At 63.2% G+C, this 57,671-nt stretch carries 41 protein-coding genes and 2 tRNA genes (1 of these 43 only partly in view); 22 read left to right on the top strand and 21 right to left on the bottom strand.

The features are described 5' to 3' along the window. Positions 1 to 433: 433 nt before the first annotated feature. From ACUIAG_RS07525 to ACUIAG_RS07515, 3 genes are all read right to left on the bottom strand, one after another. The gene (locus tag ACUIAG_RS07525; RefSeq protein WP_313839767.1) at positions 434 to 907 is read right to left on the bottom strand and encodes a hypothetical protein; all 474 of its coding nucleotides are present in this window, start codon (positions 905 to 907) and stop codon (positions 434 to 436) included. A 95-nt stretch (positions 908 to 1,002) separates the two neighbouring features. Beyond that, positions 1,003 to 1,073 (bottom strand) — tRNA-Gly (locus ACUIAG_RS07520). Between the two features lie 123 nt (positions 1,074 to 1,196). Next, positions 1,197 to 2,315 carry an ROK family transcriptional regulator gene (locus ACUIAG_RS07515; RefSeq protein ID WP_445339538.1) on the bottom strand — a complete coding sequence of 373 codons (1,119 nt, stop codon included), beginning with the start codon at positions 2,313 to 2,315 and terminating at the stop codon, positions 1,197 to 1,199. A gap of 296 nt (positions 2,316 to 2,611) precedes the next feature. Between ACUIAG_RS07515 and ACUIAG_RS07510 the strand changes: the two genes are divergently transcribed. The 4 genes from ACUIAG_RS07510 to nagA are packed head-to-tail and all read left to right on the top strand — an operon-like array spanning position 2,612 to position 7,135. After that, positions 2,612 to 3,916, top strand: a complete 1,305-nt coding sequence (locus ACUIAG_RS07510; protein WP_445339537.1) for an AGE family epimerase/isomerase — start codon at positions 2,612 to 2,614, stop codon at positions 3,914 to 3,916. 5 nt (positions 3,917 to 3,921) lie between these two features. Further along, positions 3,922 to 5,028: an ROK family protein gene (locus tag ACUIAG_RS07505; RefSeq protein WP_445339536.1), complete on the top strand. Its 1,107-nt coding sequence runs from the start codon at positions 3,922 to 3,924 to the stop codon at positions 5,026 to 5,028. Beyond that, entirely contained in the window at positions 5,025 to 5,813 is a 789-nt protein-coding gene (nagB, locus tag ACUIAG_RS07500; RefSeq protein WP_045923808.1) for a glucosamine-6-phosphate deaminase, read from the top strand. The genes ACUIAG_RS07505 and nagB overlap by 4 nt, the downstream gene beginning before the upstream one ends. A 14-nt stretch (positions 5,814 to 5,827) precedes the next feature. Next, positions 5,828 to 7,135: an N-acetylglucosamine-6-phosphate deacetylase gene (nagA, locus tag ACUIAG_RS07495; RefSeq protein ID WP_445339535.1), complete on the top strand. Its 1,308-nt coding sequence runs from the start codon at positions 5,828 to 5,830 to the stop codon at positions 7,133 to 7,135. 132 nt (positions 7,136 to 7,267) lie between these two features. Here the strand turns inward: nagA and htpX are convergent, their stop codons facing one another. From htpX to ACUIAG_RS07465, 6 genes are all read right to left on the bottom strand, one after another. Further along, a complete protein-coding gene (gene htpX, locus ACUIAG_RS07490; RefSeq protein ID WP_445339534.1) occupies positions 7,268 to 8,203 on the bottom strand; it encodes a zinc metalloprotease HtpX in 936 nt (311 codons plus the stop codon). An 87-nt stretch (positions 8,204 to 8,290) separates the two neighbouring features. Next, a complete protein-coding gene (locus ACUIAG_RS07485; protein ID WP_445339533.1) occupies positions 8,291 to 8,890 on the bottom strand; it encodes a DUF4411 family protein in 600 nt (199 codons plus the stop codon). Further along, on the bottom strand, positions 8,887 to 10,068 hold the full coding sequence (locus ACUIAG_RS07480) for an ImmA/IrrE family metallo-endopeptidase (RefSeq protein WP_445339532.1): 1,182 nt from the start codon (positions 10,066 to 10,068) through the stop codon (positions 8,887 to 8,889). Before ACUIAG_RS07480 ends, ACUIAG_RS07485 begins: the two co-directional genes overlap by 4 nt. Before the next feature lie 171 nt (positions 10,069 to 10,239). Next, entirely contained in the window at positions 10,240 to 11,706 is a 1,467-nt protein-coding gene (locus ACUIAG_RS07475; protein ID WP_445340389.1) for an FAD-dependent oxidoreductase, read from the bottom strand. A 118-nt stretch (positions 11,707 to 11,824) separates the two neighbouring features. Beyond that, the gene (locus ACUIAG_RS07470; RefSeq protein WP_445339531.1) at positions 11,825 to 13,792 is read right to left on the bottom strand and encodes a heavy metal translocating P-type ATPase; all 1,968 of its coding nucleotides are present in this window, start codon (positions 13,790 to 13,792) and stop codon (positions 11,825 to 11,827) included. Positions 13,793 to 13,966: 174 nt separating this feature from the next. Next, positions 13,967 to 15,829, bottom strand: a complete 1,863-nt coding sequence (locus tag ACUIAG_RS07465; RefSeq protein WP_445339530.1) for a trypsin-like peptidase domain-containing protein — start codon at positions 15,827 to 15,829, stop codon at positions 13,967 to 13,969. Positions 15,830 to 16,061: 232 nt separating this feature from the next. Between ACUIAG_RS07465 and tgt the strand changes: the two genes are divergently transcribed. Next, positions 16,062 to 17,360 carry a tRNA guanosine(34) transglycosylase Tgt gene (tgt, locus tag ACUIAG_RS07460; protein WP_198201176.1) on the top strand — a complete coding sequence of 433 codons (1,299 nt, stop codon included), beginning with the start codon at positions 16,062 to 16,064 and terminating at the stop codon, positions 17,358 to 17,360. Between the two features lie 56 nt (positions 17,361 to 17,416). Beyond that, a tRNA-Leu gene (locus ACUIAG_RS07455) sits at positions 17,417 to 17,499 on the top strand. A gap of 148 nt (positions 17,500 to 17,647) precedes the next feature. Here the strand turns inward: ACUIAG_RS07455 and ACUIAG_RS07450 are convergent. Continuing rightward, the gene (locus ACUIAG_RS07450) at positions 17,648 to 17,929 is read right to left on the bottom strand and encodes a metal-sensitive transcriptional regulator (RefSeq protein ID WP_024627554.1); all 282 of its coding nucleotides are present in this window, start codon (positions 17,927 to 17,929) and stop codon (positions 17,648 to 17,650) included. A 119-nt stretch (positions 17,930 to 18,048) separates the two neighbouring features. Here ACUIAG_RS07450 and ACUIAG_RS07445 point away from each other — a divergent pair, with 119 nt between their 5' ends. Continuing rightward, positions 18,049 to 20,928: a heavy metal translocating P-type ATPase gene (locus ACUIAG_RS07445; RefSeq protein WP_445339529.1), complete on the top strand. Its 2,880-nt coding sequence runs from the start codon at positions 18,049 to 18,051 to the stop codon at positions 20,926 to 20,928. A gap of 21 nt (positions 20,929 to 20,949) precedes the next feature. Here the strand turns inward: ACUIAG_RS07445 and ACUIAG_RS07440 are convergent, their stop codons facing one another. The 5 genes from ACUIAG_RS07440 to ACUIAG_RS07420 all read right to left on the bottom strand — a co-directional run bounded on the left by ACUIAG_RS07440 (position 20,950) and on the right by ACUIAG_RS07420 (position 31,077). Continuing rightward, positions 20,950 to 22,041 (bottom strand): alpha/beta fold hydrolase, encoded by a 1,092-nt coding sequence (locus tag ACUIAG_RS07440; protein WP_445339528.1) that lies wholly within the window; start codon positions 22,039 to 22,041, stop codon positions 20,950 to 20,952. Positions 22,042 to 22,077: 36 nt separating this feature from the next. After that, the gene (locus ACUIAG_RS07435) at positions 22,078 to 24,408 is read right to left on the bottom strand and encodes a YhgE/Pip family protein (RefSeq protein ID WP_445339527.1); all 2,331 of its coding nucleotides are present in this window, start codon (positions 24,406 to 24,408) and stop codon (positions 22,078 to 22,080) included. Next, complete coding sequence (locus tag ACUIAG_RS07430) at positions 24,405 to 27,041, bottom strand: YhgE/Pip family protein (RefSeq protein ID WP_445339526.1); 2,637 nt, start codon at positions 27,039 to 27,041, stop codon at positions 24,405 to 24,407. The genes ACUIAG_RS07435 and ACUIAG_RS07430 overlap by 4 nt, the downstream gene beginning before the upstream one ends. 262 nt (positions 27,042 to 27,303) lie before the next feature. Beyond that, complete coding sequence (locus ACUIAG_RS07425; RefSeq protein WP_445339525.1) at positions 27,304 to 28,611, bottom strand: chloride channel protein; 1,308 nt, start codon at positions 28,609 to 28,611, stop codon at positions 27,304 to 27,306. Positions 28,612 to 28,668: 57 nt separating this feature from the next. Beyond that, positions 28,669 to 31,077 carry a prolyl oligopeptidase family serine peptidase gene (locus ACUIAG_RS07420; protein WP_445339524.1) on the bottom strand — a complete coding sequence of 803 codons (2,409 nt, stop codon included), beginning with the start codon at positions 31,075 to 31,077 and terminating at the stop codon, positions 28,669 to 28,671. Positions 31,078 to 31,416: 339 nt separating this feature from the next. On the opposite strand from ACUIAG_RS07420, the gene ACUIAG_RS07415 reads away from it, so the two are divergent. The 9 genes from ACUIAG_RS07415 (at position 31,417) to pknB (ending at position 41,394) form a co-directional block, all read left to right on the top strand. Then, the gene (locus tag ACUIAG_RS07415; protein WP_445339523.1) at positions 31,417 to 31,578 is read left to right on the top strand and encodes a hypothetical protein; all 162 of its coding nucleotides are present in this window, start codon (positions 31,417 to 31,419) and stop codon (positions 31,576 to 31,578) included. A gap of 87 nt (positions 31,579 to 31,665) precedes the next feature. Next, positions 31,666 to 32,289 (top strand): InlB B-repeat-containing protein, encoded by a 624-nt coding sequence (locus ACUIAG_RS07410; protein WP_445339522.1) that lies wholly within the window; start codon positions 31,666 to 31,668, stop codon positions 32,287 to 32,289. Between the two features lie 199 nt (positions 32,290 to 32,488). After that, a complete protein-coding gene (locus ACUIAG_RS07405; protein ID WP_229133387.1) occupies positions 32,489 to 33,193 on the top strand; it encodes an FhaA domain-containing protein in 705 nt (234 codons plus the stop codon). A gap of 36 nt (positions 33,194 to 33,229) precedes the next feature. Continuing rightward, positions 33,230 to 33,745, top strand: coding sequence for an FHA domain-containing protein FhaB/FipA (locus ACUIAG_RS07400; RefSeq protein ID WP_445340388.1), 516 nt, complete (start codon positions 33,230 to 33,232; stop codon positions 33,743 to 33,745). A 6-nt stretch (positions 33,746 to 33,751) separates the two neighbouring features. Further along, on the top strand, positions 33,752 to 35,302 hold the full coding sequence (locus tag ACUIAG_RS07395) for a BofC C-terminal domain-containing protein (protein WP_445339521.1): 1,551 nt from the start codon (positions 33,752 to 33,754) through the stop codon (positions 35,300 to 35,302). Further along, entirely contained in the window at positions 35,299 to 36,789 is a 1,491-nt protein-coding gene (locus tag ACUIAG_RS07390) for an FtsW/RodA/SpoVE family cell cycle protein (protein ID WP_445339520.1), read from the top strand. The genes ACUIAG_RS07395 and ACUIAG_RS07390 overlap by 4 nt, the downstream gene beginning before the upstream one ends. Next, the gene (locus ACUIAG_RS07385) at positions 36,786 to 38,249 is read left to right on the top strand and encodes a peptidoglycan D,D-transpeptidase FtsI family protein (protein ID WP_445339519.1); all 1,464 of its coding nucleotides are present in this window, start codon (positions 36,786 to 36,788) and stop codon (positions 38,247 to 38,249) included. Before ACUIAG_RS07390 ends, ACUIAG_RS07385 begins: the two co-directional genes overlap by 4 nt. After that, positions 38,246 to 39,238 carry a serine/threonine-protein kinase gene (locus ACUIAG_RS07380; RefSeq protein ID WP_024627542.1) on the top strand — a complete coding sequence of 331 codons (993 nt, stop codon included), beginning with the start codon at positions 38,246 to 38,248 and terminating at the stop codon, positions 39,236 to 39,238. Before ACUIAG_RS07385 ends, ACUIAG_RS07380 begins: the two co-directional genes overlap by 4 nt. Continuing rightward, positions 39,235 to 41,394 (top strand): Stk1 family PASTA domain-containing Ser/Thr kinase, encoded by a 2,160-nt coding sequence (gene pknB, locus ACUIAG_RS07375; RefSeq protein WP_445339518.1) that lies wholly within the window; start codon positions 39,235 to 39,237, stop codon positions 41,392 to 41,394. The genes ACUIAG_RS07380 and pknB overlap by 4 nt, the downstream gene beginning before the upstream one ends. 239 nt (positions 41,395 to 41,633) lie before the next feature. On the opposite strand, the gene ACUIAG_RS07370 is transcribed toward pknB, so the two are convergent. Both ACUIAG_RS07370 and ACUIAG_RS07365 read right to left on the bottom strand, forming a co-directional pair. Next, positions 41,634 to 42,773 carry a class E sortase gene (locus ACUIAG_RS07370; protein ID WP_306221580.1) on the bottom strand — a complete coding sequence of 380 codons (1,140 nt, stop codon included), beginning with the start codon at positions 42,771 to 42,773 and terminating at the stop codon, positions 41,634 to 41,636. Further along, a complete protein-coding gene (locus ACUIAG_RS07365) occupies positions 42,774 to 43,526 on the bottom strand; it encodes a DUF881 domain-containing protein (protein WP_445340387.1) in 753 nt (250 codons plus the stop codon). It lies immediately after the preceding gene. Positions 43,527 to 43,616: 90 nt separating this feature from the next. On the opposite strand from ACUIAG_RS07365, the gene crgA reads away from it, so the two are divergent. After that, on the top strand, positions 43,617 to 44,036 hold the full coding sequence (gene crgA, locus ACUIAG_RS07360) for a cell division protein CrgA (protein ID WP_024627538.1): 420 nt from the start codon (positions 43,617 to 43,619) through the stop codon (positions 44,034 to 44,036). A 402-nt stretch (positions 44,037 to 44,438) separates the two neighbouring features. Here the strand turns inward: crgA and ACUIAG_RS07355 are convergent, their stop codons facing one another. After that, entirely contained in the window at positions 44,439 to 45,200 is a 762-nt protein-coding gene (locus ACUIAG_RS07355) for a rhomboid family intramembrane serine protease (RefSeq protein WP_232342027.1), read from the bottom strand. Between the two features lie 154 nt (positions 45,201 to 45,354). Here ACUIAG_RS07355 and ACUIAG_RS07350 point away from each other — a divergent pair, with 154 nt between their 5' ends. Together ACUIAG_RS07350 and ACUIAG_RS07345 are read left to right on the top strand one after the other, a co-directional pair. Next, entirely contained in the window at positions 45,355 to 45,585 is a 231-nt protein-coding gene (locus ACUIAG_RS07350; RefSeq protein ID WP_046322139.1) for a hypothetical protein, read from the top strand. Positions 45,586 to 45,718: 133 nt separating this feature from the next. Beyond that, positions 45,719 to 46,138, top strand: coding sequence for a sterol carrier family protein (locus tag ACUIAG_RS07345; protein WP_445339517.1), 420 nt, complete (start codon positions 45,719 to 45,721; stop codon positions 46,136 to 46,138). A 6-nt stretch (positions 46,139 to 46,144) separates the two neighbouring features. Here the strand turns inward: ACUIAG_RS07345 and ACUIAG_RS07340 are convergent, their stop codons facing one another. Next, positions 46,145 to 46,528 (bottom strand): DUF3073 domain-containing protein, encoded by a 384-nt coding sequence (locus tag ACUIAG_RS07340; RefSeq protein ID WP_024627535.1) that lies wholly within the window; start codon positions 46,526 to 46,528, stop codon positions 46,145 to 46,147. A gap of 153 nt (positions 46,529 to 46,681) precedes the next feature. On the opposite strand from ACUIAG_RS07340, the gene trpS reads away from it, so the two are divergent. Continuing rightward, a complete protein-coding gene (gene trpS, locus ACUIAG_RS07335) occupies positions 46,682 to 47,767 on the top strand; it encodes a tryptophan--tRNA ligase (RefSeq protein ID WP_024627534.1) in 1,086 nt (361 codons plus the stop codon). Here trpS and ACUIAG_RS07330 read toward each other — a convergent pair. Next, positions 47,764 to 49,542: a threonine/serine exporter family protein gene (locus ACUIAG_RS07330; RefSeq protein ID WP_445340386.1), complete on the bottom strand. Its 1,779-nt coding sequence runs from the start codon at positions 49,540 to 49,542 to the stop codon at positions 47,764 to 47,766. The genes trpS and ACUIAG_RS07330 overlap by 4 nt on opposite strands. 306 nt (positions 49,543 to 49,848) lie before the next feature. Between ACUIAG_RS07330 and ACUIAG_RS07325 the strand changes: the two genes are divergently transcribed. Continuing rightward, positions 49,849 to 52,608, top strand: coding sequence for a phosphoenolpyruvate carboxylase (locus ACUIAG_RS07325; protein ID WP_445339516.1), 2,760 nt, complete (start codon positions 49,849 to 49,851; stop codon positions 52,606 to 52,608). A 279-nt stretch (positions 52,609 to 52,887) separates the two neighbouring features. Then, entirely contained in the window at positions 52,888 to 56,391 is a 3,504-nt protein-coding gene (locus tag ACUIAG_RS07320; RefSeq protein ID WP_445339515.1) for an RCC1 domain-containing protein, read from the top strand. Positions 56,392 to 56,907: 516 nt separating this feature from the next. Here the strand turns inward: ACUIAG_RS07320 and ACUIAG_RS07315 are convergent. Beyond that, on the bottom strand, positions 56,908 to 57,671 hold the end of the coding sequence (locus ACUIAG_RS07315) for a glycoside hydrolase family 36 protein (RefSeq protein WP_445339514.1). Its footprint extends 874 nt past the window's final position; 764 of the gene's 1,638 nt are visible here — the last part of the coding sequence; its start codon lies off the right edge, out of view; its stop codon occupies positions 56,908 to 56,910.

Genomic DNA, 57,671 nt, shown 5'->3' with positions numbered 1-57,671 from the left:
GACGATGGTAAGGAGCGCCTCTACAAACCGAAAAAGTTATAGATCTGTCTGCAAAAATCGAAGCTATATCATTAGATCAGCTTCTAATATTCTTAAATCGCCCAGACCTTCTCTATTGCGTCAAATTCTGAGTATCAGGAACCTAACCTAGACATTTGTAGATGCTGAAAGCCACTTCACCCCAGATAGTAAGGAACAGTTATATGCAGTTAACAAGAAACATTCGTGCCCACTAATGCGCTAGAAACCACAGGATGGCCCGCACTGCGGAAACTATGCATAAATCATAAAGTATCGAGTATAGTACAAGTGAACTTGAAGACTGACTCAACAGATCCGTATTTGTACTTATACATGCTATAAGCTGCGAATCCTTCTGGGAAAACGCGTTGATCAGACCCCTGCTCCTTAAAGATGTTGATAAAACTAATCACTAACCAACTGTAACTTTCCTAGATAAGCCCTTTTGAATTGCATCTGCGCATATTCTTGTTAGCGGCTCTCCAATTGCTTCTTTATAGTTAAAACCGAGAAGTTGTATGGCTTTGAGCGTATCCACTGAAATAAGTGCATTTATTTGATCTGCTGTCTTCGTAAATTCTGCATCATATTTACCGAAAATTCTAATCAGTTTTTCTATAGTATTATGTAAATGGTTGATGTCATCATCGCTGATTTCAATCCTATCCACCTCTGTCTTGTACGCTTGGGCTATCCTTATAGCTTCAGCCCGATCCTGCACTAAATCGTTGATAATTGCATCATATGCATTAGCCATTGCATTCTGATCTTTTTGCAGTTTAATCGCTTTCACCTTTGAAAGAACCCCATCGCCAACAGACTTTGCGACTAGTTGTGTGAGAGATACTGCAGCGGTCTCTAAAGCAGTCAATTTTGATCCTCTCATGACTGAATCATAGTTAGAACACTTGTGTTTATTTTATTTATGAATAGGAAAATAGAAACCATCGCCTTCTTCGGCATTCCAATGTTTCTTGCGAGAGCGGGCGACGGGAATCGGACCCGCCTCTGAAGCTTGGGAAGCTTCCATTCTACCAATGAACTACGCCCGCAAATCCGGCTACCGGGGTCAGACCTCGGCCAACCGCATGCGAGTCACCATGGTAGCAGGTCTCGGCGATGTGCGCGAATCACCAACACCGGGCACGGTTGCGAGACAGGTCTTCAGTCCACTTTCATACGGTGCCGTCAGGCTCGATCAGGTCCGCCACCACTGTGCTGCAGGCCCCGAGCAAGGCTGCATCCTCACCCAGGGCCGAGCGGTCAACCACAAGGGGCCGCCGGAAATCAGCGGCCAGGGCATCGTTCATGGTCTTCTCCATGGCGCTTAGGAAGATGCGGTTGACCACTCTGGAGTCGCCCAGGACAGCCACGCGAGGAATGTCCATAAGGCCGGCAGGCATGGTCAGGGCACGGCCCAGCAGTTCACCGGCCCGGCGCAGAATGCTGGCCAGATTGTCAGGATCCCTGTCCATCGCGGCAGTCAGCTTGGGAACGCTGATCAACGATTCCAAGCAGCCCCGCTTGCCGCAGCGACACTGAGGACCGGTGGGGTCCACCACCACATGGCCGATCTCGCCGGCCGCGCGGTTGCAACCAGTCACCAGCTCGCCGGAAACCAGCAATCCTGCCCCAACTCCGTCGCCCAGGTGGACCAGCAGCAGGTCAGATTGGCCTGAGCCGAACTGCTGCTCGGCCAGAACCTCGTTGTTGGCATCGTTGTTGACCGTAACCTCAAGGCCTGTCTTCTCATGCAAATAGCCGCGCAGATCGGTCTGAACCCAGCCCAGGTTGGTGGCATCATCGACCACGCCTTCAGCACTGACGATGCCGGGACTGGATACGCCGATGCCCATAATGGGATGAGCTGCCCGCTGCATCAACGAATCGGTCAGCTCCCCCACCAAGTCCAGGGGAACCTTGCCGTCAGCAGTCAGCGGGATCTCCTCACGCGCGACCACCTGCCCGGTCAGGTTGAGCACTGCCCCTCTGAAGACGTAGGGCGTGGAAAGATCCAGGGCCAGGATGCTGCGCCCGTCAGGATTGATGCGCAGCAGCCGTCCCCGCTTGCCCGGCCCGGTGGATTTGCTATAACCCACCTCCATGAGCAGATGCTCGCCCAGCAGCTCGGCCACGATGTCTGATATGGCGACCCTGGTCAGCCCTGAAGCTCGGGCCAGATCAGCCCTGGTCATGCTGACATCGGGGTAGAGCAGCCTGAGCAGGATGGCTCGGTTGTGATGCCGCACCGACTTGGGCAGCGCCTTGGACAGGTTGCCGGTATTGCTGGTCATGATTCGCCTGACGATAGATAATGCGGGAACGGGGACCCGCCATGGGGATTGGGCCTTGAACCCCGTGACTATGCCCATCCATGCTTGCTCCTTATATTGTAAACTTCCTTGTCCAGGCAGATCCAGATCTCGCCATAGCAGCATAAAAGCGGTTCGTTTTCATGACTGCTCCTAGCATCGTAGACAAGACCACGGGGCTGCCAGTAAAAAGTTTAGTTTCCTAACAATTACGTGTTAGGCTGTGAACAGATACCAGAAACAGCTGCATCCCCTCGCTGAGCAAAGGAGCGATCGCCATGACCACGACACCGAACCATTCGGGAACCTCACCGTCCGCCATCAACCCCCGATACCTGCTGGGCAACGAGGCCAACCGCATCTTCATGGCCTCGCAGACCTACGGTTTCCTGGACTTCGGGCGCGGGTTCCCTACCGAGCAGGGCGGCGCCGGCTGGCTCAATGACGACGGCAGCATCGACCCCGACCAGGGCATTCAGACCTGGATCACCTGCCGGATGACCCACGTCTACGCCATCGGCAGCCTCCTGGGCTACCCGGGAGCGTCGGAGCTGGTCCACCGCGGCGTCCAGGCCCTTCAAGGCAACCTGCACGACGATGAACACGGCGGCTGGTACCCCTCAGTCTCCTGGCAGGGCCAGCCCGAGAGCGGCAAGTCTTGCTACACCCACGCCTTCGTGGTCCTGGCTGCCTCCTCGGCCATGCTGGCCGGCGATCCCGATGGACAGGAGCTGCTGGATCAGGCGCTGGAGATCTTCAACCGCTACTTCTGGGATGACAAGAAGGGCCTGGCCGTCGATACCTGGGACAGCGGCTTCACCCGGCTGGACCCCTACCGGGGGCTCAACGCCAACATGCACAGCACCGAGGCCTTCCTGGCCGTGGCCGATGCCACCGGCAAGGAGGACTACCGCGAGCGCGCCGGCCGCATCATCGACCAGGTCATCAGCTGGGCCGAGAACAACCAGTGGCGCATTCCCGAGCATTTCAACAGCGACTGGCAGGCCGACCTGGACTACAACCAGGACAACAAGGCCGATCAGTTCAAGCCTTACGGTACCACACCGGGCCACGGGATCGAATGGGCCAGGCTGATCACCCAGTACGCATTAAGCAGATTCGATCAGGAGACCGACCGCCGCCGCTATATCGAAGCTGCCGAGCACCTGTTCGCCAGGGCTGTTGAGGATGGCTGGGCCGCCGACGGAGCCGAAGGTCTGGTCTACACCACGGACTGGCAGGGCCGCCCGGTGGTCCACGACCGCATGCACTGGACCCTGGCCGAGGCCCTGAACACCTCGTCCACCCTCTACGCAGCCACCGGCAAGGCCACCTACGCCGACTGGTACGCCACCTTCTGCAGCTACGTAGACCACTATCTGATCGACCACCAGGGCGGATCCTGGTGGCATCAGCTGGATGCCGACAACCACGTGATCGGCACGGTCTGGCCCGGCAAGTCCGACCTCTATCACGCCTTCCAGTCCACCCTGATCCCCTACAACGACCCGGCGGTCTCCATCGCTACGGCCATCAAGCAGGCCTGCGGGCAGGGACGGACGGACCAGGGCCAGGCCCGCTGAACCCCATGGCAACATCGACCCCGCATCCCAGGGCGGACAAAGCTAGCGTCCAGACCGGCCCGATCAGCCTGGGAATTGACATCGGCGGCACCAAGATCGAGGGCGTGGCCATAGATGGTGACGAACACCTGCTGGCCTGCCATCGAACCCCCACGCGCCAGGGCAACCAAGCGGTTCATGACGACACAGCGGCACTTATCCGCCACATGCTGGATCAGGTGGGCCCAAACCAGGGTCCGGTCACCGTAGGATTAGGCATCCCGGGGCGAGTGGATGCCAATCGGGGGATGGTGGATGACGCGGTCAACCTAGGCATCCGCCACATGGCTCTGGGCCCTGCTGTTGCCAAGACGACCGGTCTGCTCGTCCGCGTCGAGAACGATGTCAACGTCGCTGCTCTGGGAGCTGCCTCGCAGGCTGGCAACACCCTGATAGCACCTGGAGCCACACCACACTCCGCATCTGCCCGGAACCAGGCCCGACGCCCCGCATCAGAGCCTGGGCGCGACGGACCCAGGGCCCTGCCTGACCAGGACAACCACGTAGTGGCCTTCATCAACCTAGGCACGGGTCTGGCAGCAGGCATCATACGCGGAGGCCGAATCGAGCACGGAGCCAGCGGAGCAATCGGCGAAATCGGCCACATCCCAGTGGATGCCCACCAGTTCCCCTGCAAGTGCGGCCAGCGTGGCTGTCTGGAGACCGTGGCCTCAGGCTCGGCCGTGGAAGCCCTCTGGCCGGGAATCGCTCATCCCCTGCCCGACCTGATCGCCCAGGCAAGTCAAGGGAATCAGCGCGCCCAGAGAGTGGAGAACATCATCGGCCATGGCATTGCCCTGGCCGTGCAGATCGTGGCCCTGACCATCGATCCCGCAATCATCATCCTGGGCGGCGGCATGAGCAAAACCGGCCAGCCCCTGCTGGATCTGGTCACCGAGCATCTGCATAGGAGCGCGGCCTGCAGCCACTTCATCGCATCGCTGAATCTGCCCGACCGGTTGCGCCTGACCACGGCCGACCTGCCCATCGCAGCCATCGGCGCCGCCCTGGCAGGACGCATGGCCGCCGACAGTCGCCCATTTGACTTTATCGGAAAGGAAATCGCATCATGACCGAAATCATCATCGTCAAGTCCCAGGAGGAAGCCGGCCGAATCTATGCCCGCTGCACGGCCGACCTGATCCGGCGCAAGCCTGACTGCGTACTGGGTCTGGCCACGGGGTCCAGCCCCCTGGCGGCATACCAGGCGCTGGCTGATCTGGTCCACAAGGAGGGGATCGACGTATCCCAGGTGCGCGGCTTCGCCCTGGACGAGTATGCGGGGCTGGATCCGGCCCACCCCCAGTCCTACCGGTCCACCATCGACCGGACCGTGGTCGAACCTCTGGGCCTGGACCCCGCCAAGGTGAGGGTGCCCAATGGGAACCTGGACACCATCAAGGACGCTGGCCGCGTGTACGACCAGGCAATCGAGGATGCCGGCGGCGTCGACCTGCAGATCCTGGGCATCGGCACTGACGGACACATCGGCTTCAACGAGCCCGGATCCTCCCTGGCCTCGGGCACCCGCATCAAGACCCTGACCGAGCAGACACGCATCGACAACGCCCGATTCTTCGACAATGACATGGACCAGGTGCCCACCCACTGCATCACCCAGGGAATCGGGACCATCCTCAAGGCACGCCAGCTGGTCCTCCTGGCCTTCGGGGCCGGCAAGGCGGAAGCTGTGGCCGAGAGCGTAGAGGGCGGCATATCGTCCTTCTGCCCGGCCTCCGCCCTCCAGATGCATCCCCACGCCACCGTGATCGTGGACGAGGCCGCCGCCTCCCGCCTGCGCAACCGCGACTACTACAAGTGGGCCTATGCCAACAAGCCTGACTGGCAGTCCATCTAGAAGGCAGAGCAAACATGTCCAAGGAAGCATACGAGTCGGCGGGGCTCGCGGTCGAGTCATCCCTGAATGGACCGGCCCATCCCCTTGTCCTGACCGGCGCAAGGCTGATAGATGCCCGGGGCATCAGGGAAGACAGCTGGATTCTGGCCCTGGATGGCAGGATCAAGCAGGTCGGACAAGGCCGGGAGAGCCTGGAATCCGCACTGCGAGCCGCTGGCCTGCCCAGCCTGCCCCCCTCCGTCCAAACTGAATCCGATAACCATGACGTGAATGCGGACGGCGTAGAGTTCATCGATGCGACCGGCTTCATTCTCACCCCAGGGTTCATCGACATCCACTCCCACGGCGGCTGGGTTCACTCCTTCGATGACGGTGACGAGGCCATTCGCACGGCCAGGGCCTGCCATATGGTCCATGGAACCACCCGGCAGGTGCTCAGCCTGATCACCAACCCGGTCGACACGATGTGCACCAATCTGCGCTCGGTCAGGCGGGTCATGGACTCCAGACCCGACGTGCTGGGCGCCCACTTGGAGGGTCCCTTCATCGCCCTCTCCCGCAAGGGGGCGCACGATCCCAAGTGCCTGCGCGACCCTGAACCCGCGGTTCTCGACAGTCTTCTGGAGGCCGCCGACGGTTGCATACGCCAGGTGACGCTGGCCCCCGAGCGCGACCATGGCTACGAGGCCATTTCCCGCCTGGCCGGATCTGGCGTGGTGCCCGCGGTCGGCCATTGCGATGCCGACTATGACCAGACCCGCCGCGCCTTTGATGCCGGCGCCCGCATACTCACTCATGTCTTCAACGCCATGAACGGCATCCGCCACCGTCAGCCAGGACCCATTCCGGCCGCCATGGAGGACCCTCGGGTCACGGCCGAGCTGATCAACGACGGTTTCCATGTGCAGGACCCCTGCGTCGATCTGGCCTTCAGGCTCTTCCCCCATCGGATAGCCCTGGTCACCGACGCCATGGAGGCCACCGGCTGCGAGGACGGCGCCTACAAGCTGGGTTCCCTGGATGTAACCGTGAAGGGCGGCCACGCCCGCCTGACCTCCAACGGAGCCATCGCTGGTTCAACCCTGACCCTGGATGTGGCAGTCGGCCGAGCCGTCCAAGCCATCGGCCTCCCAGCCCCACAAGCCGTGGAAGCCGCCACTCTGACACCTGCCCGGGCCCTGGGACTTGACCGTCCCAACCCGATCACCGATGCTCCGCTGGGTCTTCTGGCACCCGGCTATGCGGCCGACCTCCTCCTCCTGAACCCGGCAGACTGGTCCGTCAAAACCGTGGTCTGCAACGGGCGCAGAATTCAGATCTAAAGCACGGATAACCTAAAGCCTCGGGTTCCTCGTTGCCTCTATGACGAGCTGGATTCTTCGCAACTGAGGGCACTAAGGCGGAAACGGTCACCACTATCGACAGGTGTACAGGCGCCCCAGCCCGCTGTTCTCTCAGTACCCCACTTGGGCTCCATGCCCGGAATTCACCTGGGTCTGACCCATCTCCTGGCTCATCTGCATCAGACGAGCTATGCGCTCATTGGTGGGCGGATGGGTGGAGAAGAGCCTGCTGAATCCCCGGACAGAGAAGGGATTCTCGATCATCATGGCGGCGGCGCTCTGGGTGCCGGCGGTCTGCGGCATGGGCGCGGCCTGAGACCCGTAGGATATTTTGTTCAGTGCCGATGCCAGAGCCGCCGGGTCCCCAGTCAGCCGACTGCCGTCCTCGTCGGCGTCATACTCGCGGGTGCGCGAAATGGCCATTTGGATCAGGGAGGCGCCCAAGGGGGCCAGAATCGAACTGATCAGCACGCCCAGGAGGCCGAAGACGCCGGAATCGTTATCCCTGTCCCGGCTGTCGCCGCCGAAATACATGAGGGAGTATCCCAGGTAGGTGATGACCGTGGCCATGGCCGAAGCAACTGCAGAAGTCAGGATGTCGTGGTTGTAGACATGCATGAGCTCGTGGCCCAGCACACCGCGAATCTCACGCTCGTTGAGGATGCGCAGGATCCCCTGGGTGCAGCAGACGGCGGCATGGCGCTCGTTGCGGCCTGTGGCAAAGGCATTGGGCGAGTCGGTGGGGGCGATGTAGATGCGGGGCATGGGCTTGCCGGCCCTCCCTGACAGCTCCCGGACAATCCGATAAAGGTCGGGAGCCTCCTGCTCGCTGACCGGCCGGGCATGCATGGAGGCGATCGCCACCTTGTCGGAGAACCAGTAGGATCCGAAAGTGGTGGCCAGGCCTATGAGGATATAGACGCCCAGCGTCCCCTGGCGACCGCCGGTCAGCCACCAGATGAGCATAATAACGGCCCACATAAGGGCGAACAAAAGCGTCGTTTTCAGGCCGTTGAAATGTCCGTGAACCTTCAGCTTGCCATTCATGGGTTCCATGGTAGACAATGCCGCTGAATTTTTGCTGAACGACCGCTGAAAAGATAGGACTGCTGGGCTCCTCCCCCTACTGTCCTTTCAGAACAGGCCTGGTTGGCTCACGTCTTTCCTCTCGCCTTGAGGCTTAGGAAGAACATATTGGACCTTCTTCATCCTCCCGTTTTCATCGAAGAACCGGCGAAGATTCATGGTCTTTACCCCAAAATGGTCAGCGATATTAGGGATCTTGGGCTCTTTCTTCATGTGCTGCCCCTGCTGCAGCGGAACCCGGGCCTCATCCGTCACAATGACTGCCCCCTCGACCTTGGCCACGGCGATCAGCCAGGGATCCGCCTTGCTCTCCGGCTCCCAGTATCGGCGCGACTCTTCCGTATACTTCCCGCAGGTGACCAGGTAATCCTGGATTTGCGCATAGACCTGCCCATACCTGTCATCCTTATGACTTATTTGACGACCTTTGAACATTGCACGCACCCAAAGATCCAGCATATCGGGATCAGCGGCCTGCTCGTTGACCAGCTCGTCGTAGACGACATCCACCAAGGCGATCGCCTTGTCCTCAGCCAGCTTTTCCATCCATCGCCAGAAGGGGTGGAATTCCTTGTAGCCGAAAGGATGGTTGAGCCGGCAGGAGGCGATGAAGACGTTGGAATCGGGCAGGTAGAGGGTGGCGGTCATATCAGCTTCTTTTCACGAATCAACCCCTGATAAGACTGCGGGGAACGCACCCCCACCAGGTCGAAGCCCTCAGTCGGAGCCAGTCTTCCCCCGTCCATGGCGGCATTGACCAGGCGGACGAAACCGGTATCGACCCTGGAGGCATTGGTCCTGTTGCCGTTACCATGGGACTCCCGTTCCTGACGATGAGCGGTCTTGTCCCGAAGATGCCGATCCATTCGTGCCCGCAGCTCCTCAAGCGTATCCTCATCAGTCAAGCCAAACTGATGGGCTTGTATCCCCATGGCCAAGGCACTCAGATGGAAGTCGTCAGCTATGGACTCCGCAGCATCAGCTGGCTCTTTGCCCCCGTCCAGCTGCTCTCGCCACACCTGCCGGAAGCGCTCATCGTCAATCACGGCCTTTACCACCGCCCGGTTTATCGCGCGCTCCGTGGCCTTGCGGCCCCCTTGGCCGCCAATGCCGTCGAAGAGCTCCTGAGTGCCCAGCAGTACGTGCCCCACCTCGTGAATCAAGGTGAAGATCATGCCGTCAAAGGAATCATTTCTGTTGATGAACACCAGCGGAGCCATATCGTCGATCAGCACGAATCCCCGGAACTCCTGAAGATCCAGCTTTCGAGAACTCACGGAACCCACCTGGGAGTTGAGCATGATCATGATGCCCGCATGGGAGGCACGTTCCTTGAGCTGACGGAAACGGTCGCTAGAATTGCCGCCCTCCCAGGCAGAGCGCCCATCCAGCCCAAGGGTGGAGCGAAGTGCATCAGCCAAGGAATCGTCCTGCTCGGCATCGCGCACCGAACCTACCAGCGGGTTGGTATCCAAGCCGGACTCAAGCAATTCATCCCTGGCCCACTCCTGCCTGAACCGCATCTGGTCGATGGTGTCCTGCAGATTTTTGCTGGGCTGCACAGACGTGTTGCCTACGGTCCGGTAACGAACCAGAGGCTCAAGGCGACGCTGGGGCACAACCGACCTGACCAGGGCACCGAAAGGCACATGCAGGGCCCTGCTGAGCTGCTCAACCTTGTTGAAGGATACGGATACGGGTTCCTTGGATTCCAGCCAATCCGGCAACTGGCCAAGTCCCCGGCGCTGAGACAGGGCCACTGGATCGGCATCGCTCTCCTCAACGGCCCACTGGAGGGTGGCCGGATAGAGAGTCAGATTAGCCATGTCACGCTCCTTCGATTCCGTGAGGGGCTCTAATGACAATGATAGCTGCACCAGGCCTATCCGTCTGCCGTAAGCACCCAGTAGGGCATACCAAGAAAACAGGGCCTGGGTGAGGATTCATGAACCTCATCCAGGCCCTGCCACTGCCACCGACGACCTAGGAGCGATCGTCTACTCGCCGTGAGCGAGCTGGCGGAGCTGGTCTGGGTCGATGACCTTGATGTGCTCGCGTCCGACCTTGGCGCCCTCGGCGCGCTCATAGGCATCGACCCGCTTCCAACCGGCGAAGTCGATAGGCTGGATGCCCTTGTCCGCCAGGAAACGATCAATTGAATCATCGTCCCGGTCCTGGGCAAAGCGGCCGCGAGTCGGGCTGGCCGCCAGGTCATCCAGCATGTTGCCGATGGTCTCCAGGGCATCGGATTTGGTGGACCCGATCAGGCCCACAGGCCCCCTCTTGGCCCAGCCCGTGGCGTAGAGCCGGTCGATGGGTCGACCGTCCTGCCCCTCGGGAGCAGTAGTCACGCGACCGTGGACGTTGGAGAGGGTGTAGCCGGAGAAGTCGTAAGGAATGCCGGGAACCTCGGCTGGCTTGTAGCCGATGGCGTGGTAGACGGCCTGTACCGGATACTCCTCGTACTGGCTGGTCTCCTCCATGGCGCCCTCGGGCGTGACCTTGGTCTTCTCCACGCGAATGCCGGTCACCTTGCCGTCCTGGCCGATGATCGCGGCAGGCATCCGGTAGAAGTGCATATAGAAACGGCGGTCGGCGGGATTGCCCTCGAAGTCGACTCCGCCGTCCTCAGCCATGTCCTCGGCCATTTCCCTGATGGTGAAGAGCTCCTCCAGCATCTGGCGGGTCAGCTTGTCGGCACCGGCCCGGTCGATGGTCTCCTGATCCAGGTCGAAGTCCTCCTCGTTGATGATGATCTGCACTCCGGGCAGCTTCTCCAGCTCGCGCAGCTCCTGGACCGAGAACTTGGCCTGGGCCGGGCCGCGGCGGATGAACATGTGCAGTTCGCGGGCCTGGTTGCCCTGAATCCCCTGGTAGACATTGCCGGGGATGTCGGTGCCCAGCAGGTCGTCAGCCCGCCGCATCAGGATTCTGGAGACATCCATGGCCACGTTCCCGCCTCCGATGACGGCCACCTGCTTGGCATCCAGGGGCCAGTCCTGGTCAGCGTCGGGATAGCCGTCATACCATTCGACGAAGTGGGCGGCCCCGTGAACGCCATCAAGCCCGTGCCCGGCGATCTCCAGGGGGCGGTCGTCCACGGCGCCGGTGGCGAAGAGCACCACATCGTAGCGTTCAAGCAGATCATCCAGGTTGACGTCCCTGCCGAACTCCACATCCGCATAGAGGTGGATCTCGGGGTTGTCCAGGGTCTTCTCCAAGGCGCCGGCGATGTACTTGATGCTGGGATGGTCCGGGGCCACGCCGTAACGGACCAGACCGAAGGGAACGGGCAGTTTTTCGAACAGATCGATGCGGGCCCGGTCGCCCAGGCCCAGGTCGGCACCCTTCTCCCGAAGCTGCCGCAGCAGGATGTCAGAGGCGTAGACCCCTGCAGGCCCCGCGCCTATGACGGCCACGCGCAGGGGTGAGCCGGCTTCCTCGCCGCGGGCCGGTGCGGGCATGGTGGAATCGTTGACAGTAATATCGCTCATGCTTGTCAGCCTAACGCAAAGCGTCGGTCGGGAACAGAGCTAGTCGAGCTCCATCCCCGGGACTTTCACCAAGCGTCGCGAAATGGTCTCAGTCCCGGTCTATCAGCGCAGTCAGGGCCCAGAGGATGGAAACCACGTCGATGGCCTCCTGGGTAAAGGCGCCGACAACCACCGGGATCAGGTCGAAGGCGGCACAGAGCATGCCCACCGTGGCCAGGGTCAGCCCCAGCATGACCGCCTGGAGCATGACCCGCTTGGTCCTGCGGGCTATGGTGATCGACCTGGGCAGGCAGGCGATGTCGTCATTCATGATTACGGCCTGAGCGGACTCAGAGGCAGCCGTGGTAGTGCCGTCAGTGATGGCCATGCCCACGTCGGCGGCAGCCAGGACCGGGGCATCGTTGACCCCGTCCCCCACCATCACGGTGATGGATTTGGTCACTGACTCCCCCAGGAATTTGGACAGCCAGATGTCCCAGAATGGCTGCCGGTTGGGCTCCTCCCTGGAAGCCTTGGCGATCAGATCGGCCTTGTCCTCGGGGAAGAGGCCGGCATGCACGTCGGTGATGCCCACCTGGTCGGCGATGATCCGGGCCGAGGCCTCCTTGTCACCGGTAACCATGGAGAGACGGGTGATCCCCAGCTCCCGAAGCTGGGCGATGGTCTGGGCGGCATCCGACCTGGGCACATCCTTCATGACGATTCTGGCAGCCAGGACCCCATCGATAGAAATGTAGGAGGCCATCTCGTCAGGCGCCAGGGGGCCGAATAAATCACTTGAACGCCCGTCAGCCACGAACTGGGCCCTGCCCACCATGACCTGGTGGCCGTCGACCATACCCTGGACCCCGTTGCCGGAGTCCTCCTGAACCTCCTGCGCATGCAGATGGATCTCGTCATTGCTCTGCGCCCGCAACCGCTCCTGGGCGGCAGCCCCAGCCTCAGCGATCCCGTTGGCCAGGATGTGGACCGAGTAGGCCTCCACAGCGCCCGCCATAGCCAGAATCCGGTCTGTATCCACCTTCTGCTCCTTGCCGTCAGGCAGGTCGATCTTGGCCACTTGGGGACGTTTGACGGTCAGCGTGCCGGTTTTATCGAAGAAGATGTGCGAGACCCGGCCCAGATTCTCGATCACGTCCTGGGTTTTGATCAGCAGACCCGCCTTGGCCAGCCTCCCGGTCCCGGCCATGTAGGCCACAGGGGCGGCGATCAGCAGAGGGCAGGGGGTGGCCAGGACCAGAACCTGGGCGAACCGGGTCGGCACGCCGGAGATGATCCAGGCCACACAGGCGATGATGAAGGCCACCACGGTGAAGGGGACTGCCATCAGGTCGGCTGTTCTGACGACTGCAGCCCGCGAGTTCTGGGCGGAACGCACCAGGTTGAGGATGCGCTGATACTGGGAATCACGGGCCAGCTGCCGGGCCCGCATCAGGAAGGTGCCCGAGCCATTGACCGCCCCGGACATGACCTGGGCATCCTGGTAGAGCCTGCGGGGCATGGGCTCACCGTTGATGGTGGACATATCCAGGGTGGCGGTGCGGCTGATCAGCTCGCCGTCAACGGGCACGGTCTCGCCGGGCTTGACCACCAGGAGGTCGCCCAGGCGGACCTGATCGACCGCCACCGTGCTCCAGTCGTTCTCCTTGGGAAGGCCATGCTCTCCCTCTGGCAGGTCTACCTGGACTACATGGGCCACCTGAGGGGCGGCCTGAACCAGTACCGTCAGGTTGTTTTGCGCCCTGTTCCCTGCATACTGCTCGATGGCGTCGCCGGAGTAGAGCATGAGGACCACGGCCCAGCTGGCCCAATACTGCTTGACAGCCAGGGTGGAGAGAATGGCGACCACAGCCAGGATATCCACGCCCACGTGGCCATGTCGCACGTCATCGATCATCCCCTTGAGGGTGTCCACCAGCGAAACGGCCACCAGGGCCGCAACCAGCCATTGGGCGGCCTGGCGATAGGGGTGCCAGAGCAGGCCCATGACCAGCCCGCAAATCAGAACCACCCAAAGCATGGGTACCTTCTTGGCGAAACCCAGGATTTTCGACATGACCACTTCCCCGCTCCGGACTTGTCAGCCTGACAGCCGTAGCCGGATCACGGCTCTCTTTTCCTCTTGACATATCAAGCCTATACCGCGTCGGCGCCGGCGATGGACGGCGAGTACGACAAGGGGCCGCACCCGCCAAAGTGACGGATGCGGCCCCAGGGAGTCAGTCCCGGATCACTGCCCGAAGAAGAAGCGGAAGGGATCCATGGAATCGTCGTCGCCGGAACCGCCCTCGTCAGAGTCGCCGTCCTGACCACTGCCGTCCGAGTTCCTCCTGTTGGTCCTGGGCTTGCCCTGAACGGTCTGCTCCTCGCGGTCCAGAGTGGCGTTCACTTCGGAGGTCTTGCCGTCCCTGACCACGGTGATCTTGACCGAGTCACCGAAGGCGGAGGCCCGGACAAAGCCCAGCAGGGAGAAGTTGTTGTTGACCGCATGGCCGTTGAAGGCCACGATGGTGTCGCCGGCCTTGATGCCCGCCTTGTCGGCCGGGGAGCCGGAGACCACCTTGGTGACCTTGGCCCCGCCTCGGGTGACCCCATCGGCCTGTGCTGTGCTGCTCTGGATGGTGACACCCAGGGAGACATGCTTGGCCTTGCCGTCCTTGATGATCTCATCGGCGATCCGCTTGACCAGGTTGGACGGGATGGCGAACCCGATGCCGATGGATCCCGCCTCGGACTTGGAGGAGGCCATGGAGGCTATAGAGGAGTTGATCCCGATGACCTCGCCGGCCGCGTTGAAGGTGGGGCCGCCCGAGTTGCCGGGGTTGATGGCCGCATCCAGCTGGACCGCGTTGGTGACGATCGGGTTGTTGTTGCTCTCGTCCATGACCGAGACCGGGCGGTTCAGAGCCGAGACGATGCCGGTGGTGGCCGTGTTCTCATAGCCCAAGGGATTGCCGATGGCCATGACATTCTCGCCCACAGCCAGCTTTTCGGAGTCGGCGAACTTCACAGGCTTCAGGTCGGAGGGCGCCTGATCCAGGCTGAGGATGGCCAGATCGGCCGTGGTGTCGGTGCCGACCACCTTGGCCGTGTACATCTGCCCGTTGGAGAGGGTGACGTGAATCTCCTGAGCGCCATCGACCACGTGGTTGTTGGTGACCACATGGCCCTGGGTGTCGAAGACCGCGCCCGATCCGGCCCCCACCCCGCTCTTGGTCTGCACCTGGATAGAGACCACGGACTCGGAAACCTGCTTGCTGATGGCCTGCCAGTCGGGAGCTTGGCCGCCCTGGACCTTGGCCGTGCCCTGGCCCGAGGAATTGGAGGAGACCCCGTTCAGCGAGGAGGACGAGGGCAGGGTGATCCATCCGTTGGACAGTGCCGCCCAGCCCAAGCCCAGCATGAGGGCTGCGGCCACCAGGGCGGCCACCACAGCGGTGAAGACGTACTTGCCCGTGCCGCTCATGCTGCTGCCGGCGTTATTGCCAGGACCGGACCGGCCGTTGTTGGGGCCGCCGGATCCGAAAGGCACGAAGGGACCCTGGCCGGAGGGCTGGCCACCCTGGGGGCTCTGGCCGGCGTTCGGACGGGGCTGGCCGTTCTGCCCGAACTGGCCTGGCTGTCCGTATTGTCCGAAGAAGCCCTGCTGAGGACTGGAGCCATACCCCTGGCTGGGCTGCTGCTGCCCCTGATCGCTGGCAGACGGACGCGAGCCTGCAGGTGCGTAGGCACCATACTCGGGCGCAGGCCGATAGTAAGACTGCTGCTGCGTCTGCGCATCCTGCCCTGTGGCCGAGTCGCTGGAAGCGGAGGTTGAAGCCCCAGTGCCGCTGCCGTCATTCGACGCGCTTTCCGCAGTCGCGGGCCGTGCATCGCCACCAGGCATGGCAATAGGGGTCGTGGGCCTCTGGTCCCAGGCCTGAGTCTGCTGGTCCCCTGCTTCTGGTGCGGGGACCTGGGCAGAGTCATTCTGGTCCTTGGAAGCTCCCGCCTCCTGCTCCTGATCGGCGGCCCCGCGGTCGATGTGGCTTGGCTGCCAGGACTGACCGTCATCGCCGCCCCTCCAAGGGTCGGCCTTGTGCTCTTCAGCCATTTCTGCTCCTTCGGATCGATGCCGCTGCCTGCTATTCGGTCACGCTTGTCAATCTACCCCGTCGCCCGCGCTTTTTGCTGTTTCCGGCTGACAGGCGAAGCGGGTCGTCGCATGCATTGCTTCCAAGTCTAGAGCCGCAATGCTGAATGTTGTCTGGACATTGCATGAAAGTCATATCGACTGTACGCAGGGCAGCAACGGGACGGTTGGATGTCTTGGATACAGTGGAGCCATGAGCCTGATCACCAACCCGCTGGGAGCCACGCCGGGCCGACCCGGCGACCGCACCGCATTCTCATTCGAGACCCTGAACCGTCTGCCTGACAGCCCCGAAGGTCTGGGACGCAATGGCCGCCGCTACGGCCGCACCGGCATCATCCACACTCCTCACGGAGACATCCACACCCCCGCATTCATCCCCGTGGCCACCCAGGCGGCCATGAAGGCCGTCCTGCCCGAGCAGATGCGGCAGTTGGGCGCCCAGGTCCTGCTGGCCAACGCCTTCCACCTGTTCGAGCGCCCCGGCCCTGACATTCTGGACCAAGCTGGAGGCCTGGCCCGGTTCATGAACTGGGACGGCCCCACCTACACCGACTCGGGCGGCTTCCAGGTGCTCTCGCTGGGGGCGGGATTCAAGAAGACCCTGGCCATGGACGTGACCGGCATGAAGTCGGACCAGGTGATCGCCGAAGGCAAGGAACGCCTGGCCTTCGTGGATGAGGACGGGGTCACCTTCAAGTCCCCGCTCAACGGCGACCGGCACCGCTTTTCGGCCGAGATCTCCATGGGCATCCAGCATCGCATCGGAGCCGACATCATGTTCTCCTTCGACGAGCTGACCACCCTGATGAACACCCGCACCTACCAGGAACAGTCAGTGGAGCGCACCTTCCGTTGGGCCAAACGCTGCGTGGACGAGCACCACAGGCTGACCCAAGCGCGGACCGGCAAGCCCTACCAGGCCCTGTTCGGCGTGGTGCAGGGGGCCAATTATGAGGATCTGCGCCGACGCGCCGCCCGCCAGATCGCCTCCCTGGACTTCGACGGCGTAGGAATCGGGGGCGCCATAGAGAAACGGCTGCTGGGGCAGACCTGCGCCTGGATCTGCGACGAAATGCCCGAATCCCGGCCCAGGCACGTGCTGGGCATCGCCGCTGTGGACGACATCTTTGCAGGCGTGGAGAACGGCGGGGACACCTTCGACTGCGTATCCCCGGCCCGCTGTGGACGCAACGGGGCCGTCTTCACCCGTGACGGCCGCTGGAACATCAAGCGTGCCCAGTTCAAGACCGATTTCAGACCCATCGAAGAGGACTGCGACTGCTATACCTGCACCCACTACTCCCGGGCCTACATCGACCATCTGCTCCGCGCCCACGAGCTCAACGGCTACACGCTGGCCACCATCCACAACGAGCGTTTCTTCGTAAGGCTGCTGGACGAGATCCGCCAGTCCATCGATGGCGGCTACTTCGACGACTACAAGAAGGAGACGCTGGCCAGGTTCTACGCCCACGGATCCAAGGGCTGAGCCAACACGCCATTATTGCGCCGCGCAGACAACCGTGCTAACCTTTCCAGTTGTCTGCGAACGTGGCGGAATGGTAGACGCGCTGTCTTCAGGTGGCAGTGAGCTGATGCTCGTGAGGGTTCAACTCCCTCCGTTCGCACAAAGAAATGAAATGTCTTTGGCTGACTGATGTCGGTCGAAGGCATTTTTTATTGGTCCGATGGCAGCCGAGGCCGTTCAGCCTATTCGATATTCCAGGCATGCCCACCAGAATCCCCAGTCCGATTGGATCTGTCTGACAAGGGCTGCTAGGAGCGAACCAGCCGGGCGATGGCCTCGGAGGCCTCCTGCATCTTCTCGTCGGCCTCTTCACCCCCCTTTTCGGCGGCTTCGCGGACGCAGTGGTTCATGTGATCGTCCAGCAGGGTCAGGGCCACCGACTTCAGGGCGCTGGTCGAGGCGGCGATCTGGGTGAGGATATCGATGCAGTAAGTGTCCGACTCAACCATCTGCTCGATGGCCCTGACCTGGCCCTCGACACGCCGCAGTCTGGTGATGGTCCGCTTTTTATCGTTGGCATATCCGGGCACGATTCACTCCATTCGCATTCATCCCATGGCCTTCATGACGCAGCCAAGACTGACTCGAATTCATGAAACCCATCTCGAAATTCACTATCAGTATACCCCTGGGGGGTATAGTGAGCCACATGAGCAGCATCCTGGTCCTTATCGCGGCCCTGGCCATAACGGCGGGCATCATCTGGTACTTCTTCGCGCCCAGAAAGGCCACCCAGGCCAAGGATGAGGGCGGCGTCCAGACAGTCCACATCACAGTCAAGGGCGGATACAGCCCCCAGCTGATCCAAGTCCAGGCCGGGCGGCCGGTCAAGCTGGTCTTCGACCGCCAGGAGAGCGGAGAGTGCTCCTCGCACGTAGTCTTCAACGATTTCAACATCGACAAGACCCTGCCCGCCTTCCAGACCTCGACCGTCCAGCTGACCCCGCCCAAGGCCGGCGACTATCCCTTCGCCTGCGGGATGAACATGCTCCACGGGATGCTCCGGGCCACCGATGGCCCGACGACCGGCAGCGCCGAGGCACAATCCAAACAAGCACAGGGCAGCCAGTCACAAGGCGAGCGCCCACAAGCCGAACCCACCGAATCCGCCAAGCCCGCCCAAACCAATGGCGGCAGCGACCAGGACGAGGCGGATCAGGAGCGCACGGCAGAAATCCGTGACCTGACCAGGCGGTTCATCGTAGCCCTGGTCTTCACACTCCCGGTCTTCATCCCGGCCATGTTCGGCATGTTCCTGCCCATGCCCCACATGCTGATGAACCCCTGGGTCCAGCTGGTCCTGATTCTGCCGGTGATGTTCTACTCAGGCTGGCCCATCCACCGCACCGGATGGCTGGCCCTGGCGCACCGGGCCCCGGAGATGAACTCCCTGGTCGCCCTAGGCACTGCCACGGCCTTCCTCTACTCACTGGTGGTCACCGTGGCCCCGCAGCTCCTGCCTGAGGGAAGCCGCGAACCCTACTACGAGGCTGTGGGCACCATCATCACCCTGATGATCCTCGGCCAGATCCTGGAGGCAAGGGCCCGGCGCGGCACTGGCGATGCCATCCGCGCCCTTGTCGGACTCAGGCCCAAGACCGCCACCGTGGTGAGGACCGACCAGGACGGCAGGGAGACCACCCAGGAGATCGCCGTCGACGATGTAGCCGTCGGGGACGTGATCCAGGTCCATCCGGGCGAGAAGCTGCCGGTGGACGGCCAGGTCATTTCCGGATCATCCTCAGTGGACGAATCCATGGTGACCGGCGAGCCCATGCCCGTCCTCAAGCAGGAGGGCGATTCCCTGGTCGGAGCCACCGTCAACGGCACAGGCTCCCTGCGCTACAAGGCCACCCAGGTAGGGCAGGACACCGTTCTGGCGCAGATCATTCGGCTGGTCAAGACGGCTCAGACCTCCAAGGCACCCATCCAGAAGCTGGCCGACCGGATATCGTCAATCTTCATCCCCGGGGTCATCCTGGTAGCGCTCTGGACCTTCGTGGCCTGGTGGGCGTTCGGCCCCATGCCCCGCGGAGTATACGGAATCGTGGCGGCGGTCTCCGTCCTGGTCATCGCCTGCCCCTGCGCCTTGGGCCTGGCCACCCCCCTGTCCGTAACGATCGGCACTGGACGCGGCGCCCGTGCCGGCGTGCTCTACCGGTCGGCGGAGGCCCTGCAGGGAGCGCATGACGTCGATACCATCGTCCTTGACAAGACCGGCACCATCACCCAGGGCCGACCCGAACTGGCTGATGCCCTGAGCGTGCAGGGTCTGGATGAGGACCTGCTGATCAGGGCAGCCGCGAGTGCCGAGAGCAATTCCGAGCACCCCCTGGCCCAGGCCATCGTCCAGGCCGCCAAGGACCGCAATCTGGAGCTGGTCCCGATCAAGGACTTCGACTCGGTCACCGGCGCCGGCATCGATGCAACCTTCCCCTCCGGCTCCTTCAAGAGCATGACAGAAAACAGCCGGAATGAAGAGAATACCCTCCATGTCCTTGTCGGCAACCGCAGGCTGCTCGAGGGCAAGGGAATCGATCTAGGGAACGAAAAGGCGGACCAGGCTGGCGCACAATCCCTCTTGGACACCGCCCGCAGCTGGGAGGATCAGGGCCGCACAACCATCTTCGTGGCCATCGACGGCAGGCTTGCCGGGGTCCTGGCCGTGACCGACCAGGTCAAGTCCGGGTCCAAGCAGGCCATCCACGACATGAACGAGCGCGGCATCCAGACCATCATGCTGACCGGCGACAACCAAGGCACCGCCGAGCAGGTCGGCAGCCAGGTCGGGGTCACCCGGGTGGTGGCGCAGATCCATCCCGAGGACAAGGCGAGCATCGTCAAGGCCCTCCAGGCCCAGGGGCACAAGGTGGCCATGATCGGCGACGGCATCAATGATGCCCCAGCCCTGGCCCAGGCCGACCTGGGCATGGCCATCGGCACCGGAACGGACGTGGCCATCGAATCCGCCGACGTGACCCTGGTCTCGGGCGACCTGAACGCGGCGGTCAAGGCCATCGACCTTTCGGCGGCGACCATGCGCAACATCCATCAGAACCTCTGGTTCGCCTTCGGGTACAACGGTCTGGGCATCCCCATCGCCGCCGGCGTACTCTACCCCTTCATCGGCCTCCTGCTCAACCCCATGATCGCCGGTGCAGCCATGGCCTTCTCCTCCCTGTCTGTGGTGCTCAACGCCAACCGGCTGCGGCATACGCCCCTGAAGGCCAGGCCGGTCAAGGAGGCCAAGCCAATCGACATGGATGCCCTGACCAGGAACCTCAGTATTTCCACCCACCAAGAACACAACCAAGAGAAAGGAAACGAGATGGGACTCTTCCATCATCATGACGACATGCAGCAGGACCAGGCAGCGACGGACAAGGTCACCGACCCGGTCTGCGGGATGTCCATCGACCCCAGCACGGCCGCAGCCAAGCGCGACTACCAGGGTAAGACCTACTACTTCTGCTCGCAGAATTGCGTCGATACCTTCGATGCCGATCCTCAGAAGGTGCTCAACAAGTAGGATCGCGTGTTCGGCGTCTGATCAGCGGTCGTCAGCGAGCTGCCAGGGCTGGTCGAAAAAGTCGAAGATGCGCTCCAAGTAGGGCCCCAGAACCTTGTCAGGCATCTGGTAGAGCTCGTGCATGCTGCCCGGGATATGCACCAGCGTGGCCTGGCAGCCGCCCTGCTGGACCTGGTCGACAAAACGGTTCTGGGGCATCGGCAGCACAAAGCGGTCGGGCTGCGCCTGGAAGAGCAGCAGAGGGGTCTCCACCCGGCTGCATCGGTCAGGACGCAGTATGGCCCGGCTCATCTCCAGGCTCTCCCTGACCCAGCCGAAGGTGGCGGCGCTGGTCTGGTAATGCACCTCCTTGGCCCGCAACTTATGGGTCCAGGACACCCGAGCCTGGCTGCCATTGGGGTACTTGCCCATGTCCAGTTCGGGGTGGAAGGGGCCGAACCCCGGAGCCATGCTGCGCGAGCGGCCCATCATGCAGGCGGCGTTTGTCGCCGTCCAGGCCACCGAGGGCATCAACCCGGTCCTCGGAGCAATCATGGGTGATGACAGGACCGCCTTGTCAATAAGTGAAGGAAAAGTTTCCAGCATCCTTGCAGCCACACCGCCGCCCATGGAGTGGGAATAGAGCACCATAGGCTTGTCCTGGGCGTATTGCTGGCCCACCTGGGAGCAGAAGGCGGCCAAATCCGCCACATACCGCTGCCAATGATCCACCCATACCAGACTGGGATCGTTTACGCCCCGGCCGGAGAAACCGTGTCCCCAGTGCTCGGGAATGCAGACAGAGTACCCCTGCATCAGGAAGTACCAGGCAATCTCCTGATATTTGTCGGCGAATTCCGAAAAACCGAAGGAGATGATTACGGCCCCGCGCACGCGAGCCGACCCTGACTCCACCGCGCCCTGGCGGAAAAGCGCCCTGTCATAGCAGACGTAATGCAGAAGCCGGGAGGGGTCGACGCCGCCGAGATGGGCCTTGTCCAGCAAGGTTCCCCCGTCCTCGCCGCCGTCATGGGAGATCATCCATCCGTCACTGCGACAGGAGGCCAGATCAGGAAGGACGCGATCCTTCATGATCTGGTCGTAGCGGCGCTCCTCAACCAGTTGGACGCTCATGCTCTCACCCTATACCACCTTCTGTTGGACTCGGCCCTACATGAGCCGGGTGCTCTCCAGGTTTCTGACGATCCAGTCATTGAAGCGGATGACGGGCTTGCGCAGAACCAGCCCCAGCAGCAGCGAGGGCACCAGGAAGAGGGCCAGGGTGGCCATCTCCCGCCAGAACTCCATGCCATAGGCTCCGGCAACGGCCGACTGCATGGCCCCGATGGCGTGGACGAAGGGCAGGAAGGGATAGACCCCTTGGAAGAAGCCGGGCAGGGTCTCCATGGGGAAGGTGCCGCCCGAGCCAGCCACCTGCATGACCAGGAGGATGACAGCGATGGCCTTGCCGATGTCCCCGAAGGAGACGACCAGGGTATAGATCAGATTCATGAAGACGAAAGAGGCGAAGACCGCCACCAGCACGAACATCAGCGGATGGACGCACTGAACCTTCAGGTAGAAGAGGTCGCCCAGGGCAATCAGGCAACCCTGGAGGATGGCCATCAGGGCGAAGACCGCGAATCTGCCGAAGTACTCCTGGTAGAGCTGAAGGCCGAAGCGGCGGGCGTTGCCTGGCGACTCCGGGCGGAAGACTCCCCAGGAGCGGCTGCCCTCGGAATCCTCATCCAGGTCATCGGCCCTCTTCCAGGCATCCTGCAGGGAGTCCAGGTGCAGGACGAAGGCCTTCTTCTTGTCGGACAGGGCCACCTTCATCATGGCTGCCAGAATGGTGGCGCCCACCCAGATGGAAAGGATGGTATAGAAGGGGGTCATGGCCGACCCGTAGTTCATGACCGGGAAGACCGCATGCCGATGGATGCCTACCGGCGAGGACAGAAGCGCGGCCAGGGTTTCGGAATCCCCGCTCAGCAGGGTTTTGACCTCCTGCGCATCCTTGCCCTGCGAAGCCTGGGTCAGGTGTCCCCCCAGGTCGGTCAGCCGCTTGGAGGCCTGGTCCAGGCGCTGGGAGATCTCGCCCAGCTGGTCCTTGGCCTGGCTGATGTCCTTGGTCATAGGGCCCGTCAGCTCAGAGGCACCTTTGACGGTTCCGTCCAAGCCCGTCAGCAGCCGGTCGGTCGAAGTGACCACGGTGTCCATGGAGGAAGCCAGGTCATCCAGGCGGGGCTTCAGGTCATTGCGGTACTGGGCGCGGACCTGATCCACCGAGGTGCGGGCCTGGGCGATCCTGTTCTTCAGATCCTGGCGCTGACCGGCCAGCTTGTCCTTGCCCTCCTTGGCCGTCTGGGAGGCCTGGCTGATCCGATCGGCCAGATCGCGCTGGGCCGCCTGGGCCGCCCGCATTCCGGCCTGGGCCCGATCAATGGCGGTCAGCAAGGCCTGGCGCTGCTCCGCTGTCAGATTGGAGTCGGATTCCACAGTGCTGCGCAGATCCTCCAGGCTGGCGACCATTCCGTCGTAGTCGGCCGCCGATTCCCTGATCCGTTCGCTCAGGTCGTTCAGCTGGCTGCTGACGGCATCGCTCTGCCGGCCTACCTTGTCAAAGGCATCGTCGATCTTGGAGCCGATGGTGTCATAGGCGCCCGATGCCTGGTCAAGGGCAGCGTCGACCGCCTGGGCCGACCCGGAGAGGGACCTGCCCAGATCCTTGGATCCCTTGGTCCCTTGGTTCAGGGCCTTTCTGGCATCGGCCATGGCGGAATCGGACCGGCCCAGGATCCTGCCGGTGGAGTCGATCATCTGTCCGGAGGAATCCAGTAGGCCCGCATAGGCATTCACCTGGCTGGAGGCAGTGGTCAGCCGCTGTGACATCTGGTCGATGTGGCCGGTCGTCCTGGTCAGATAATCCTGGACTTCGGGGCTCTGAGAATAAGTGAAGACCTGGCTGGCCAGATCGATCCCCACCTGCCCCACGGTCTTGACGAAGGTCTTGTCGATGGTCGTGGCCACGGTGTCGGCCCCCTGCTCGGTGACATGGGGGGCGATGGCGTTCTTCTTCTCGTTCAGGTAGTACTCAAGGTTGGCGTGCTTCACATCCTTTGAGAAGAGGGTCATCATGTCCGCGCTGAAATCCTTGGGAATGACGATGGCGGCGTAGTACTCGCCCGAGCGCACCCCCTCCAGGGCCTGGTCGCGGTTGACGAACCTCCAGTCCAACTGGTCGTTGGCCCGCAGGGTGCTGGTGACCGTCTCCCCCACGTTGATCCTGACCGGGATCAGGTCGGACTTGTACCCCTTGTCGGTGTTGGCCACGGCCACCTTGATGGCCTTGGTGTTCTTATAGGGGTCCCAGCTGGCGGCGATGTTGAACCAGGCGTAGAGGGCCGGGACGATGATCAGGCCCATCAGGACGATGATGGCGATGACGTTGCTGGTGGCATCGGCCAGGTCCTTGCGCAGAATCCTCCAGATGTTCCTCATCGGCGATCACCATCCTCGTGAGCGTCTTCCTCATCGCGGTTCAGGACTGATTCGCGCACGGCCGTGGTCAGCCTTGTCACGGCCGAGGGACCCTGCCGACGCGGGCGGATCAGGGTGTGGAAGTCCATGCCGGGACGCTCGGTCAGGCCCAGCTGCTGCACATAGCTGTCGCAGATGTACTCGACGATGATCAGGTAGGCGTCGATCAGGACGATGGAGGCGATGCAGGCGATCAGCATGACGATCTTGGCCTCGGTGCTGAACAGCAGGATGAGGAAGAGGACCGGCAGCAGAACCAGGGCCAGACCAGCCCGGATCAGCGTTGGATAGAGGGCCAGGAAGCGATGCGCCCGCCGCCTTATGACAGCGCGGTAGTCGCCCTCGCCCAGGATGGAGCGGGCCAGGCTGCCCAGGCTCAGACGACGGTCGGCCGAATGGTTCTGCTCGGTCAGCATCAGGTCGGTGGCGCCCAGCCGCCGGTCGAAGAGGGCGTTCAGGTTGAGCAGGTACCGCCGCACCACCAGTCCGATCAGGAGGGCCGCGGGCAGGTACCAGAAGATGTGGAGCATGTCCTGCCAGTAGTGGTTGCCGTACATGCCACCGATGGTCTCGCGCATGGCGTTGATCCCGTAGGTGAAGGGCAGCCAGGGGTTCAGATTGCGGAAGAAGTCGGGCATCATCTCAATGGGGTACATGCCCGAGGAGCCGGGTATCTGCAGAATGACCAGGACCACGGCCAGGGCCTTGCCGATGTGCCTGAAGGAGGCGGCCAGGGCATAGATGATGTTGATGTAGACGAAGGAGGCAAAGACCCCGGCCAGGACGAACAGGGCCGGCTGCTGGCACTGGATGCCCAGCATCAGGTCGCCCACTGTAGCGATCAGCGCCTGGAAGAAGCCGACGAAGACCAGCAGAAGCCAGCGGCCCAAGTAGGCCTGGGTGGCGGTGCACTTGCGGATGCCCTCCTTGTCGACCTCCAGCTTGTAGATGGCGATCAGGATGAACCCGCCCACCCAGAGGGCCAGATTGGTGTAGAAGGGCGCTACGGACGACCCGTAGTTGCTGACCGGATAGACCGTGTGGGAATCCAGCTTGACCGGCGAAGCCATGGCCTTTCCGAAGGATTCGGGGCTCAAGCCCAGGGTCTGGGACATCCGGTTCCAGGCGGCCGAGGATCCCAGGGCCGCCACATCGGTGCGAACCCCCTCCAGATCGGACCTGACCGAAGCCAGGGAGGCCCTGGTGGTGGACAGGGTTGACTGGGCCTGACCAATGGTGGAATCCAGCTGGTCCAGCAGGGCATCGGTCTGGGCGGCCGTGGTGGACAGGCTGCTCAGGGCGCCCTGGAGCGAGCCATTGGAGGCATTGAGGTTGTCCAACCCGGTAAGGAGGTTGGGCATGGTGGTCCCCGTCAGACTTTGGCTGGCCGCAGTCAGGGCCTTGATGCCTGTGTCGCCGGTGTCGGTCATGGCCGAGCTCAGGTCCGATGCGGCCTGCTTGCCCGAGCCCAGGGCCGTCGAGGAGTTCTTCTTGAAGGCATCCAAGGATGCCTTCTGCTGCTGGTTGGTCTTTTTCAGATCGTCGATCTGCCGCTGGATGCTCTCGTAGGCCGGATCCCCGGGATGCAGCCCGGACTGGTCCAGACCTGTCTGGAGCCGGTCCACGGCCTTCCCGTTGGCGTCCACCAACTGGCCCAGGCCGGAATTGACCCGGTCCACCTTGTCTTGGGTGGCGTTCAGGTCGGAGGTAATCCCGCCTGCCACCGTATTCACATCCGTGACCGCGCTGGACAGCCGCACCGACCCGTCCGCCAGGGCCTGGTTCAGGGCGGAGGAGAAGCGGAGGCTGTCATCGCGGGTCCTGGTCATGTGGTCCTGGGCCTTGCTCAGGGTGGCCTGGGTGGCCGATATCTGACCCTGCAGGTCCTTGATGTCGCTTCTGGAGCCGGCCACGGTCTGCCTGGCCTGGCCCATGGTGGAACCAATCCGGTCAAGCTGGCCATCCGTACGATCCAGCTGGCCGATGATTTCCCCCAGGTCGCCCACCACCTGACTGCGGCTCTGCTCGGCCGCGCCCTGGGCATCGCCGGCGGTCTGCAGGACCTTCCCGGCCAGGGCATCGCTGACGGCCGAGACGAAGACGGTGTTGATTTCCTGGTCGATGGTGGAGGCGCCGGTGTCGGTCACCTTGGGGGCGATGGCGTTCTTCTTCTCATTGACGTAATAGTTCAGCGCAGGCCTGCTCCCGGTCCCCTCGACGATGCCGACCAGATCGGCGCTGAACCGTTCCGGGATGATGATGGCCGCGTAGCACTTGCCTGAGTGGACCTCGTCGATGGCTCTCTGGTCATCATCCATGAACTTCCAACCCAGGCTGTCGTTGCCGCGCAGCTCCTGGATGACCGATCTGCCGGCATTGATCCTGCCGGTTTGCGCGGATTGGGCCCCTCGATCCATGCTGACGACGGCCACGGGCAGGTTCTTGACGTTGCTGTAGGGGTCCCAGAGGGCCATGATGTTGAACCAGGCATAGAGGGAGGGCAGCACGGCCACGCCGATGGTCACCACCAGGGCCACGGGGTTGCGCAGTATCCGCCAGAGATCTCGCCTGAAGATGGCCAACACGGTCTTCACCGCCAGGCACCTCCTTCTTGTCTGTCCGGGGTATCACGGCACTGGCCTGCTCCACTCGGATCGGCTGCATCCTCCCGGGACCTACGTCCGGCCCGAGTATAGCCACCCTTCCTTACTGGCCCAGGCCGGTCAGCTGATCGTGAATGCCCGCTTAATGCCCACTCAAGGCTGGAGGCGGAAGGGCAGGCATGCGACCAGTGGTGGTTTCATCGTATATGAGTAAGGACGGATTCCCAGGGCGACACGGGCTACCGACGACGGTTTATGCCTTGGCCACGAACAGACGGGAGACCGCCGTCGACAGGGCCACAGCCAGGCCCATGGGCATGAAGGCCATGACCGGCAGATGGCAGACCTCCATCAGCATGGCCATGGCCATGAGCGGGGCCTGCTGGGAGGCGGCCAGCAGGGAGGCGGCGCCAATCACGGCACACTGCCAGACCGGCAGGCCGGGCACAAGGCAAGCCAGCAGCAGGCCCAGAACAGCGCCCATGGCGGATCCCAAGGCTATGGACGGCGTCAGGGTGCCGCCGAAGGCCCCGGCACGGATGGTGGCTGTGGTCAGCAGGGCCTTGGCCAGTGCGAAGAGGGCCAGCAAGGCGAGCGGCTGAGCCAGCTGAAGTCCGGAGAATCCCGCAGACAGCCGCTGATCCATGCCCATCTGGGCCAGAGCCCGGCCGTTGCCCAAGACCTGGGGAACGGCCAGGGCGACCAGGCCGGTCAGCAGAGCCACCCCCGTCAGCTGCCAGATGGCTGCAGGACCAGTGGTTCTATGGGCCTCAGCCCAGGAGGTCATCCGCCGGAATCCGGCCCCCAACAGTCCCATGACCGGTCCGATCAGGAGGACCACTGCCATGAGCCAGGGCCGGAAGGGCTCGGAGCCGACCTTATAGTAAGGAGCAAACCCCTTGATGGAGCCGCCGACCAGGGTAGCCAGGGCCGACATGGCCAGATTGACCGTCACCACTTCGGCATCCACCCGCCGCAGCAACACCTCGATGCCGAAGCAGGCACCGGTCAGAGGCGCGATATAAATGCCGGCGAATCCGGCTCCTGCTGCGGAGGCCACCAGCAGCGGACCGTCCTGATCACGCAGCCCCAGCCGTCGGCCCATCCTTGACCAAAGACCGCCTAGCAGGGCCCCGGCCTCGCGCGGGGCCACCTCCCTGCCGATGGAGCCGCCGGCAGCCACAAAGAAGATCTGGGTGAGCACATGAACCACGGTCCGCCCCGGGGGCATGGGCGCGCCCTTGACAGCCTGGCCGACCGAGGGAACCAGTCTGGTCCTCGTCCGCAGCCAGGCCCAGATCAGACCGGCCGCCAGCCCGGCAATGGTCACCGAGGCCAGCCTCCTGATCGGCGGCACCGCCTCAGCCGTGGGAGTCTTTGGAGTCTCAGCGAAACCCAGCAGGCCGACCTGGGTCAGCTCGAAGAACCTTGCCAACAGGCCCGAGGAAAGTCCGACCAGCAGGCCCAGGCAGAGCACCGAGACCGCCAGGCCCCAACTGCGAGGAAGCTGGAATCCGCGACTGGACCCTGGAGCCTGGTCAGGCTTTCGTTGGATATGCACAACCCCAATCTAGCGGAAGCAACCGCCAGCAGAGCGTCAGCCCAAACAGCCTTTCCGTCAGTCCGTCTTGTTCTTGAGGGCCTCCCGCAGGAAGTCCCGCTGCAGAATAAGCAGGTTCTCGGCAACAGTCTCGTCATTGGTCATGTGGGTGATGCCGGTCAGCGGCAGGACCGTATGGGGACGGCCGGCCGCCATCAGAGCACCGGAGAGCCTCAGGGTGTTGGCCACGGAGACGTTGTCATCCGCAAATCCGTGGATCAGCATCAGCGGGCGGCGCAGCGAGGGGGCGTCATCAATGATCCCGTTGCGGCGGTAGACGGCCGGGTCCAGACCTAGATAGCGCTCGGTGTAATGAGTGTCGTAAAGAGTCCAGTCCGTGGGCGGGGCGCCCGCGCAGGCCGCATGTATCCGGTCGGGAGCCCGCAGAACCGACAGGGCCGACAGGAAGCCGCCATAGGACCAGCCGATCATGGCCACATGCCCCAGATCAGCCTCAGGAGCGAAGTCCGGCAGGGCCTCCAGAGCCTCAAGCTGGTCATCCAGAGTCACCTGGGCCATGTCCTCGAAAATGGCCCGATCCCAGGCAGGCCCACGACCCGGCGTGCCCCGGCCATCCGCGGTCAGGACCAGGAAGCCCTGATCCGCCCACCACTGGGACTCCCAGTAGTAGGACTGGTTGAAGACCACCTGCTGGGCGCCCGGCCCGCCGTAGGGCTTGAGCAGGACGGGCAGGCTGTCGGCGCTGGCGTAGGGGCTGGATTCGGACGGTCTGACGATGGTAGCGAACAGCTCGTGCTGGCCCATGCGCACGAAGTCCACGTTGGGGGTGAACCCGGGATCGCTGCTGGTGTCGGCCAAGACGGCGCTCATGGCTCCCTGGCTATTGATATGACCGGCATCCACGGCCCGCCGATCAGGACGATCCTGATGCTCATGCCGCACAGCTTCGCCAGTCTGCTTAGCGCTGCTGTCGGGGCGGGCTTCACCCACCAGGCCCAGCCCTTCAGCACCCAGGCGGTCCAGATCCCCGTCTGCTCCCAGGTAGCAGTGGCGCACCTGTCCCTGCGCCGAAGCCATGGTCCGTCCGCTGACCACGATGCCATGGCCGGCTCGCGAGGCGGACCACACTCCGGGCAGACGGTTGAGCACATGGATGGAGCCGTCATAGCCCAGGCGCATCAGGTCGAAGCTGCGGGGGTCAGTAGAGACCACCGCCAGCACATCGCGGTCCTCCACGGACAGCACCTGTCGAATCTGGCAGCCACCAGGAGAGAATACCTTTCCGTCCAGGCGCAGCCGCGTGGTATCGGCTTCTGTATCGATGAATGCATCCACCAGCCCGCCCTGGGGCTGGTAGGCCGGCAGCCCCGGCACCAGGTCGATCCACTGGTCGTTGCCATGCTCCTGCAGCACCCTGGTGGCCACCTTGGGCGCCGCCTCGGGATCAAGCAGGGTCATATTCTGCCCCGGCTCCAAGCCCTGGCGGGCATCCGGCACCTGCACATCCAGAATCCTGTCCTCGGTCTGCCGACGGTTCTGAACCAGCAGCAGGGGCCGATGCCCGTCCTGCCAACGGACCACGGCCAGGTACTCGAAGGCATGATGGTCCCAGTCCACCTCGCCCACCCAGGGGTCGTCGTCATCCTGGCCCAGGAGGACCAGACTCAGCCCGACGCGGGCGTTGGCGGTCAGAGCCTGGGGATACCGCCGAGCGCGCGGCCCGACCTGGGGATTGGCCGGATCGCTGATGTACCAAATCGGCTCATCGGAGGAATCCGTGTGCTCGACCAACAGGGCCCGGGAATCCGGCGACCACCAGAACCCCTGGTAGCGGTCCATCTCCTCGCCGGCCACGAACTCGGCCAGCCCCAGCCGCATCCGATCATCGGTGCCGGGGCGCAGGGCCAGGACAGCCCTTTCACGATCCTGCCCGGCATCCTGCCCGATGGTGACCACCATCAGCCGGTCGCCAGTCGTATAGGCCACCATGGTGCCGTCCGGACTGATGGCAGGATTGAGCACAGCCGAATCGCTGTCTTCCAAACTCAGGACCCGCGTGGAGGCGGTGAGACCATCAGGGGCAATCAGCGAGAGCCAGAGCCGACCGCCCAAGGCAAAGACCACCCGATCCCCGGCAGCATCCACGCTGTAATCGACAATGCCCTCGCCGCCCTCCCGCGAGCGCTCCCTGCGAGCTTGCTCAGCGGCTGGCACCTGTTCCTGGTCCGCATCATCCAGCAGGGCCCTGGGGTCGGCCAGGAGCACCTCACGGTGGCGGCCATCCTGGTCAAAGACGGACAACCAGAGCCCGGTCACCAGGTCTTCAGGTCCGTCGGAGCGCAGAAAGACGGCCCGTGAGCCATCCCCCACCGCCAGGGCCGACCGTGGCGCACCCAACGTAAACCGCAGGGTCCGGGCCTTGGCCCGCGGATATGCCTCCATCGCCCGATCCACCTCTTCGGCCATGCTCGCTCCTCGACTATCTCTGACATGATCCCCATGATCATGCGTCTGCCACGATGATAAGCGCCTAGGCGCCAAAGAGGAATTCGAATAGCTCTACTGTGATGCGCCACCTCGATCATCAGTAAACGTCAATCGTTCTACTGAGAAATTTTTATTGTCGAATACGGCCTGTTTCCGGGCTATGACCAGCCGATGACCATTCCCTGCGATAGAATCGAAGTGTGTTGTCACCAAAGACTGGTCGATGATGCCTGTTTCCCAGGGGTAGGAGTGTCAAGGCAGGACACCCCATGAATGTATCTGGGGAGCAACCGACAATAGAGAAAATAGAGGTAACCAATGAATATCATGGTTCGTTTCAAACGCGCATGCGCAGTACTCGCTGCCGGCGCCACCCTGGCAGGCGGCCTAGCGTTGCTGCCTACCGTGGCCCAGGCTGTCGAGAGCAAGAATGTCCAGACCAAAGCCGCTCCTTACACAATCACATTCATCAGCGATTAGACCTCGACTACAGGAGAGACACGACAGACCGACTCAACCGGCAAGCTGGATCCCGAGTCACTTCCCAAGGCTGTGCTGCCTGACTACATGAAAGATTCGCAGACCGAAGAGAAGCCTTGGACGGCTGACGGATGGACCTATTCTGCTATGGGCTTCGACAAAGTGGACTTTAGCCAACCTTTCACTTCCGACACCACCGTCTATGCGAAATGGGACCAGCCAAACATCGTCAAATTCATCAGTAAGGATCCGCGTGACGACGCGAGTGAGTTCGTTGAAGTGTCGTCACTACCCACGAAAGAGGGCCACAAGCTGGCTGATCTACCCGATAACCCTCCCAGCTACCCCGGCTACACTTTCGATGGATGGTTCTCTGCTGAAAACGGCACAGCTTTTGACCCCACAGCCACCTTCTCCGATGACGCTAATTTCGTAGCCAGGTACACCAAGGTGACCACTCCCAACGAGCCCAACAAGCCTGGTCAGACCGCTCCGGTTGACAACAACACCAAGCAGCCTGCCAAGGACAACACCAAGCAGCCTGCCAAGGACAACAAGGCTCCCGCCAAGGATCCGGCTAAGAAGGATGCCAAGAACAACAACACTCTGGCTCAGACTGGCGCCGATGCCGTGGCTCCTCTGGCCATTGCCGCTGGCCTCTGCCTGGCTGCCGGCATCACCCTGGGTCTGCGTCGCAAGCTGGCTCTGTGAGCCTGCAGGCTTCGGCCTGACCCATGATGATTGAAGTTCAAAGGCCCCTTGGTCCATTGTGGCCACGGGGCCTTATCCATGCCTGGCAGTCGCGGTCGTTCGAACCTGTTCATTGAAGAAATTGCAAGCATCCGACCGCCCATTACCCCCTTCCGGCAGGGTCACGTACTATGAAAGGGTTATATGGAAAGGGATGACTATGAGCGTTCTCGATCGTTTCGAGAAGAGCGTGGAAGGCGCCGTTAACGGTGTCTTCTCGAAGTTCGGCTCCAAGGACCTACAGCCCGTCGACCTGTCGAGCGCCCTCGAGCGTGAGATAGACTCACAGGCCATGCCCGTCGGTCGCGACCGCACCGTGGCGCCCAACGAGTATCGGTTCAGACTATCCACCCCAGACTTCGACCGCATCGAGCAGTGGGGTTCGGAGGCTCTGGCCAACGAGCTGGCAGATAACCTGACCAAGTACGCCGAAAGCCAGCACTATGCCTTCGTCGGCCCGGTCGTGGTCATTTTCGAGGAGGACCTCAACCTGAACAAGGGCGACTTCCACCTGTCTGCCGAGTCGGTCCAAGGCAACGCGGCACCCGTCACCACCCCCGATGAGTCCAAGGACTGCCCGGTGCTGGAGATCAACGGCCGCCAGTACCTGCTGACCGCCCCCATTACCACCATCGGCCGTGGATCCTCCTGCGACATCGTCATCGACGACGCAGGAATCTCCCGCCGACACCTGCAGATCGAGATCACCGACAAGGGCGTGGTAGCCCGCGATCTGGGGTCCACCAACGGCACCTATGTAGAGGGACATCAGGTTCCCGCAGCCACCCTGCTGGACGGCAATACCATCACCATCGGCCGTACCCGCATCCTCTACTGGGCATCGTCACAGGAACAGGATTCGTAAGTCGCCCAGACCTTGAAGTAAGGTCGAATCATTATGCTGACTGAACTGACATTCGCCATCCTCAAATACGGATTCCTGGCTCTGTTATGGGTATTCGTCTGGCTGGCCATCCGTTCACTCCGCAAAGACATCGAGACTTTCAGCCCCAAGACCTCTCATACCCGCCGACGCAGTGAGCGCGCAGCCCAGCGCAAGCTTCCGGCTGCCGCCAGATCCGTGCCTATCGCCCCGGTCAGCAAGACAGAGCCTGCAAGCGACGACCCATCTTTGCTGGTAGTCATTGACGGACCTCTGGCCGGCTCTTCCACGCCGCTGTCCGGACAGCCCATCACCTTGGGACGCTCCTCCTCGAACACCCTGGTGCTGGACGACGAGTTCGTCTCAGGCCATCATGCGCGGGTCTACCAGGATCCTGCATCAGGCCGATGGGCCATCGAGGATCTGGGGTCCACCAACGGCACCGTCGTCTCGGGGCAGAAAATCACGGCGCCGACAATCCTACCGGCGGAGGTTCCCGTACGCATCGGTGCCACCACCTTCGAGTTGAGGTAGCCGCCCATGACCAGGAACGATGCGAGCCAAAAGCTGTTCCTCTACTCCACGGCGGTTTCAGACGTGGGGTACGTGCGCAGCAACAACCAGGATTCTGCCTTCGCCGGCGAGCGCCTGGTGGCCATGTGCGACGGCATGGGCGGCCACGCAGGCGGGGATACGGCCTCGACCATAGCCATCCGATCCCTGGCCCACATCGAACGCGACGACCGTGAGCAGGACGTGCAATCCCTGGCCCGGATGATGGAGACCTCGGTCATCGCGGCCCATGACGCCATCGTGGGCAAGGCCAAGCGCGAACACCGGCTGTCAGGCATGGGCACCACGGTCACGGCCCTGGCTCTGGCCGACGACTCCTGGGTGCTGGCCCATATCGGGGACTCCCGGGGCTACCTCCTGCGCGATGGCAAGCTGATCCGGATGACCCAGGACCACTCCTACGTGCAGCACCTGATCGACACCGGCCGCATCTCCCCGGCCGAAGCCCGCAACCACCCCCAGCGCAACGTGGTCATGCGGGTCCTGGGTGACTTCGACATCGACCCCCGTCCGGATATCTCCATCACCAAGGCCATGCCCGCAGACCGCTGGATGATCTGCTCGGACGGCCTCTGCGGTGTTCTGGAGGACTCGACCATCGCCGAGGTGCTGTCCACGGTCTCGGACCAGGCGGAGTGCGCCCAGCAGCTGGTCACCTTCGCCCTGAAGGCTGGCAGCACCGACAACGTGACTGTGGTCATCGCCGACGCCACGCTGGCCTTGGACGCCGATGCCTTTGACCTGCCCCATCAGACCCCTCTGGTCGGCGGCGCAGCCAGCTCCAACCTGGAGGCCCTGGCTGACATCCTGGATGAGCCCGTAGCGGCTGCACCGCGCCTGCGCGACCAGTCCCGGGAGTCCCCTGCCAAGCGTGCCGCCGATCTGACCCAGGACCGGGATGCCACCAAGCAGGAGGACGAGGACGAAGATGGCCGCACTGCCCAGCCCTCGGCGGCCCGCGAGGAGAGCGGCGAACGGCATGTGCCCGACACCAGCGAGATCCCCGTCGTCCGCAAGAAGGACGGCTCGGCCTCAGCCGACCCCTACGACCCCGACGTGGCTGACGCCATCCACAAGGAGCACCTGGAGCAGCGCAAGCGCCAGCGCTCCCGGCACCGGAGAATTCGACTGATCCTGGCCGGCATCATCACCCTGGTAATCCTTGCCCTGGCCGGAGGCACAGGCGCCGCCTATCGCTGGAGCCAGGAGCAGTACTACCTGGGCACGGATCAGGGCCGTGTGGTCATCTACCAGGGTGTGCCCACCAAGGCCTTCGCCCTCTCGCTGTCCCACCCGGTGCAGACCACGGACATCGCCGTCAAGGGGCTGCCCCAGTCCTGGCGTGACCAGCTGGAAGAGGGCATCACCGTCTCCAGCATGGAAGACGCCCAGGAGCACGCCAGCCTGATCCGCAAGGAGGCCGGCGACCTCAAGCGCGAGCGCGCCAAGACGGCTGCTTCCCCGTCAGCCTCGTCCTCGCCGTCGAAAACCAGCCAGGACGGGCGGCACTCGTCATGATCGCCATCCGTCTGCGCCGCATAGGCCTTCTGCTCTTCTCCCTGCTAGTAGGGTTCATCGGCTTCTTCCAGATGTTCGCCCGCTCGGCGGGCCGCTTCCCTGGAGACTACGCCGCCCTGCTGGCAGTCACCGCCGCCCTCTTCATCGCCCTCTGGGTCCTCTTGGAGATTTTCCAGCCTTATGGCAGCCAGGCCATCCTGCCCAGCATCGTCATTCTGAGCTCGCTGGGCATCACCCTGATCACTCGCATAGATCTGCGCAACGCCCGGATCGGCCAACCCACACGAGTGGGCTTCACCCAGCTGATCTGGCTGTGTCTGGCCCTGGTCCTGTGCGGACTGCTGGTGGTGCTGCTCCGGGACTACAGACTGCTGCGTCGCTTCTCCTATGTGAGCATGGTGGTGGGTCTGGTCCTGCTCCTGTCGCCCATGCTTCCCGGCATCGGCCGCGAGATCGGCGGCGCCCGCATCTGGATCGGCATAGGGTCGCACACCCTGCAGCCCGGCGAATTCGCCAAGCTCTTCCTGGCCTTCTTCTTCGCCGCCTACCTGTTCGACCACCGAGACCAGCTGGCCGTGGGCGGCAAGAAGGTGCTAGGCATGCGGATGCCCCGAATCAAGGATCTGGGCCCCATCATCATCGTCTGGCTTATTTCGCTGGCCGTCCTAGTCATCCAGCATGACCTGGGCACCTCGCTGATGTACTTCGCCATGTTCGTCTCCATGCTCTATGTGGCCACCGGCCGCACCAGCTGGATCGCCATCGGCTCGGTCTTCTTCGTCATCGGGGCCGTGGCCGCCTCCATGATCTTCGCCCATGTGGGCGCCCGCGTGGACGCCTGGCTGCACCCCTTCAGCGACGCTGAGTTCAGCAAGGCCTTCGGCGGATCCGGACAGCTGGTGCGCGGCATCTTCGGCCTGGCCGCCGGCGGGCTGACCGGCACCGGTCTGGGCCAGGGACGCCCCTGGATCACCCCCCTGGCCAACTCCGACTTCATCTACACCTCGGTGGGCGAGGAGCTGGGGCTGAGCGGCCTGCTGGTGGTCCTGGCCCTCTACCTGGTCATCGTGGCCTCGGGCATGATCACGGCCATGAAGATCAAGGATGGCTTCGGCAAGCTCCTGGCCTCCGGTCTGGTCTTCACCATGGCCTTCCAGGTCTTCACCGTGGTGGGTGGCATCACCCTGGTCATCCCCCTGACCGGCCTGACCATGCCCTACATGGCGGCGGGCGGCTCCAGCCTGGTGGCCAACTGCATCCTGGCCGTCCTGCTGATCATCATCTCCAACGCGGCCAACAAGCCTGCGCCGGAGGTCAGCTCGGACACCTTCAAGTACGAGGCCCTGGCCGTCCTGCGCCAGCAGGAGACCAGCAAGCGCAGCGGACAGGACGACTCGGATCATAACGATTCGGACCAGGACGAGGAGACCGACCTGCCAGCCACCGGACGCATTCCCGCCCGCCAGGTACGAGGAGGTGGACAGTGAACAAGGCCCTGCGTCAACTCTTCAACGCCGTCATCGTCCTCTTCGTCATCCTGGGGCTTTCCAGCTCCATCATCATGGTGATCCGGGCCGGGAGCCTGAACTCGGATCCGCGAAATCTGCGCGCCCTCTACCACGAGTATGCGGCGCCCAGGGGGGCCATCCTGACCTCGGACGGCGCCGTCATTGCCCAGTCCGACCCCATCAACGACTCCTTCCAGTACCAGCGGCACTACAACAAGGGGGGCGTCTACTCGCCCATCACCGGCTACTACTCCATCACCAGCCCGGCCGACCGGGGAATCGAGGCCTCGCGCGACCGCCTGCTGAGCGGCCAGTCGGACAGCCTGTGGATGGACCGGCTCAAGTCCCTCTTCACCGGCACCCAGAACAAGGGCGCCTCCATCGAGACCTCCATCAATCCCGGCATGCAGGAGGCGGCCTATACCATGCTGGGCAACCTGTCCGGATCGGTGGTGGCCATCGAGCCCTCCACCGGCCGCATCCTGACCATGGTCAGCACGCCGAGCTACAACCCCGGCGACCTGACCGCCCACGACAGCGGCGATGCCTCCCAGGCCTATCAGAAGCTGGCCTCCCGCTCAGATAACCCCATGCTCAACCGGGCCACCTCGCAGCTGTATCCGCCCGGGTCCACCTTCAAGGTGGTCGTGGCCGCCGCCGCCCTGGAGTCCGGCCAGTACCACCCCGACAGCCAGCTGCCGGCAGGAGCCTCATACACCCTGCCCGGCACCAACTACAACCTGACCAACGCCACAGCCACGGGCAACGGGGTCAACGGCAGGATCAGCATGGAGAACGCCCTGGCCTACTCCTCCAACACCGCCTTCGCCCAGCTAGGTGTCAGCCTGGGCGGCAAGACGCTGGCCGAGCAGGCCCGCAAATTCGGCTACGGCTCCACCATCACCTTGGACGGGACCAACTCCACAGGCCGACCTATGAAAGCTGTAGCCTCCAAGTTCCCCGAGGACCAGTCCCAGGACCGGATCGCGCTGGCCTCCATCGGCCAGGGGGACACCCTGTCCACCCCCATGCAGGCGGCCATGACGGTCGCCGCCGTGGCCAACGGTGGCAAGCTCATGCAGCCGACCCTGGTTGACCGGGTGCGCTCCAGCGATCTGAGCGTCATCAGCGAAACCACGCCCTCGGTCTACTCGCAGGCCTTCTCCACGGACACCGCCAAGGCCCTGACCACCATGATGGATGCGGTGACCACCAAGAGCTACCCGGAGCTGGCCATCCCCGGCATGCAGGTGGCGGCCAAGTCCGGCACGGCCCAGATCGGCGCGGGCAATGCGGCAAATGACGGGTGGATGGTAGGATTCGCCCCGGCCGATAACCCCAAGGTGGCTGTTGCCGTCGTGGTGCATGGCATCTCCTCCTATGGCATGGAGATCGCCGGGCCGATCATGAAACGCGTCATGCAGGAGGCTGCCAAGTGAAACTGGTACAGGGACAGCTCATCCATCGACGGTACCGTCTGGACCGCCGTCTGGCCCAAGGGGGCATGGGCGAGGTCTGGAAGGGCTACGACATCGAACTGGGCCGTGTGGTGGCCATCAAGGCCCTGCGCGAGGACCTGACCAACGAGGAGTCCAAGCTGCTGCGGCTGCGGGCCGAGGCGCACAATTCCGCCAACCTGGCCCACCCCAACATCGCTGCCCTCTTCGAGTACTACGAGCATGACGGCATCGGATTCCTGATCATGGAATACGTGCCCAGCCAATCCCTGGCAGACATCTACCGGGACCGGGGCGCCCTGGACCCCATCGAGCTGCTGCCCATCCTGATCCAGACGGCCCGGGGGCTCTACGTGGCCCACTCCCACGGTGTCATCCACCGGGACGTCAAGCCGGCCAACATCATGGTCTCCGACACCGGCGAGGTCAAGATCACCGACTTCGGGGTCTCATACTCCACCAACCAGGGGCAGATCACCCAGGACGGCATGGTGGTGGGCACGGCCCAGTACATCTCGCCCGAGCAGGCCCAGGGCCTTCAAGCCACCCCCCAGTCAGACATTTATTCCCTGGGCGTGGTGGCCTACGAGGGGCTCTGCGGGCACCGGCCCTTCACCGGCGCCACCCCGGTGGACATCGCGGCGGCACATGTCAACGACCCTGTGCCGCCGCTGCCCGACTCGGTGGACAACCAACTCATGAACTTCGTCATGTCCATGCTGGCCAAGGACCCGCGGGACCGCCCGGCGAATGCGCTGGTGGTCTCGCACACACTGGCCAGGATCGAGCAGCGGCTGCTGGATCAGCAGGTGGGCGAGACGGAGGTCATCAATCCACGCGCACCCATGCCTCGACGCATTATGAGCAGGCCGCACGCGGTAAAAGACATCTTCAGGCCCTTCTGGGGGCACTATGGAGAAGGAAGCGCACAGCGCGGCCTTGAAGCGACGAACGGAGGGGATACCCTATGAGCATCACACTGCCGCCGTCCCTAGCGGACGGACGATACCGTCTGGGACAGCTGATCGGACGCGGTGGCATGGCCGAGGTCCACAAGGCTGTGGACACGCGTCTGGGAAGGACTGTCGCGGTCAAGATCATGCGGTCCGATCTGGCCAACGACGAGGTCTTCCTATCGCGGTTCCGGCGGGAGGCCCACTCGGTCGCCCTGCTCAACAACCCCAACATCGTCTCCATCTACGACTCGGGCGAGGAGATACTGACCGACGACCAGGGCAACCATGAGCGGGTGCCCTACCTGGTCATGGAGTACGTCAAGGGCCAGACCCTGCGGTCCATCCTCAAGGAGAACGGCGCCCTGAGCCAGCGCGACAGCGAGCAGGTCATGCTGGGCATGCTCAGCGCCCTGGACTACTCCCACCACATGGGCGTCATCCACCGGGACATCAAGCCCGGCAACATCATGATCTCGGAGCAGGGCATCGTCAAGGTCATGGACTTCGGCATCGCCCGGGCCATGGACGACTCGGCCGCCACGATGACCCAGTCCCAGGGCGTGGTGGGCACGGCCCAGTACCTGAGCCCCGAGCAGGCCCGCGGCGAGAGCGTGGACATGCGCTCCGACCTCTACTCGGCCGGCTGCGTCCTCTACGAGATGCTGACCGGACGGCCGCCCTTCAACGGGGATTCGGCCGTGGCCATCGCCTACCAGCACGTCACCGAGGTGGCCACCCCGCCCAGCACCATCGTGCCCGGCCTGCCGAAGATGTGGGACTCCATCTGCGCCAAGGCCATGGCCAAGGACCGCCAGAACCGGTATGCCACGGCCTCCGCCTTCAAGAGCGACATCCTGGCCTTCATGAACGGCGGAACCCCGGTGGCTGCCGCCTTCAACCCGCTGACGGACCTGGCCAACGTCAAGGCCCGCAAGGATGCCGAGCAGGGCACCGAAACGGCCACCATGCCGCTGACCGAAGAGGAGACGGCCGCCACCCAGGCCTTCAACCCCGTCCAGGATTCGCTCAACCCTGCTGCCACCGGCGTAGCCACGGCTGAGCGCACAGCCGCCAAGACGGCCCAGCAGAAGGCCAAAAAGCGCAAGAAGATCATCATCGGCGCCGTCCTGGGAGCCCTGCTTCTGGTAGCCGCCGGGCTGGGTCTCTGGACGGTCGTGAACCGGAACCATCATCAGATGGCCGAGGTGCCCACCATCAACGCGCAGATGTCACGGATCCTCGCCCGCGAGAAGGTCACCGCCGCAGGCTTCCACTACCAGGAGAAGGAGGACCACGACTCGGCCGAGCCCAAGGGGACCTTCACCAAGCAAAGCCCCAAGGGCGGAAGCATGGCTCCCAGAGGCTCCACAGTGACCGTCTGGTTCTCCTCCGGGCCTAAGGACACAGCCATTCCCGACGTCAAGGGCATGAACCAGCAGGAGGCCCGCAGAACCCTGGAGAAAGCCGGATTCAAGGTCTCCCCCGCCGCCTCGGTGGAGGACAGCCAGGACGTGCCCAAGGACCATGTGACCCGCACGGATCCCGCCGCAGGCCAGAGCGTGGCCAAGGGAACCAGCATCCTGATCTACATCTCCTCGGGCATGACCAAGGTGCCTGATCTGTCTGGCAAGAGCAAGGACGACGCAACCAAGACCCTGCAGAGTCTGCACTTCAACATCACCATCCGCGAGCAGGCCTCCAACACCGTGGCCAAGGATATGGTCATCAGCACCGATCCGGCTGCCGGGTCCTCCGTCCAGCAGGGAGCCATGATCACGGTTACCGTCAGCAACGGCATGCAGTTGGGCAACTACATCGGCATGACTCTGGGCGAAGCCAAGCGCACCCTGGGCCAGGGGGTCAAGATCACGGTCAACGGCCCTGGCAACGACAACGCCGAGGTCACCGGCCAGGATCCTGCCGCAGGCGCCTCCTTCGACAAGTCCAAGGACACCATCACCCTGACCACAGCCATCCGCATTCCGCCCTTCTCCCAGGGCGAGACCTTGGGCAGCTACCGGCAGAAGCTGACCAACAGCGGTGTCAGCGCCGACAGGATCACCTCCATCGGCAAGGACACGGACAAGGTGACCGCTGTAAACCCATCGGCGGGAAGCAGGGTGGACGACAACACACCCATCACGGTGACCACCATCAGCTCCGCCAACTGACCTGATATGGCCCCGGCGGGCACAGTCCTGCCGCCGGGGCCATATGTTGGGTCATATAAGGCCAGGCAGCATGAGTACGGGTGAAGTAGCGGCACCTTCCAGACCATGGCCACCGTGGTGTCTTAGATAAACCAGGGCAATCACTTCCGGCAGTCGGCAAGACATGACATCAATAAGCGGCGGGGCCGCAGGATCACATTGGATCCTGCGGCCCCGCCGCTCTTCCTATGACGCCCAGGTCAGAAGGTGGAATAGTTGGACATCTGTCTGAGCATGGGCACGTTGCTGGCCAACCATGGGAAGCCCCATTCCATCAGGGCGCAAACCAGAGCCAGCAGAAGCAGAATCAGCAGAAGCCATCGAATCGGGGCTATGCCGGACTGGTGCCGCAACAGCCAGCCGTAGAGGCTGATCATGGGCTGGGGCTTCTCGCCCTTGCGAATCTGCCGCAGCAGGGGGTACCGCCAGGCAGCCAGTGCCGCCAGGTAGATGATCAGATAGGCTGCTGCCAAAACCAGGAAGACCGGCTGCAGGGAACCCAGCCTGGCCATGACCGAGCCCTTGTCGTCGGCGAAGGCCACATTGCTGCCACGGTCGCCCAGCAGTTCCTTGGGCACGCCGTCGGACACCTTGGCCCAGTAGCCGAATTCGCCCCAGCTGATCCACCGATGGGTGGCCGTGGTGTACTTGGGCTCGCAGGTGGTCAGTGTGATCATGCGCCGATCAGGAGCGTCGTTGGGCGAATAAGGGTTGGGGGCGATGACGCTCACCTCTTCGGGCGAGACGATCTTGTACCGGGTGTAATGGTAGACGTACCAGTAATCCTTGGTGCGCAGGACGATGGCATCGCCCACTCGCAGCTCGTCTACATGGCCCAGCGGCTCACCATAGCCAGCGCGGTGTCCGGCTATGGCCACGTTGCCCATCTCGCCCGGCATCTGCGTATTGGGGTAGTGCCCCAGTCCCGCATAGGCCAGCTCCCGGGGCGACGTGCCCTGAACCACATTGCGCTCCCAATGCTGTCCAAACCGAGGAATGTAGGCCTGGGCCATCAGTTCACCCTCGGCGGCCTGCTTGGGCTGTACCGGCGGCGCCCCTTTCTGAGGCTTGGCCACCTTGCGGGAGTCGCCCGATCCCGGGTTGCTCCAGGAGGTCGATGCCCGGGCCTGCAACTGCTGATGCTCGGACTGCACGCCGGTCCACCAGAGCTGCCAGACCACGTAGAGGGCGCAGATGACGGCCAGGGTAATCAGCAGCTCCCCTACGATTTCCGCAATGCCCACCAGCCAAGTTCGCCGCTTATCCGCCGGTTTATCCGCCGGCTTATCCGCCGGTTTATCGACCGACGTCCTGTCGTTCTCCGAGTCCTCTGTCGTCATTTACCGTGCCTTCTCATCTAGCGATGCGTACTGGAGTGGCTGCAGGACAGCCGTCGTCTCAGGGAATTTCAGATTGTCCGAAGATTCGACATTCCATCCCAGACCTACCGTATTCACGTACTCCTTGTAAATGCGGATGGATGGCGAAGCATTCAGGGACTTGGTCATCCGGTCGACTGGTCCTATGGCTGAAATCTTATATGGCGGCGAGTACTTTCGGCCGTGCAGCAGCAGCACATTGCCCACGCATCGCACGGCCGTGGTGGGCAGCACCCGCTGATCCTGGATCCGCATGGACTCGGCTCCCCCGGCCCAAAGCGCGTTGACCACGCTCTCCACATCCTGCTGGTGGATGACGTAATCATTGATGTTGGCCGTCGACCCGTCGGACCCCACCTTCTGCTGCCAGAGCGGGGAATCGTTGAGGGTCACCGTCAGCCCCGGCCCCTGGACGGCCTTGAGCACCGTGCCCGAGCCAGGATCCTCGCGGGACTGGTCCGAGCTGCCCTTGTCGTCAGTAAGGGTCTTCAGCGCGTTGATCTGCGAGCTCATGTCATTGATGTCCTTGCGCAGCTCGGCAGCCTTGTTCTGGCGCTCCTCCACCAGCCCGGCCGTGTCCGAGGTGACCGTGACCGTCCTGTTGACACGGATGTTGGTGGTCAGCATGTACCCGACCAGGGCCAGCACCACAGCCACGGACACTGTGCCGACCAGGGACCTGCGCGCACCGTGCCGTCCCGTCCGTCTGGCCATAGGCATACCCTCATCCTCGTCTGCGATAGTATTACGTTCGAGTCTAACCGCTACTATGGCTTAGTAGATCTACTGAAGGAGAATAACCTCATGGCAGAGCATCAACTCCATGATGACGAGGACCAGGCGGTGGACGAGGCCAAGACCGCTGACACTGGCGAGGACGCCGAGGACGAGGAGTACGGCCTGTCCATGGACAAGGTGGAGGCTGTGCTCAACCAGAACGTTGACAAAAAGCACATGACCCCGCAGATGCGCCGCATCGTGCAGCGTCAGGAGGAGAACACCCGCCGCGTGGAGGACACCATCAAGAGCACCAAGGCCAATCCACGTTGGTTCGTGCCTCTCTTCGTCACGCTGATGGTGGTGGGCCTGATCTGGATCGTGGTCTACTACATCGCCTCCACCCGGGGCAATGTCTTCCCCATCCCTGGCATCGGCAACTGGAACCTGGCCGTGGGCTTCGGCATTCTGCTGGTCGGCTTCCTCATGACCATGTGGTGGCACTGATCCAGCCACAGTGTTCTTCAGGGACCCCGCAACCGTCCAGACACGGCTGTGGGGTTCTTTGTATACCTGCCTAGAACCGTCCACACCTGAACGTTATGCATGTGTGGATTCAAGCCTCCAGCTCCACCTATTTCATCCACTGTTGTCAGACTCAAGCCACAGTTATCCACAATCGCCCGAATTCATCGTGGACTTCCTAGGACACTCGTCTACAACCCTACTGCTGATTGGGTTCTTCCTTCACTTATCCACTTTTTGCCGGTATATATGCACCAGTTCTGGATACTTATTCCCAGGTTATCCACACGATTGTCAACAAATGTGGATAGATGACATCCATGTCATTTATCGATAACGAGACCCAAAGCGGAGACGAGATAGTCGGCAGCCAGATGCTGATTTTCAGCGCATGGGGTTGGCCATGTTGCAGCCCAGAGCCAAGAGAACCAGGGCCGCCAGGAAGATCAGCGTGGGCAGCAGCCAGGAGAGCAGGCCATGCACCCGCGAGCCAGGCCGGCCCATGTGCAGTAGGGCCAGCATGAAGAGGCCGCCGACTATGAATCCGCCCACATGGTCCTGCCAGGCGATGCCGGGCACAAACAGGGGCATGCAGAAGTTGATGGCCATCCAGACCACCATGGAAACGATGTCGATCCCCAGACGGCGGTAGACCACCAGGATGGCGGCGAAGAGCCCGAAGAGCGCGCCCGAGGCCCCGATGGCCGACGTGCCCCATCCATTGGGCGCCAGGACCGCATAGACCATCAGCCCCAGGTCTCCGCCCAGCCCGCTGATCAGATAGAGGGCCAGAAAACGCCCATGCCCTATCAGATTTTCCAGCACCGGACCCACAACCCAGAGGGTGATCATGTTGAAGAGTATGTGCGAGACATTGGTGGCGTGCAGAAATATGTTGGTCACGAACATCCAGGGCTCATGAATGGCCGTAATCGGCACGAAGGCCCAGTAGCCCAGCAAAAGCCGCTGGTAGCGAAGCGGAGCCAGCAGGTACAGGGCCATCTGGATGACCCAGGCCACTATGCAGATCAGGGTGATGGCTATGGTCACCACCGGAGCATGGTCACCCCAGTGCCGCCGGATCCAGCCCAGCGGCCCCCGACCGTTCCCTCCGCCTGCGAAACCGGTGCCCATGCCATTGACCATGAACCTTACCTTACCTGACCATCCGGCCCGGGGTGTGCGGTTTCCGTGCCGCAATGGCACCGATGCGCCCCACAGTTCGCCGCTTTCTACTAGGATGTTGACTAGGTCGGTCGAAGTGGGCAGGACCGACGAAAGTCGTCGAAAGGAGCCAAACATGGAGAATTCATCTTCAAACGGCTGGAAGTTCTTTGCACTGCTCTTCGGCACGCTGCTGGCCGGCGTTGTCGCTCTGTTCGTATACAAGCAGCAGAACCCGGATTACGATCCCTGGGAGGAGCCGTGGGAGAACAGCTCATCGCCAGTCGACCTGGGCCTGGCCAAGGATGAGGAGGACAAGGGATCCGAGGACCCCGAGGCCCCTCTGCAAGCGGGCGCACAGGCCTGACCGTTCCGGTCGGGAAGGAATCCGACCCAGCGTCAAAGACGTGAGGGCAACGGGTTCCTTTTTTCATGCCTGAATTCGGCCCGGCTGCAGCCTGCTGGACACGCCTGTTGGGGCGGCGCGTCACAATGGAGCTATGAGTGCCATACGGGAAGCAGACATGGAAGAAGGCCGCCGGGATTTTCTGGCCTGGCGCGATGCGGCCAAGGAGGCCGCGAACAATCTGGGCCCGGAGGGCGACCGGCTGACAGTGGCCCCGCAAACAGACAGGCGCAGCAAGGCCATGGCTGTCCGCTATTCCCTGCACATGCTGGAGATCAAGGCCCCCGGCCCCGGCGTAGAGGTCAGGGTGGCGCCTTGGGGGGCCGTCAAGATTCTGGACGGGCCGGCATCCGACCCGCATAACCTGACCCCGCCCGACGTCATCGAACTGGATCCGGATGTCTGGCTGCGGCTGGCCGCCGGCGTCACCAGCTGGGGCGAAGAAGCCGCAGCCGGGCATATCAGCGCCGTGGGCGAGCGAGACGATCTGCACGAGCTGCTGCCGCTGGTATGAGGCCGGCTACTTGCTCGCGGACCCCTTGGCTGCGGTCTTCTTGTCCTTGTGGTGTTTGAGCGCGCTTGGCACGGGAATGGGTATGCGCTTGTGGGGCTTGGGCGTGGCCGGCATCTCGCCAGAGGTGGCCTTGGCAGCAGCCTCGGCGGCCCACCGGGCGTAATCGTCCAGATCATCGTCCGTGGAGTCCTCGGGGTCCTGGCCCCCCGATTTGCGCGAATCCGGTTTGGAGTACTCCTCTTCAACCATTTTGAAGGGATCTTTGCCCCTGGTTCCGGGTTCCTTGCTGCTGAGCTCTTTGGCCAGCTCGTCGTAATCCGTGTCCGTTGTCAGATATTTGAGCTTCCGGGCTATTTTCGTCTGCTTAGCCTTCTGACGTCCGCGGCCCATCCGACCCCCTTCGCCAGGTAACGTGCACTTAGGCAACTTGAATGTGAATTTGCATCATTTATGAGAGTACCACCTGAGCATCTTGTCGGCTCGGACTTTTACCATAAAAGCAATTCCCAGAACGACATTCGGCACGACGGCAAGGGTGGGACCATGCAGGGAGAAGTCACAGCGGCAGGCAACGAGATCAGCGACAGCTTCAGAGCCGCCAAGCATCGGTCCGACCAGGTGCTGGCCGAGCTGGACAAGAATCCCAGCCGCTACACCATGCTGACCGGCGACCGCCCGACCGGCAGGCTCCACCTGGGCCATTACTTCGGCTCCATCCGCGAGCGCGTCCAGATGCAGAATCGTGGCGTGCACACCAATATCGTCATCGCCGACTACCAGGTCATCACCGACCGGGACACCACCGAGCACATCCGCGACAACGTGCTCAACCTGGTGCTGGACTATCTGGCTGCGGGCATCGACCCCAGGAAGACCATGATCTTCACTCATTCGTCCACCCCGGCAGAGAACCAGCTGCTGCTGCCCTTCCTCTCCCTGGTGACCGAGGCCGAGCTTCACCGCAACCCCACCGTCAAGGCCGAGATGGAGGCCAGCGGCCACGCCCTGACCGGCCTGCTGCTGACCTACCCGGTCCACCAGGCCTGCGACATACTCTTCTGCAAGGCCAACGTCGTGCCCATCGGCAAGGACAACCTGCCGCATGTGGAGCTGACTCGGACCATCGCCCGCCGCTTCGACGAGCGTTACCCCGGCCAGGCCCCGGTCTTCCCCGAGCCTGATGCCATCCTGTCCGACACCCCTGAGATTCCGGGTCTGGACGGACGCAAGATGAGCAAGTCCTACGGCAACTCCATCATGCTGGGCGCCACCGCCGAGGAGACGGCCAAGCTGATCCGCAAGTCGCCCACCGACTCCGAGCGCAGGATCACCTTCGACCCTGTCAACCGCCCCCAGGTCTCGGCCCTGCTGACCACGGCCGGCCTGGTGACCGACCGGAAGCCCGAGGACATCGCTGAGGAGATCGGCGATGCCGGCTCGGGCGCCCTCAAGGCCTACGTGACCAAGTCGGTCAACGAGTTCCTGGCGCCCCACCGCGAGCGTCGGGCCGAGCTGGCCAAGGACATGGACGCCGTGCGCGACATCCTGGTCGAGGGCAACAAGCGCGCCAACCAGATAGCCGAGGAGACCCTTGATCAGGTCCGCTCGGCCATGGGCATGCGCTACTAGACGTCGTACCGCCAGGAGCGGTCGGTCAGCACCCGGGCCGTGACCAGGCCGATGGGCAGGCAGATGATGACCATGAAGGCCCGGAAGGCCCAGTCCAGGGCGTTGAGCGTATTGAACTGCCCCAGGTAGAACATGGCCCGATACATATACAGGCCAGGCACCATGATGACGATGGAGGGCACGGTCAGGCTGATTCTTGGATAGCCCAGGTCGGGCGGCAGCAGGCCGTGGCGGACCGAGGAGCGCCAGACCGTGGCCAGCATGCCGGCCAGGAAGGCGCCCAGAAAGGCGGCCATCTCCGGAGGGACATGAAGCAGGTCCTGCATCTCCAGGCGCATCGTGTCGGTCAGAGCGCCGATGACGGCAGCCACCAGGGCCATGCGCTGGGGTGAATTGAAGAGGACCGAGAAGCCCCAGACCCCGCAGAAGGCCGCAATCAAGCGCAGGCCGGCCATCAGCCAGGGGCTCAGGTTCATGGGTTCAAAGCCCTGGGGGTTGAGCATGACCATCCGCGCCACGGCCCAGCCACCCAGCGTGGCCACCAGGATGATCGAGAAGGCATAGGTGATGCGCTGCACCCCAGACGGGAAGTCCAGCTTGGCGATGTCCAGGCCGCCGGTGACCAGGGGGAAGCCTGGAATGACGAAGAGGATGGCGCCGATGTAAGCCGTGTCGTGCCTGAGGGCCACCGGGTCGAAGATGCCCACCAGCCTCAGCGTGCCGACACAAGCCAGGGCGGCGATGATGACCGCCACCCCGGTGGCGAAGAACTGGTTGATCCGCCTGCCCAGCATCTGACGGCGCACCCACTGGCCTATGCCAGCGCCGACGAAGGCTCCGGCCATGTCGTAGGGGCCGCCGCCCAGCAGGAAGACGAAGGCTGCGCAGGCCACGGCCGAGGCGAAGCCCGAGAAGAGGGGCGAATAGAGGGGTTTGCGTCGCTCGATCAGGTCCAGGCGTTCGTGCGCCTGCCGGACCGTGATGCCGCCCATTGCCCGCGTCTGCGAGGATGCGGACTCGTCAGGGGAGGCAGGCTCTTTGGAGTCTGTGGCCTCTTTGAAAGACGCAGACCTGTCGGGAGACACTGACTGTTCGGGGGACGCGGCACCCTCGGAAGACCTGGCCTTCTCATGTGCTTCGCCTTGAGTTGACGCAGATTGTCCGGATGCAGCCTTGGAATCCTTGGAATCCTCCGGCCGAGGCGTGGAGCCTACGGTGCCCAGTCCGGCGGCCGTTCTGGTGTCTATGGCCGCCGCATCGATCCGGTTCTGGCTGATCTCGTCCTCGTTGTGTACGGCGGTGGCCACCGCATCCTTGAGCGCCTTGGCCGCATCCTGGTCCTGGGCCAACACCTCCTTGACCGCCTTGCGGGCCGCCGCATAGACGTTCGGCTCGTCCAGGTTGTCCACCAGCTCCCGGGAGACCACCGTCACGGTGTGGTAGGTCCCCGCCTGCCCGCACTTGACGCTGAGCCAGTCCGCGAAGTGCTCCAGCAGCCAGATCCGCTCGGTGTTGACCCCGGTGGTGGGCAGGTCCACCACCTCGGTAATCCGAGAAACGCCATCCGTGCAGGTGGCCTCGATGTCGGTCAGGTTCACGTCGGCCCGCACATGCACGCCCATGGGGTAGGCAATCCTGTGCATCATCTCGCGCACGCGGAAGCTTCCCGTGCCGGCCCCCAGCTCCAGCATGCCCACCCGCACAATCAGGCTGGTCTTGGCCGCTATGCAGGCCTCGACGATGGGCTTGTCGTAATCGCGTTCAATGTCCTCCATGTCCAGCGGAATGGAGTGGGTGTGGTACTTGCTGACCCGTCTGACCTCGGCTGCGGTCCTGCCGCGATAGCCGTCCTTGGAACTCCTGCTCTTGAATTTCACACCCACATTCATACTCCACCCGGGTCACGTGCCCTTGCACCGCCGCACGGGACCATGAAACGTATTCGACCCTAAAGCGTCCTAGAATGGGCCGCGAGCCATCGAACCGAAGGCTGTGGGCCTGCAACGCCGACCACCAATAACCGCGGAGGAGCCGTGGAATGGTCGAAGACCAGGCAACCTGCGATTCGACAAGGAGGACTGATGACAGACAGTAATCAGCAAATCACGGCTGCCGATGCGACCCTGGTCACATCCGGCACCGGGACCAAGGGGCCGGAGGAACGCAAGCTGCCTCAATCGTTGGATGAGGACATGGCCTTGTGCCTGCGGCTGCTCAGGGATGCGTTGGGGGAATTCGATCAACAGCTGCTCAAGCGCTTCGACTCCCTGCGCGAGGACGTGATGACGGCCAGCGCCGAGCACTTCAACCGCCACCCCTCGGACCCCGTGCCCGACGAGGACGGCCTGTCCAAGGCCGTGGCCCTGATCGACGACACATCCGTCAAGGATTCCCAGCTGCTGGCCCGCGCCCTGACCACCTACTTCCACCTGGCCAACCTCTGCGAGGAGAACTACCGGGTGAAGGTCCTGCATGAGCGCGAGGGCAAGGTGGACCTGAAGGTCAAGGGCACCGACCCCATCAACGAGATGACCAGCGCCTACAGCCAGCTCCTTCAGGAGATGGGCCCGGCCAAGGCCTCGGAGCTGCTGGAGAAGCTGGAGTTCCACCCCGTCTTCACCGCCCACCCCACCGAGGCGCGGCGCAAGGCCGTGGAGGGCAAGATCCGGCGCATCGCCAACCTGCTGGCCGTCCGCCGCGGCCTGGGCGGCTCCGAGCTGGAGGAGAACGAGCGTCTGCTGCACAACGAGATCGACGCCCTCTTCCGCACCTCGCCCATCGCAGCCAAGAAGCCGACGCCCGTCGAGGAAGCCAACACCATTCTGGACATCTTCGACGCCACGCTCTTCGAGACCATTCCCAAGGTCTACCGCCGCTTCGACGACTGGGTGCTGGGCAAGAAGGCCGGCATGGTCAAGCCCGTCTGCCCCGCCTTCTTCCACCCGGGCAGCTGGATCGGCTCCGACCGGGACGGCAACCCCAACGTGACCGCCAAGGTCTCGCGCAAGGTGGCGCGCAAGTTCTCCGACCACATGCTCAAGGCCCTGGTCAAGGCCACCACCACCGTGGGCCGCAACATGACCATGGAGGTGACCACCACGCCGCCCAGCCCCGAGCTGAGGAGCCTGTGGAGCCACCAGAAGGAGATGAGCGAGCGCCTGACCGACCGGGCCACCACCATCTCGCACAACGAGCTGCACCGGGCCGTGGTCCTGGTCATCGCCGACCGTCTGCAGGCCACCATCCAGCGTGACGCCGACCTTATGTATGCCGACTGCGACGACTTCATCGCCGACCTGCGCGTGGTCCAGGACTCCCTGGCCAAGGCGGGCGCGGCCCGTCAGGCCTACGGCCCCCTGCAGGATCTGATCTGGCAGGCCCAGACCTTCGGCTTCCACATGGTGGAGATGGAGTTCCGCCAGCACTCCCTGGTCCACGCCCGCGCCCTGGAGGACATCCGCGAACACGGCCTGCACGGCGAGCGCGGCGAGCTGCAGCCCATGACCCACGAGGTGCTCGACACCTTCCGGGCCCTGGGAGCCATCCAGAAGCGCAACGGCCAGAAGGCCGCCCGCCGCTACATCATCTCCTTCACCAAGTCGGCGCAGAACGTCAAGGACGTCTACGAGCTCAACCGGCTGGCCTTCGAGCATGCCGAGGACGTGCCGGTCATCGACGTGATCCCCCTGTTCGAACAGCTGGAGGACCTGCAGAACTCGGTGGACGTGCTGGAGGAGATCATCAAGATCCCCGAGGTCCAGGCGCGGCTCAAGGAGACCGGCAACAAGATGGAGGTCATGCTGGGCTACTCCGACTCCTCCAAGGACGCCGGACCCGTCTCGGCGACCCTGGCCCTGCACTCCGCCCAGGAGCGCATCGCCAAGTGGGCCGAGAGCCATGGCATCGACCTGACCCTCTTCCATGGACGCGGCGGCGCCGTAGGCCGTGGAGGCGGCCCCGCCAACCGTGCCGTGCTGGCCCAGCCTGTGGGCTCCGTCAACTGCCGGTTCAAGCTGACCGAACAGGGCGAGGTCATCTTCGCCCGCTACGGCAACCCGGTCCTGGCCATCCGCCACATCGAGTCCGTGGCTGCGGCCACCCTGCTCCAGTCCGCGCCCAGCGTGGAGGAGCGCAACACCACCATGACCGAGAAGTACGCGGACATGGCCGGCAAGCTGAACCAGGCCGCCCACGAACGCTTCCTGGACCTGTTGCACACGCCTGACTTCGCCCCCTGGTTCTCCATCGTGACGCCCCTGAACGAGATCGGCCTGCTGCCCATCGGCTCCCGGCCGGCCAAGCGTGGTCTGGGCGCCAAGTCCCTGGACGATCTGCGGACCATACCCTGGGTCTTCTCCTGGGCGCAGGCACGAATCAACCTGGCCGCCTGGTACGGCCTGGGCACCGCCTGCGAGAAGTTCGGCGACCTGGAGACCCTGCGTCAGGCCTATGAAGAGTGGCCGCTCTTCAGCACCTTCATCGACAACATCGAGATGAGCCTGGCCAAGACCGACGAGCGCATCGCCAAGATGTACCTCTCCCTGGGCGACAGGGACGACCTGAGCCAGAAGGTCCTCTCGGAGATGGAGCTGACCCGCAAGTGGGTTCTGCAAATCGTGGGTGACGAGTGGCCCCTGCAGCACCGCCACGTGCTGGGCCAGGCCATCCGGATCCGCTCTCCATATGTGGACGCCCTCTCGGTGACCCAGGTGCGCGCCCTGCGCACCCTGCGTCGTCGCAACGACAAGGAGGAGCTCAGCAAGAGTCAACAGGCCGACTTCATCTACCTGATCCTCTGCACCGTTTCGGGAGTCGCCGCCGGCCTGCAGAACACCGGCTGATTACCGCTTGACACTTTAAGGATGAGGCCCCGTTCTCTTGCAGATAGCAGGAGGCGGGGCCTCGCCATATCCAAGGGCCCCTGATGTGGTCGTGTGTTGTTTGCGGATCGAATGGTAGAGTGAAAAGTAGGGACGTCGAGAAGGTGGCTGGTTTTCGTCTTGGTTTCTGCAATGTAATGTAGAGCTGGCGCTGAGCAAAGGGTGGCTTTCCGACAAGAAGAACTTTTTTAGGCAGGCGGTATTGATACCGCTTGATGTTTGGTGAGGGGGTTTGGTTTCATGCATCTGGTTTCCCGCCTGCGTCGCATTCTGGCGATGATGACCGTCCTGATCAGCCTGCTGGCAGGCTTGGGTGTCGCATCCGCCCAAGCGGATGCTCCCATACTCACCGGGGGGGGGGGTCGTCAGACCCCTCGCGTAGCTGAGCAAACCCCCGGCACTCTCCCCAGCAACACAACCAGCACCCCACTGCCCACACCATCGCCGATACAAGCCACCACACCATTAAACCCAACGACGGGCACCCCGTCATCGACGACGGGCGATCAGGATAAGACAGAACCCGCTCCAACTAAGCCATCCGATACCAGCGATCAGGCCGCGCACACGGTGCGCTTCGACCCTGCCGACGGCAGCAAGCCAACACAGTCAACCGTGAAGACCGGCACCCTCGCCGCTCCCCCACAACAGAATCCTGTACGCGAAGGCTTCCGGTTCGACGGGTGGACGCTTGACGGCGAGCCTTTCGACTTCCAGACTCCCATCCTCCAGGACACGACCCTGAAAGCACAATGGTCGAGGATCACGGACTGGACGCTGAGCCCGGACCACGGGCCCGCCGCCGGCGCCCGGCTGACCATCAGCCCGCCCAGCCTGCAGGAGCCCTACTACGTCAACGTCCAGGCCGCAGGCGAGCAGACAGTCGGCCTGACCGGCGACGGGCGAATCCACACCTGGACGCAGGAGGGCGCGCCCAAGCGGGTCCCCTTCCCCGCCCAGGCTCCCGACGGGTTCCGCTGGCTGCAGGCCGCGGCAGGCGGCCGGCTGCAGGCCGCGCTCGGATCCGACCAGCGGATCTACGCCTGGGCCAACGGACAATCGACACCCACCATCCTCGATGCCAACCAGGACACCCGATTCACCGGCATCAGCATGGACGGCGACCTTCTGCTGGCGGTGGACCGGCAGGGACAGGTCCACGCCTACCAGGCCAGCCGGAAAGACGGTCAAAACACGAACCCGAAATTCCTGGAGCAGGCCACGACCGGCCTGCCCGGACAGGCGCGGGCCGTCACCGCCGCCGCCTCCGGCGGCCGGGCCCTCGTCCTGGACACGGACGGGCAGGCCTGGGCCTGGGACGCGAGCAAGACCGGCAACGTCAAGCCCGCACGCATCAGGCAGGACACACAAATCCGTATCGTCCAGGCCCAGGCCCTCAACCAGGGGTTCCTCCTCCTGGACGCGGACGGGCAGGCCTGGCACCAGGCCGACGGCACGACCAGCCTTACGGCCGCCGGCCTGCCGGAAAACCTGAAGGCCAGCCGAATCACCACCGGCAATGACCAGGCCGTCATCACCAGCAGGGACGGCCGCGTCTGGGCCTGGAAGCCCGGCGAAGCGCCCGCCCGGGCGGACGACGGGAACCGGGCCTACACGCAGGCCGTCCTTGCAGGCGGCAGGATCACCGCCACCAGCAGGCAGGGCGGCCTATACCAGTGGAGCCTGGACGGGCAGGGCCGGCCCGGCCAGCCGGCCCGGCTCGGCACCGCCACAGCGCCCACCCTGGAAACAGCCGGCATGGACGGCCAGCCGCTCAAACTCAGCAGGACCGGCGACGCCTGGCAGACGGACATCCCCGCCCGCCAGCCCGGCCCGGCCGCCATCACCATCACCGGCAGGCAGGACGACCAGCCCTTCACCAGAAGCCTTACGTACACCGTCGACCAGACCCTGACCAGAGACCTCCGCCAGGGCTCCGCCTACACGGTCCGCTTCGACACAGGCGGAGGAAACCCGCCCCCACAGGACCAGAGCATCCAGCCGGTCTACGGCAGAGTCCAGCGCCCCTCCCCCGACCCGACGCGCCCAGGCTACCAGTTCGACGGATGGTTCACCGGGCAGGTCGCCTACGACTTCAGCAAACCCGTCACCCAAAACCTCACCCTCACCGCCCACTGGACCTTCAAAGACCCCGACAGCACATGGAGCATCAGCCCCGACAAGGGCAGCCAGTTCGGCAAGGAAACCACCACCATCACCCCGCCGGACACCAGCCGAGGCATCAGGTTCAACCAGGTCAGCGCATCATACTCTTATCATTCCTTGGCTGTGGGCAGCGACGGCAACGCCTACGCATGGGGAATCAACGGCAATGGCCAACTCGGCGACGGGACAACCACCACCCGGACTATGCCGGCTAAAGTGAGCAAGCCTGCAGGCACGTCCACGGACTTCACCTACCTGCAGGTCAGCGCCGGACAATTTCATTCGCTGGCCCTGGGCAGCGACGGCAACGCCTACGCCTGGGGACGCAACGACTACGGCCAGCTCGGCGACGGGACAAAGACCACTCAAAAGATTACGCCGGTCAAAGTACGCAAGCCTGCAGACACGCCCACGGACTTCACCTTCCTGCAGGTCAGCGCCGGATACTATCATTCGCTGGCCCTGGGCAGCGACGGCAACGCCTACGCCTGGGGATACGACGACTATGGCCAGCTCGGCGACGGGACAACCGCCACTCAAAAGATTACGCCGGTCAAAGTAGACAAGCCTGCAGACACGCCCGCGGACTTCACCTACCTGCAAGTCAGCGCCGGAAACACTCATTCGCTGGCCCTGGGCAGCGACGGCAACGCCTACGCATGGGGAAACAACAGCTACGGCCAGCTCGGCGACGGGGCAACCACGATCACCGATACCTCCAAGCAGACTTCGCCGGTCAAAGTATACAAGCCTGCAGGCACGCCCACAGACTTCACCTTCCTGCAGGTCAGCGCCGGAACCGATCATTCGCTGGCCCTGGGCAGCGACGGCAACGCCTACGCCTGGGGAAACAACGACTATGGCCTCGGCGACGGGACAAAGACCACTCAAAAGACTTCGCCGGTCAAAGTAGGCAAGCCTGCAGGCACGCCCACGGACTTCACCTACCTGCAGGTCAGCGACGGATACCTTCATTCGCTGGCCCTGGGCAGCGACGGCAACGCCTACGCCTGGGGATACAACATGTATGGCAGGCTCGGCGACGGGACGCAAACCGGCCGGCCTACGCCGGTCAAAGTGGGCAAGCCTGCAGGCACGCCCACGGACTTCACCTACCTGCAGGTCAGCGCCGGAAACACTCATTCACTGGCCCTGGGCAGCGACGGCAACGCCTACGCCTGGGGAAACAACTTCTTTGGCTCGCTCAGCAATCCTGATGTAAAAGGCTACAGTGTTGTTCCTGTTCCGGTGGTATTCAAGCTGGTGATCACCGGCGTCAGATTCGACCAGACCGCCGCAACAGGCCTGATGCGCGGTGATGGCAGCAGCGTCAGCGTGCTCACGCCTGCACACGCGCCGGGCACGGTCACGGTCAGCGTGGACTACACGCTGGGCGGCACACCCCAGCAGCCGGACACTTCTCTCCGTTACACGTACCTGCCTGCAGTGCTCCCCCGGGCGGGCGGGGAGGGCATCCTGCTCGCCCTGGCCACGGGCATGACCGGCATGGGCGGGGTGCTGGCATCTCGCCGCCACCGGCGGGAAACACGCCAACTATCACATGCTTCGTATGAGTAAGAGCGGCCGGGGGCGGCGTAACAATCCCCCCGCCCCCGGCCCATACAGGGGGAGCAGGGAGGAAAAGTGTCACTGAAGGCTCAAACCCCAAGGGAGCCGACACTCCCTCCCGCGCCCCCACCACACTTCCGCAGGCAGAAGCCGAGGATAGGCATGCACGCCCCCGCCTCCGCCTGGGAGAGAGGGTAACACGGCCAGGCCGGCCACGGGCACACAACCCCAGTCAGCCTGGCCGCTGTTTACAGATTCCGCCAGCCTTGAGTTCCGCCGACACTGGATCCGGCTGTCATAGTCATTGCGCGATGATAGGGTTGTATCACTGTACAAAGATGCAGAAACGAATGACATGCACCGTCTGTTGGGGAGACAGTCGGCAGAGTTCTTGGGAGGCTCTGTAAATGTCGTTATCGAATATTCCCCGCTGTGCTTCGCACGAGTAAGGCCGGATTCCCATCACTGCAATCCGGCGAACAGGCGGCTGTGCCCATCCCAACCGAGCACGGTCGCCATCTACTTTTAAACGGCGGAAAGATAACCGTCGTAACGCTCGGGCTTGTCCGCGAACTCCAGGCCAGTCGGCTGATACCAAGAGTATCGGCGGCTGCCGCTGTCGTCAGTCCAAATTTCAGGGCAGTCGTTGACCAGCCAGTCCGAGGGAATGGCATGGGCGCCGCCGGTCGAGGCCAAGGCCAGCGCCTGCCTGAGCTGGTCCTCCTGGTCGGCGGTCAGGCTGCCGGGGCGGGCCGAAAAGAAGAGCGGGGTGCCGGTCCGCGCCAAGAGATCCATCCACTGGCGGTTGAGCTCCCAGTCGATTGATTCGGATATGCCCACGCAGTCGGCGTCGGTGGCGTAGAAACTTCCGTGCTGGGGCAGGCGGAAGGCCAGGGTGTTGACCCCGATCTGCCTGGTCCGCTCCCACTGCAGGCCGCTGGTGTCGTCGCCGGTCCGGTTGATCTGCATGAAGCCGACGCCCAGGTGACCGACCACATTGCATCCCTGAACCAGCATCCCGGCTTCGGTGGCCTGCTCGAAGATGGCCCGGTAAAGCTGTTTGACCACCTGGGCGCTGGTCAGGCTCCGGTCGTAGAAGTGCCAGCCGTCCGGGCTGGGCCAGGGGTTCATCTGGAATCCCCACCTGCCCAGCAGGTCGAAGGTGCTGAAATCATGCTTGACCAGCTGGTAGCCCCACTCCCCCAGCTGGGCGATGTCCTGGCGGATGTAGTCCAGGGCCTGCGGGTTGGAGGGGTCCAGGCAACCGTTGTGCGGGAGCCTGAACTGGT

This window comes from Bifidobacterium sp. ESL0825 (assembly GCF_052606465.1).
This window is presented reverse-complemented; position numbering and strand designations above follow the sequence as displayed.

Bases quoted from the DNA above. Each gene is read 5' to 3' on its own strand.
- ACUIAG_RS07525 (WP_313839767.1), bottom strand. From the start codon at position 907: ATGAGAGGATCAAAATTGACTGCTTTAGAGACCGCTGCAGTATCTCTC.
- ACUIAG_RS07515 (WP_445339538.1), bottom strand. From the start codon at position 2,315: ATGACCAGCAATACCGGCAACCTGTCCAAGGCGCTGCCCAAGTCGGTG.
- ACUIAG_RS07510 (WP_445339537.1), top strand. From the start codon at position 2,612: ATGACCACGACACCGAACCATTCGGGAACCTCACCGTCCGCCATCAAC.
- ACUIAG_RS07505 (WP_445339536.1), top strand. From the start codon at position 3,922: ATGGCAACATCGACCCCGCATCCCAGGGCGGACAAAGCTAGCGTCCAG.
- nagB (WP_045923808.1), top strand. From the start codon at position 5,025: ATGACCGAAATCATCATCGTCAAGTCCCAGGAGGAAGCCGGCCGAATC.
- nagA (WP_445339535.1), top strand. From the start codon at position 5,828: ATGTCCAAGGAAGCATACGAGTCGGCGGGGCTCGCGGTCGAGTCATCC.
- htpX (WP_445339534.1), bottom strand. From the start codon at position 8,203: ATGAATGGCAAGCTGAAGGTTCACGGACATTTCAACGGCCTGAAAACG.
- ACUIAG_RS07485 (WP_445339533.1), bottom strand. From the start codon at position 8,890: ATGACCGCCACCCTCTACCTGCCCGATTCCAACGTCTTCATCGCCTCC.
- ACUIAG_RS07480 (WP_445339532.1), bottom strand. From the start codon at position 10,068: ATGGCTAATCTGACTCTCTATCCGGCCACCCTCCAGTGGGCCGTTGAG.
- ACUIAG_RS07475 (WP_445340389.1), bottom strand. From the start codon at position 11,706: ATGCCCGCACCGGCCCGCGGCGAGGAAGCCGGCTCACCCCTGCGCGTG.
- ACUIAG_RS07470 (WP_445339531.1), bottom strand. From the start codon at position 13,792: ATGTCGAAAATCCTGGGTTTCGCCAAGAAGGTACCCATGCTTTGGGTG.
- ACUIAG_RS07465 (WP_445339530.1), bottom strand. From the start codon at position 15,829: ATGGCTGAAGAGCACAAGGCCGACCCTTGGAGGGGCGGCGATGACGGT.
- tgt (WP_198201176.1), top strand. From the start codon at position 16,062: ATGAGCCTGATCACCAACCCGCTGGGAGCCACGCCGGGCCGACCCGGC.
- ACUIAG_RS07445 (WP_445339529.1), top strand. From the start codon at position 18,049: ATGAGCAGCATCCTGGTCCTTATCGCGGCCCTGGCCATAACGGCGGGC.
- ACUIAG_RS07440 (WP_445339528.1), bottom strand. From the start codon at position 22,041: ATGAGCGTCCAACTGGTTGAGGAGCGCCGCTACGACCAGATCATGAAG.
- ACUIAG_RS07435 (WP_445339527.1), bottom strand. From the start codon at position 24,408: ATGAGGAACATCTGGAGGATTCTGCGCAAGGACCTGGCCGATGCCACC.
- ACUIAG_RS07420 (WP_445339524.1), bottom strand. From the start codon at position 31,077: ATGGCCGAAGAGGTGGATCGGGCGATGGAGGCATATCCGCGGGCCAAG.
- ACUIAG_RS07415 (WP_445339523.1), top strand. From the start codon at position 31,417: ATGAATATCATGGTTCGTTTCAAACGCGCATGCGCAGTACTCGCTGCC.
- ACUIAG_RS07410 (WP_445339522.1), top strand. From the start codon at position 31,666: ATGAAAGATTCGCAGACCGAAGAGAAGCCTTGGACGGCTGACGGATGG.
- ACUIAG_RS07405 (WP_229133387.1), top strand. From the start codon at position 32,489: ATGAGCGTTCTCGATCGTTTCGAGAAGAGCGTGGAAGGCGCCGTTAAC.
- ACUIAG_RS07395 (WP_445339521.1), top strand. From the start codon at position 33,752: ATGACCAGGAACGATGCGAGCCAAAAGCTGTTCCTCTACTCCACGGCG.
- ACUIAG_RS07390 (WP_445339520.1), top strand. From the start codon at position 35,299: ATGATCGCCATCCGTCTGCGCCGCATAGGCCTTCTGCTCTTCTCCCTG.
- pknB (WP_445339518.1), top strand. From the start codon at position 39,235: ATGAGCATCACACTGCCGCCGTCCCTAGCGGACGGACGATACCGTCTG.
- ACUIAG_RS07370 (WP_306221580.1), bottom strand. From the start codon at position 42,773: ATGACGACAGAGGACTCGGAGAACGACAGGACGTCGGTCGATAAACCG.
- ACUIAG_RS07365 (WP_445340387.1), bottom strand. From the start codon at position 43,526: ATGGCCAGACGGACGGGACGGCACGGTGCGCGCAGGTCCCTGGTCGGC.
- crgA (WP_024627538.1), top strand. From the start codon at position 43,617: ATGGCAGAGCATCAACTCCATGATGACGAGGACCAGGCGGTGGACGAG.
- ACUIAG_RS07355 (WP_232342027.1), bottom strand. From the start codon at position 45,200: ATGGTCAATGGCATGGGCACCGGTTTCGCAGGCGGAGGGAACGGTCGG.
- ACUIAG_RS07350 (WP_046322139.1), top strand. From the start codon at position 45,355: ATGGAGAATTCATCTTCAAACGGCTGGAAGTTCTTTGCACTGCTCTTC.
- ACUIAG_RS07345 (WP_445339517.1), top strand. From the start codon at position 45,719: ATGAGTGCCATACGGGAAGCAGACATGGAAGAAGGCCGCCGGGATTTT.
- ACUIAG_RS07340 (WP_024627535.1), bottom strand. From the start codon at position 46,528: ATGGGCCGCGGACGTCAGAAGGCTAAGCAGACGAAAATAGCCCGGAAG.
- trpS (WP_024627534.1), top strand. From the start codon at position 46,682: ATGCAGGGAGAAGTCACAGCGGCAGGCAACGAGATCAGCGACAGCTTC.
- ACUIAG_RS07330 (WP_445340386.1), bottom strand. From the start codon at position 49,542: ATGGAGGACATTGAACGCGATTACGACAAGCCCATCGTCGAGGCCTGC.
- ACUIAG_RS07325 (WP_445339516.1), top strand. From the start codon at position 49,849: ATGACAGACAGTAATCAGCAAATCACGGCTGCCGATGCGACCCTGGTC.
- ACUIAG_RS07320 (WP_445339515.1), top strand. From the start codon at position 52,888: ATGCATCTGGTTTCCCGCCTGCGTCGCATTCTGGCGATGATGACCGTC.